This is a genomic window from Novosphingobium aquae, assembly GCF_037572715.1.
Taxonomy (GTDB): domain Bacteria; phylum Pseudomonadota; class Alphaproteobacteria; order Sphingomonadales; family Sphingomonadaceae; genus Novosphingobium; species Novosphingobium aquae.
In genome coordinates this window covers 57,672-115,342 of record NZ_JBBHJY010000005.1, presented here as the reverse complement: position 1 = coordinate 115,342, position 57,671 = coordinate 57,672, and the positions used below count along the sequence as shown (strand labels likewise).

General features: G+C 59.6%; 38 protein-coding genes and 3 pseudogenes (2 of these 41 cut by a window edge). 17 read left to right on the top strand and 24 right to left on the bottom strand.

The genetic code is table 11. The features are described from left to right. The 4 genes from WG900_RS11125 to WG900_RS11110 form a co-directional block, all read left to right on the top strand. On the top strand, positions 1-251 hold the end of the coding sequence (locus WG900_RS11125; protein WP_339967140.1) for a DNA cytosine methyltransferase. It extends 1,135 nt beyond the left edge of the window; the window shows 251 of its 1,386 coding nt (coding positions 1,136-1,386); its start codon lies off the left edge, out of view; it ends in the stop codon at positions 249-251. Further along, positions 248-2,206 carry a DUF262 domain-containing protein gene (locus WG900_RS11120; protein WP_339967139.1) on the top strand — a complete coding sequence of 653 codons (1,959 nt, stop codon included), beginning with the start codon at positions 248-250 and terminating at the stop codon, positions 2,204-2,206. The genes WG900_RS11125 and WG900_RS11120 overlap by 4 nt, the downstream gene beginning before the upstream one ends. 284 nt (positions 2,207-2,490) lie before the next feature. After that, positions 2,491-5,010 carry a Z1 domain-containing protein gene (locus tag WG900_RS11115; RefSeq protein ID WP_339967137.1) on the top strand — a complete coding sequence of 840 codons (2,520 nt, stop codon included), beginning with the start codon at positions 2,491-2,493 and terminating at the stop codon, positions 5,008-5,010. 10 nt (positions 5,011-5,020) lie between these two features. After that, positions 5,021-6,082 (top strand): PD-(D/E)XK motif protein, encoded by a 1,062-nt coding sequence (locus WG900_RS11110; RefSeq protein ID WP_339967135.1) that lies wholly within the window; start codon positions 5,021-5,023, stop codon positions 6,080-6,082. Between the two features lie 495 nt (positions 6,083-6,577). Here WG900_RS11110 and WG900_RS11105 read toward each other — a convergent pair whose 3' ends face one another. Beyond that, the gene (locus WG900_RS11105; RefSeq protein WP_339967134.1) at positions 6,578-12,454 is read right to left on the bottom strand and encodes a DEAD/DEAH box helicase; all 5,877 of its coding nucleotides are present in this window, start codon (positions 12,452-12,454) and stop codon (positions 6,578-6,580) included. Continuing rightward, on the bottom strand, positions 12,451-15,720 hold the full coding sequence (locus WG900_RS11100) for a hypothetical protein (RefSeq protein WP_339967133.1): 3,270 nt from the start codon (positions 15,718-15,720) through the stop codon (positions 12,451-12,453). The genes WG900_RS11105 and WG900_RS11100 overlap by 4 nt, the downstream gene beginning before the upstream one ends. 212 nt (positions 15,721-15,932) lie before the next feature. On the opposite strand from WG900_RS11100, the pseudogene WG900_RS20275 reads away from it, so the two are divergent. Beyond that, positions 15,933-16,046: pseudogene (locus WG900_RS20275) on the top strand (IS200/IS605 family transposase); the annotation flags it as partial. Here WG900_RS20275 and WG900_RS11090 read toward each other — a convergent pair. Beyond that, positions 16,023-16,121: pseudogene (locus WG900_RS11090) on the bottom strand (IS481 family transposase); the annotation flags it as partial. The pseudogenes WG900_RS20275 and WG900_RS11090 overlap by 24 nt on opposite strands. A gap of 196 nt (positions 16,122-16,317) precedes the next feature. Between WG900_RS11090 and WG900_RS11085 the strand changes: the two are divergent. Next, positions 16,318-17,424 (top strand): hypothetical protein, encoded by a 1,107-nt coding sequence (locus tag WG900_RS11085; RefSeq protein WP_339967130.1) that lies wholly within the window; start codon positions 16,318-16,320, stop codon positions 17,422-17,424. Between the two features lie 142 nt (positions 17,425-17,566). On the opposite strand, the gene WG900_RS11080 is transcribed toward WG900_RS11085, so the two are convergent. The 7 genes and pseudogenes from WG900_RS11080 to WG900_RS11050 form a co-directional block, all read right to left on the bottom strand. Continuing rightward, positions 17,567-17,737 carry a hypothetical protein gene (locus tag WG900_RS11080; RefSeq protein WP_339967129.1) on the bottom strand — a complete coding sequence of 57 codons (171 nt, stop codon included), beginning with the start codon at positions 17,735-17,737 and terminating at the stop codon, positions 17,567-17,569. Then, complete coding sequence (locus tag WG900_RS11075) at positions 17,734-18,153, bottom strand: metallophosphoesterase family protein (RefSeq protein WP_339967127.1); 420 nt, start codon at positions 18,151-18,153, stop codon at positions 17,734-17,736. Before WG900_RS11075 ends, WG900_RS11080 begins: the two co-directional genes overlap by 4 nt. A 544-nt stretch (positions 18,154-18,697) precedes the next feature. Beyond that, positions 18,698-19,099, bottom strand: a complete 402-nt coding sequence (locus WG900_RS11070; RefSeq protein ID WP_339967126.1) for a hypothetical protein — start codon at positions 19,097-19,099, stop codon at positions 18,698-18,700. Positions 19,100-19,233: 134 nt separating this feature from the next. Next, positions 19,234-19,797: pseudogene (locus tag WG900_RS20215) on the bottom strand (hypothetical protein); the annotation flags it as partial. Continuing rightward, positions 19,680-21,386 carry a recombinase family protein gene (locus WG900_RS11060; RefSeq protein ID WP_339967125.1) on the bottom strand — a complete coding sequence of 569 codons (1,707 nt, stop codon included), beginning with the start codon at positions 21,384-21,386 and terminating at the stop codon, positions 19,680-19,682. The gene WG900_RS11060 and the pseudogene WG900_RS20215, both read right to left, overlap by 118 nt. Continuing rightward, the gene (locus tag WG900_RS11055) at positions 21,383-21,793 is read right to left on the bottom strand and encodes a DUF2924 domain-containing protein (RefSeq protein WP_339967123.1); all 411 of its coding nucleotides are present in this window, start codon (positions 21,791-21,793) and stop codon (positions 21,383-21,385) included. Before WG900_RS11055 ends, WG900_RS11060 begins: the two co-directional genes overlap by 4 nt. After that, the gene (locus WG900_RS11050; RefSeq protein WP_339967122.1) at positions 21,793-22,137 is read right to left on the bottom strand and encodes a DUF3489 domain-containing protein; all 345 of its coding nucleotides are present in this window, start codon (positions 22,135-22,137) and stop codon (positions 21,793-21,795) included. The genes WG900_RS11055 and WG900_RS11050 overlap by 1 nt, the downstream gene beginning before the upstream one ends. A 763-nt stretch (positions 22,138-22,900) precedes the next feature. Between WG900_RS11050 and tnpA the strand changes: the two genes are divergently transcribed. Next, positions 22,901-23,320, top strand: a complete 420-nt coding sequence (gene tnpA / locus WG900_RS11045) for an IS200/IS605 family transposase (RefSeq protein WP_339967120.1) — start codon at positions 22,901-22,903, stop codon at positions 23,318-23,320. Positions 23,321-23,570: 250 nt separating this feature from the next. On the opposite strand, the gene WG900_RS11040 is transcribed toward tnpA, so the two are convergent. After that, positions 23,571-24,590 (bottom strand): IS110 family RNA-guided transposase, encoded by a 1,020-nt coding sequence (locus tag WG900_RS11040; protein ID WP_339967419.1) that lies wholly within the window; start codon positions 24,588-24,590, stop codon positions 23,571-23,573. 161 nt (positions 24,591-24,751) lie between these two features. Here WG900_RS11040 and WG900_RS11035 point away from each other — a divergent pair, with 161 nt between their 5' ends. Further along, positions 24,752-25,474, top strand: coding sequence for an IS6 family transposase (locus WG900_RS11035; RefSeq protein WP_339967118.1), 723 nt, complete (start codon positions 24,752-24,754; stop codon positions 25,472-25,474). A gap of 259 nt (positions 25,475-25,733) precedes the next feature. On the opposite strand, the gene cofC is transcribed toward WG900_RS11035, so the two are convergent. The 8 genes from cofC to WG900_RS10995 form a co-directional block, all read right to left on the bottom strand. Then, positions 25,734-26,363 carry a 2-phospho-L-lactate guanylyltransferase gene (gene cofC, locus WG900_RS11030; protein WP_339967115.1) on the bottom strand — a complete coding sequence of 210 codons (630 nt, stop codon included), beginning with the start codon at positions 26,361-26,363 and terminating at the stop codon, positions 25,734-25,736. A 59-nt stretch (positions 26,364-26,422) separates the two neighbouring features. Next, positions 26,423-27,094, bottom strand: coding sequence for an NADPH-dependent F420 reductase (gene npdG, locus WG900_RS11025; protein ID WP_339967113.1), 672 nt, complete (start codon positions 27,092-27,094; stop codon positions 26,423-26,425). Then, positions 27,087-29,396 carry a 5-amino-6-(D-ribitylamino)uracil--L-tyrosine 4-hydroxyphenyl transferase CofH gene (gene cofH, locus WG900_RS11020; protein WP_339967111.1) on the bottom strand — a complete coding sequence of 770 codons (2,310 nt, stop codon included), beginning with the start codon at positions 29,394-29,396 and terminating at the stop codon, positions 27,087-27,089. The genes npdG and cofH overlap by 8 nt, the downstream gene beginning before the upstream one ends. A gap of 34 nt (positions 29,397-29,430) precedes the next feature. After that, positions 29,431-31,461 (bottom strand): 3-hydroxyacyl-CoA dehydrogenase NAD-binding domain-containing protein, encoded by a 2,031-nt coding sequence (locus WG900_RS11015; protein WP_339967109.1) that lies wholly within the window; start codon positions 31,459-31,461, stop codon positions 29,431-29,433. A gap of 45 nt (positions 31,462-31,506) precedes the next feature. Continuing rightward, positions 31,507-32,598, bottom strand: coding sequence for an LLM class flavin-dependent oxidoreductase (locus tag WG900_RS11010; protein ID WP_339967107.1), 1,092 nt, complete (start codon positions 32,596-32,598; stop codon positions 31,507-31,509). Between the two features lie 64 nt (positions 32,599-32,662). Beyond that, the gene (locus WG900_RS11005; RefSeq protein ID WP_339967105.1) at positions 32,663-33,838 is read right to left on the bottom strand and encodes an acetyl-CoA C-acyltransferase; all 1,176 of its coding nucleotides are present in this window, start codon (positions 33,836-33,838) and stop codon (positions 32,663-32,665) included. Positions 33,839-33,879: 41 nt separating this feature from the next. After that, entirely contained in the window at positions 33,880-35,610 is a 1,731-nt protein-coding gene (locus WG900_RS11000; protein ID WP_339967103.1) for an acyl-CoA dehydrogenase, read from the bottom strand. 20 nt (positions 35,611-35,630) lie between these two features. Further along, the gene (locus WG900_RS10995) at positions 35,631-36,869 is read right to left on the bottom strand and encodes an acyl-CoA dehydrogenase family protein (protein ID WP_339967101.1); all 1,239 of its coding nucleotides are present in this window, start codon (positions 36,867-36,869) and stop codon (positions 35,631-35,633) included. 143 nt (positions 36,870-37,012) lie between these two features. Between WG900_RS10995 and WG900_RS10990 the strand changes: the two genes are divergently transcribed. After that, complete coding sequence (locus WG900_RS10990) at positions 37,013-38,254, top strand: acetyl-CoA C-acetyltransferase (protein ID WP_339967098.1); 1,242 nt, start codon at positions 37,013-37,015, stop codon at positions 38,252-38,254. 22 nt (positions 38,255-38,276) lie between these two features. Here WG900_RS10990 and WG900_RS10985 read toward each other — a convergent pair whose 3' ends face one another. From WG900_RS10985 to WG900_RS10975, 3 genes are all read right to left on the bottom strand, one after another. Beyond that, positions 38,277-39,440 carry an MFS transporter gene (locus WG900_RS10985; protein WP_339967096.1) on the bottom strand — a complete coding sequence of 388 codons (1,164 nt, stop codon included), beginning with the start codon at positions 39,438-39,440 and terminating at the stop codon, positions 38,277-38,279. 174 nt (positions 39,441-39,614) lie between these two features. Beyond that, positions 39,615-42,035: a CaiB/BaiF CoA transferase family protein gene (locus WG900_RS10980; protein ID WP_339967094.1), complete on the bottom strand. Its 2,421-nt coding sequence runs from the start codon at positions 42,033-42,035 to the stop codon at positions 39,615-39,617. Beyond that, positions 42,032-43,579 carry an acetyl-CoA acetyltransferase gene (locus tag WG900_RS10975; RefSeq protein ID WP_339967093.1) on the bottom strand — a complete coding sequence of 516 codons (1,548 nt, stop codon included), beginning with the start codon at positions 43,577-43,579 and terminating at the stop codon, positions 42,032-42,034. Before WG900_RS10975 ends, WG900_RS10980 begins: the two co-directional genes overlap by 4 nt. Before the next feature lie 273 nt (positions 43,580-43,852). Between WG900_RS10975 and WG900_RS10970 the strand changes: the two genes are divergently transcribed. The 5 genes from WG900_RS10970 (at position 43,853) to WG900_RS10950 (ending at position 51,317) form a co-directional block, all read left to right on the top strand. Further along, on the top strand, positions 43,853-45,958 hold the full coding sequence (locus WG900_RS10970; protein ID WP_339967092.1) for a hydantoinase B/oxoprolinase family protein: 2,106 nt from the start codon (positions 43,853-43,855) through the stop codon (positions 45,956-45,958). A gap of 329 nt (positions 45,959-46,287) precedes the next feature. Beyond that, a complete protein-coding gene (locus WG900_RS10965; RefSeq protein WP_339967091.1) occupies positions 46,288-48,390 on the top strand; it encodes a hydantoinase/oxoprolinase family protein in 2,103 nt (700 codons plus the stop codon). 37 nt (positions 48,391-48,427) lie between these two features. Next, complete coding sequence (locus WG900_RS10960; RefSeq protein WP_339967089.1) at positions 48,428-49,936, top strand: AMP-binding protein; 1,509 nt, start codon at positions 48,428-48,430, stop codon at positions 49,934-49,936. Next, positions 49,933-50,718, top strand: coding sequence for an SDR family NAD(P)-dependent oxidoreductase (locus WG900_RS10955; protein ID WP_339967087.1), 786 nt, complete (start codon positions 49,933-49,935; stop codon positions 50,716-50,718). Before WG900_RS10960 ends, WG900_RS10955 begins: the two co-directional genes overlap by 4 nt. A 38-nt stretch (positions 50,719-50,756) precedes the next feature. Next, positions 50,757-51,317 carry a nuclear transport factor 2 family protein gene (locus tag WG900_RS10950; RefSeq protein ID WP_339967086.1) on the top strand — a complete coding sequence of 187 codons (561 nt, stop codon included), beginning with the start codon at positions 50,757-50,759 and terminating at the stop codon, positions 51,315-51,317. A gap of 66 nt (positions 51,318-51,383) precedes the next feature. Here WG900_RS10950 and WG900_RS10945 read toward each other — a convergent pair whose 3' ends face one another. Continuing rightward, complete coding sequence (locus tag WG900_RS10945; RefSeq protein ID WP_465263029.1) at positions 51,384-51,800, bottom strand: GFA family protein; 417 nt, start codon at positions 51,798-51,800, stop codon at positions 51,384-51,386. Further along, positions 51,797-53,539 (bottom strand): N-acyl-D-amino-acid deacylase family protein, encoded by a 1,743-nt coding sequence (locus tag WG900_RS10940; protein ID WP_339967084.1) that lies wholly within the window; start codon positions 53,537-53,539, stop codon positions 51,797-51,799. Before WG900_RS10940 ends, WG900_RS10945 begins: the two co-directional genes overlap by 4 nt. A 193-nt stretch (positions 53,540-53,732) precedes the next feature. On the opposite strand from WG900_RS10940, the gene WG900_RS10935 reads away from it, so the two are divergent. The 3 genes from WG900_RS10935 to WG900_RS10925 all read left to right on the top strand — a co-directional run. After that, a complete protein-coding gene (locus WG900_RS10935; protein WP_339967082.1) occupies positions 53,733-55,973 on the top strand; it encodes a TonB-dependent receptor in 2,241 nt (746 codons plus the stop codon). 107 nt (positions 55,974-56,080) lie between these two features. Further along, entirely contained in the window at positions 56,081-57,496 is a 1,416-nt protein-coding gene (locus WG900_RS10930; protein WP_339967079.1) for an aldehyde dehydrogenase family protein, read from the top strand. A gap of 145 nt (positions 57,497-57,641) precedes the next feature. Beyond that, a protein-coding gene (locus WG900_RS10925; RefSeq protein WP_339967078.1) for an SDR family NAD(P)-dependent oxidoreductase crosses the window boundary here: on the top strand, positions 57,642-57,671 show its 5' portion. The gene runs 660 nt beyond the window's last position; only the first 30 of its 690 coding nucleotides appear in the window; it begins with the start codon at positions 57,642-57,644; its stop codon lies off the right edge, out of view.

Sequence of the window (57,671 nt, the reverse complement as noted above, 5' to 3'; positions counted from 1 at the left end):
AGACCCAAGTGCCCATTCTCGGTGCTAACCTCGCCGGCGAACGCCGTTACATGACACCAGCCGAATGCGCTGAGCTTCAGAGTCTCGGAGGTATCCAGCTGCCCGCGTCCGACATCGACGCGTACAAGGCCTTGGGGAATGCAGTGAACGCTCGCGTTGTCAAAGCAATAGCTGAACGGTTGTTGCAAGGGCTCATCCGGCCTCCCTCGAGCATCACCTCTGACCTCGAACCGTTAAGAGCTGCTGAATGACTGATCACATCGAACATGAAAACGACTGCGACGAGGAAGACCCGCGGGGCCTTTTCCTAGAAAGCATTGCCGAAGGGCTGGCAACTCTCTCCGAGGCTTCTGACACGCCGAACGGCGTTGATCCCGTTTCGTCAATTTTCAGCAGCGATGACGTCGACTTTACCTCGGACGCGTGGATGAACAAAATCGCTGAGGTTCAAGGCTGGCTGAGCCTAAGCGAGGACCTTCCAATAACAGGCGGCGAACGATTCCTTCAGGCACTAATCGATGAATTCGACCTAGAACCCAACGACCTCCTTGCTCCCGGAGGTGCCAACCCGCCGCTCAGTCTTTGCGCGCTCGAGCGCCTTAACGAGCGCGTGGATGCAGCCGTACGGCTTCAGAAGAATTATCTTGAAGAACTTGAGACCAAGGGCACTAACCGCGGAAGCGCTACCCAGTCGTGGGCGGACGCGTGGGCCGAGATCGACGCGGGCGACGAAGCGGTGACCCCGGAGCCGGTCACGGCAAAGGCGGCAGTATGGCCGATCTTCCAACTTACCAAGAAGCCCCCAAACCTGACGCCGTCGTACCAGCGTGGTGACGTATGGGCTAATGGCGACAGGCAGTCCCTGATGGAGTCCATCCTGCGTGGTGTTCCTTTGCCATCCGTCATTCTGCTGCGAACCGGACCATCTACGCCGCATGAGGTGGTCGACGGCAAGCAGAGGCTCACGGCCATCCTCCGGTTTGTGGGAAAGCACCCCGTCGCTAAGCAGAAGGTTGCAGAGGTCACCGCTCGGCACAAAGATAAAAAATTCAACGATGAAGGACGTCTTGATGACCAGGGCAAGAGGGATCTGACAGATCTATTCGATGACGATTACCCTGCGTTTCGCCGTGCTTGGAAAGCGCTAGAAGGTAGCCCACTCAAATCCACAGATGAGAACGAATATTACTTCCCATTCAAGCTGCGAACGACCGGAGACGGCGGGCTGGTTGGCCCCTACCTCGAACCTCTCCGGGGAAAGTACTACACGCAGATTAAGGGTCGGGAGATCAACGTCGCTAATCAGCAAATTGTCGTCGAAGCGTTATTCGAGGACCCGGTGGACTACACCGTTCCCGTCATTGAATATACTCAGGCCAGCCAAGCCCAAATCCATGAGGTCTTTCGCCTCTACAACAAGCAGGGCGTACACTTGAATGCTGAGGAGATCCGGAACGCCGTCTACCACGAGGTCGAACTTACTCGCGCGACCCTTGCCGCCGCCGGCGACGCCGACCCAAACACTGATGTCGCCAAAATTTCCAAATCGCTTGCCGGTATTGACAATCTTGGCCGCCTAGGTGCCGCGCTAACGGACTACGGTTTTGGGGGCACACGCTACAAACGCACTAAGGTTCTCGCTTGGGTCATCTCGGTCTTAGTGCACGACAGCAAGGAGGTCACCACAGAGGGCATCAAAGAGAAAGACTTGGCATCGACTAGCCGCAACATCGACGATTTGCTTAAGGCTATTCAGAAGAATGGTTCGCATCCCCTAACCCAATCATCGACGTTAACCAGGCTGTTCTCGCTGCTGCTAAAGGCTGTGGAACTCCACTCATCGCACGATGAGTTGTGGTCTGATCGCTTCAAGGATGGCGGCAAGGGAGCCAAGTGGCAGGAACTCCAACTCGTAGGTTCCCTCGTTGGCATTACCATGGCCTTGGCGGCCTCGCCAGACGACATCGAGGGCCGCATCGAGGCCAATGCAGATGCTATCCGAACGGCGAGCGAGGAATCCGCGGACTGGCAACGCCCCGAAAAGACGCAGACCAAAACCCAGTGGGACTACATCGCCAAAATCACCACAAGTCTCCTCGAAATACTGGGACTGGACCCTGATCAAGCAGCTGAGGCAATACGTCTGCAGTTCGGGACCTCCGGCTACGCATCGTTGCAGCGGATGCGCATCAAGCCGAAAAGTTGAAAGCGGTGCCAGGACATTCCCAACTCGTCGAGAACGTCTACTTCAATCCACCCTCTCCCCAAGAAGCGGACTCATGGTGGGAGAGGTACAAGGCTCAACTCGTCGGATTGACTGACACAGCGCGTGCTTCAGTTGAAGCGGACTCTCGCTACATTCTGAAGTACGGGATATTGGTAACCGACACCGCTAAGCCCGAAGAGTGGGCATTCCGCCGCTCGCGCACGGGACTTGTCATGGGTTCGGTCCAGTCTGGCAAAACTGCTTCTATGCTGGGTGTCTCAGCCTTGGCCATCGACAACGGCCTCGACATAATCGTCGTACTCGCCGGGACCCGCCTCTCCTTGTGGCGCCAGACCTATGAGAGGCTGGCGCAGCAATTGGACTCGGGCGTGGACAATGCACAGAAGATTAAGCGCCGCCTGCTATGCCCTAAGCGTGGCATTGCTCTGTCAGAACAGACCCACCCGCTGAGAACCACTTATCGTTTGCCGTCGGCAGAGGTTCGAACACGGCTGATTCAGGGCAGGCCTCTTATCATCGTGGCAATGAAGCAGACTGACCATTTGCATGCCTTGGGAGCAAGCCTCCGCGACAACGTTTTCAAAGAGATTAAGGAGCTTGGTCGCCCCGTCCACATGCTCGTACTTGACGACGAGGCCGACGATGGCTCGATTCTCGATGCCAACGTTGAGGCCTCGCAGGACCCCATTTACGGCAGTCTAAAGCAGATCCCACGTGCAATCGCCAACCTCTGGGATCCTCCTCAAGGGTCGCCTGAAAATCTGTTTTCGACCTACATCGCCTACACGGCGACTCCCCAAGCCAACCTTCTTCAGGAGGATCACAACCCCTTGGCGCCACGAGACTTCCTGATCTCTCTTCGCACGCCACTCGACGTCGGCCATCCAGTAGATACAGCCAACCCTGGCAGTCTCAATGCCCCTCGATCATCGACTTACCCCGAGGCCGCGGGGATCCGTTCTTGCTACACCGGCGGCGAGGTATTCTACCGCCGCGCAGAGGCGGCAAAACTGTGCGTGCCCACCACCAACTCCGTGCAGCAGGACCTCGCCGACGCCGTCCGAGCGTTCTTGGTGGCGGGCGCCATCCGCCTAAACCGTTCTGGCAGGCTCGGCCCAGCGTCCGCACTCGCAAAGCAGTTCGACACCAAGGAAGAAGCCCTCGCTAACGCGGCTTTGCCCCACTCGATGTTGTATCATCCTTCTGCGGCAATCCAGCATCACTTTCTGGGTGCTGAGGACCTCCTGCTCTGGGCGGGAATTCAGGATCGAGCGAAGGCTCGAAATATGCTCGAAGCGGGAGATGCCAGGCTTCCGCACACGTTGGTGGAACAACTACTGGCAGACCCCGACCCGTGGGCGCAATGGCTTGAAAAGTATCGCGCCTCCGCCAGAGTAATCGAGGAAGAGTTCGACGTCCTCCCACCGGCAAGTTTCCCGGACTGGCAGACGGTTGAAGACCTATTAGTCAGGGAGGTGATCCCCGGAACCAGGATCGCCGTAGTCAACAGCGACCCTAACGCTGACGATCGCCCCGTCTACACACCGATCCAGGATGCAGAGACCGGAAAATGGAGAGCAGCTCGCGACCTCTGCACGATCTTCGTCTCAGGGAATGTCATGGCCCGGGGACTGACACTGGAAGGGATGACTACGGCGTTGTTTCAGCGTTCATCGGCCAATCCGCTGGCAGACACCCAGATGCAGATGCAACGCTGGTTCGGCTACCGCGGGTCATATATCGAGCTGTGCCGTGTCTTCGCCTCCAGCGATCAGCTCTCCCTCTTCCGTGACTATCACGATGTCGATGAAGCGGTTCGAACGGCCATCACCGAGCGCATGATGACCGGCGCCCCTAAACCTACCGTCTTGCAGGGCCTCAATTTCGAAGCCACAGGCAAGATTGCAGGCGTGGGCAACCTTCCAATATCACCAGGCGCACGCCCCTTCATTACAGTCATCAATGATAGCGGACAGCAGGATCCTAATGTAAAAATCGTGGCTGAACTCTTCGCCCGGCCGTCCAGCGACCTCACTGTCGCTAAAGTGCTGCGGGGCCGGATCCTCGATGTTCCGCTCGAACTGACCGAGGCCGCCGACGTCTTGGATCGCCTCACTTTCGCGCATTATCGGCCCGGGAGCGAGGGGTTTCATGCAGACATCTGGAGTGGTATCGAAGCCCGCGCAAACGCCGTGGCCACACTGGCCGATGCACCTCTCTATCGCCCTCCAGTGAGGAATGGTAGGGGAGACCAGCCAAGGCGAACCTGTCCTTATGCCATCGCCGCCTACCTTAGACTTTGGTCGGTCAGCCTCACTCGGTCGATCACGGGCCTATTCGTCACCGGCCAGCCCGGCGATCGATGGTCCTATGCCGACCTTGCGCGCAAGAACGCTGAGCAGCCACGGTTTTGGGTCGGCATTCGTTACGGAGATGGCGCCAGCGTATCCAAAGGTCCGTTGGCACAGCTCCCATTTAACATACGCACCACTACAAAGAGGGTGGTCGGAGGCGAACTCAAGACCACTTGGGGTGCGAGTGACCCCAACGCCGGCCCGACCCAGTATCGCGGTGACGTCTACTTCGACTACTACCACCGTCACGCTGGCGTGCCGTCGAGCAACAACACTGGGTGGCGCCCCAGCGGCTCCGATGGTCAAATCCTCTTCTACGTCAATCAACATTCGAACGATGAACACCCCACGGTCGCAGTGGGTGTCTGTCTCCCTGCGGGAGGTCCAGAGCAGTTTTCAGCCACCCGTGCTGGGGCAACCAGCGTTTAGAAGGACCCCCATGACCAGCTACGAAGCAGTCTTAGACCAGATCAACGTCGTTCCAGCGGGCACATTCGGAGATGACCGAACCATAACTTGGTTGACTGATGCGAAGGTGGTCGGGATCGCTCGGAATAGTCGCGGTCACTTGGAACTGTTCCTTGCAGGCGACGAGTTAAGGCCCCGGACCGACATAGTGAAGACTGCGATGCACTACCACTCCTGGCACCGTGACAGCCAGCCTCCGCTGAACGCCAACCGCATTTGCTTACCCGCGCTGGGGCATTTCGACCCGGTCGGTGCGTTTATTGCCGCTGAACTGCTGCGCGAGAAGGCTGACGTTAATTTAGAGCGCGCCTTTGCCGTCACCGAGCCGCTGATCGAACTCGCCATTAATCGCATGGAGATCTCCGAGAACGCGATCCTCGGTCTCGTCGGGGAACTGCTTCTACTCGACGCTCTTTGCCGCCGCGCGGCCGATCCTCAGGTCGGACCAATCGTTCAGGCTTGGGATGGCTGGCGCCGCTCGGCAAGGGACTTCACATGGGAAGGCACGGGCGTAGAGATAAAAACCACTACTCGTGCCGCCTCAAGTCACGACATCCATGGCGTCCACCAAATTGAGCCTACCCCTGCCAGTGATGACGACTCCGGGGAAGCGCGCCTGCTCCTCGTCAGCATCGGTCTGTGCCAAGCAGATCTAAATGCGCCTGCTTTGTCGATCCCTTCCTTGGTGGAGAGCATACTTGAGCGTCTCAAAGCCGCCGGGGCGAGCGGCTTGGTCGACGAGTTTCTAACGCGCGTGTCTGTGTACGGCGCGGAGTCGGGCACTGGATACGAGCATGCCACGATGGTCAACGAGGCACCGTTCACGACTACATTTAGCGTGACCTTTGTTCGCGGGTACGACATGACAGACTCGGCCGTCCAGGTCCTGCGTCGCGATGACCTCATAATCTATCAACATGTGGATGCCCAGTCGGTCAACTTCCGCGTGGAACTTCCCGCGACGATCAGCTTGGACAACCCCATCGTAGGTGCCAGACGCGTAGTGGAGGCGATCCTGAGCCTGAACAATTAGGCGCAAGATACGTTGATTTGGTTGCGGCTTCCGAGGTTGCCTGATTCAAGCTCCCGAACTTCGGGCCTACGGCAAGAGCGACTGGGACTGTCAGAAGGGTGGTACCTCTGGCGAAATATGCGGTGCAGGGTAGGGGAAGCGGATGCTCCGAACCAAGAACCCTGTAAGCCCGTTTCGGTATTGACCCAAAAATTGAATGCTAGAGGCAACATAACGACCCGTTGTAGCACTGCCAGCCCTACGAAGACCTATCCTGCGGCGTGCATGTCTCGACCGCGTAAACGACCCTGTACCCGACAAACGGCATTGCCGACGTGACTAAAGCCGAAGGCGCAGACGACCTTGCTCACACCAACTGCGAGACCCAATCGCAGATCGCATAACGGCGTCTTTAATCCCCCTTGACCAAGCCACGATTAAACGACAGCACCCTTTTGAGCCGAGCTGGGCTGCCCCCACCCGTCGCGGAAGGTGAGCAGGCAGCCCAGACTAAGTTCACTCGGTCCGCAGATAGACCTTCGCCTCGCAGGAGGGATCCATGAGATTGCCCACACCTGATGACAAATCCCACTGGATCAAACGGCTTGAGGGGCCCGGCGGCCCAACGCGCGCGCGCATGATTCGATCGTGGAAGACCCGGCGCTCACGGTAGGACCTGCAGCGCATGTTAAATATACCTGGTTCGAACCCGGCAGCTAGCAGGAGGCGTTTCATTTCGTTCTGCTGGACCTCAGGCGCTTCGCCCAATTCATCAGGATATTTTTCGCGCCAGGTAAGGGCGACGTACTCGAAGGAAGCCCCCTCTTTTTGGAGCGTGGTGAGTAACGCGACGAGCGCGCGGCGGGCGCGGTCGTCCTTGAGCAAGAAGGGATCGTCGATCTCAAGTCGCACGGTGTTGTCTAGCGTGGCCGCGAAAGTTTCGGTCAGATTGCGGGGCGTTCCGGCTGGATAGTCCCACACGCGAACATTACCCAGAATGCTGGTCAAAGCGTTTTTGACTAGCTGCCCAGCCTTCAGCACATCAATGAGATGGGCGACGACTTCGTGCTCAAGATTGGCTGCGATATACGGTGTATTTCCGAGTAGACCCGCCAAAAGCGGCTGATCGCCTTCGTCGTTCCAAAGTGCCATCGCTCCATCGCTGCTCTGTGCGAAGAGCTTCGGAAGATCGGGCATGAAGCGGTCAGATGGCAGCCTGAATACTGTCAGCTGACCGGCCTTTTCGAGCTTGGCCAGAATTTCGACTGCCTCGAGATCTGCCGTGCCTAGTTCTGAAAGCGACAGGGGAAGTTTCCCGGCTGCGGCGATAAATATGCGGCGTGCAGGGTCTCGCTCGGCGAGGTCACGGATCAGACGTGCCGTGGCTCGAGCAGACTCGGCATCGTCAGTTCCGGCAATTCGCGTGGCAAAGAACACGATCTGCTGCGCGCCCGACAAGCGCGAGGCGAGTCCGGCCAGTGACGGGTCGGTCCATTCGACCGCGCCGGGCGGCAGGTCGTCGCGGCCTCCTGGCTCGGACAAAAGCGCGCGTAGCCATTCGAGCACGGGTACGCGGTCGAGGTGTTCCCAGAAGGTCTGGTTGCTGTAGTCACTTAGGCACTGGCGACAGGCACTCGCGCATTTCGCTGGGCAGTCGAGCAGCTTGATCGCGCTTTCGACCAGGTTCGCCATGGACAGGGCTCCGCCTTCGGCAAGCCGGCGAACGTAGCCCGCGCCGCCCGGTACGGTGTCATAAAGAACAGCAACCGGGCGGCCCGCATCGACCTGCATCGTTGCGGCAAGGTCACGTGCGTCGGCATCCAGTCTGCGGGCGGCCGCCATGCGGAGCGCTTCGCCAAGTGTCCGAGTGAACCGTTCCTGGTACGCGGCGGCTTCGTCAGCATCTTGTGGCGGTATTGGAACCGGTGCCGAGAAGCGGAAGGCGCGGACATCGGTTTCGAAGATATGGCCTAGGTTGATCGGACTCCGCAACTCGTCGGCAGAGCACCTGCTGCCATTGCGCGGGTCGTTGTGGACCGCCTTGACCTTTTTGAAGCGGTTGGCGGGCTCTGCCGCCTGGGCGTGTTCGCAGCGCGGACACCGATGATAGCCCGCGCCACGCGGTCCCTTGTTCAGAACGAACAACTGGCCGCGCGCAGTATTCTCGCCCTTCAAGGGGCGCGCTGGGGCAAAGAACGTCGTGACCTTGGTCGGCAGGTCTGTCGGCACGAACTGATTGGCAGGTGCCGTAGTCACCAACCGCGCTTCCTCCGCAGAACGTTGGCGCACCCGCGACGCGGCCGGATCGCGGCCGTGCTTGGCATCGATCGAGGTCAGGAATGCCTTTGGCTCGATGAAGGAGGTCGCCTTTGCGAGATTGCTGCTTCCGCATTGTTCGCAGGCTACCGGGAGATCGTCTTTGAAACGCCGGATGGCGACATGGCCGCAGTCGTCACAGACTTGCGCGAGCTGTTCGGGCATGAAGTCGTTAGGATAGCGCACGATCCCGGCGCTGACCCAGATGCGGCCCCCCGCCACGACTTCAGCACCAGGAGCGTATTCACTGATGCCAAGAACAGCAGGGCGATCGAGCTGAACTGCTTCGTCGCCTCCGCCGAAGGGCGTTGCTTGCTTGCCGCTTTGCTGAATGACTTCCAGCCGGACGCTGTGGACGGGGAAACTGTAGGTCGGGATGACGGCCGCGCGGGAGAGTGCGTTGATCAGGAACTGGTCGAGCAGGCGCTCCTGTTCCTTGCCGAGCTTGAAGGCGTAACCATCATTCTTCGCCTCGCGTGCATCTTCGAGGCGTTCGTCGAGCGTCTGCCAGCGACTGGCATAGTCGTCTGCAAAACTGTCGAGCTTTTCGCAGGTGTGTGCTGAGAGTTCGAGCCCAGAGAGGCCGATTGCGCGCTGGTTGAGAGGGAGATGTTCGCGCAGTCGTTCGGCCTCGGCGAGCGCCTCCCGACCGGATGGTGATTCCAGAAACGCAAGGAGACCCTCGCTGAAGGCGCGCCGTCCGGCGATATCGAGACGTTCGCCGAAAAGATCCTTGAGCCGGGGGGTGCCGCTGCCGCGGGAATCCTTGAGCGCATGACCCAGAAATGCGGCCAGAACGACAGACACCTGATGGCGGCGGAAGAAGTCAGGATTGTCGAGTGCAACGTAGGGTACGCCCGCGCTGCGGCTCAGGTAGTCGTCGAATTCACGGAACTGTTCCTGATCATAGTTCCCGTTGCGCGCTACGGTCAGTGCGACCGGTGCCGCCTGCGCGCGTCGTCCGGCGCGGCCGGCACGCTGCTGATAGTTGGAAATGGATGGCGGGACATTGGCGCAGACGATCGCCTCGAGATCGCCGAGGTCGACGCCCATTTCCATTGTGGTGGTGCAGCTCAGAAGATTGAGACGACCGTCACGGAAGCGATCTTCAATCTGCTCGCGCATCGCCGTTCCAATCATTGCGCTGTGTTCGCGAGCGATGGCTGCCTGCGACGGATGGTCGCGGTAGCGCCGAACGTAATGGTTTTGGGTTTCGAAGGTGCGGCGTTCGGGAGCCGAAAGATGCTTGAGCGAACCGCCGCACTGCCACGATGCGCATTTGTTCTCGACCGACCGGATCGAACGCCCGCCACACCGCGTGCAGCGATAGAGGGGGTGATCGGCGCCTGGGGTGAATGTGATCACACCAGGGTCAAGCGCCTGCCCGTCGCCAAAACTGCGAAGCAGGCGGGCCCTGGTGGCCCCGTTCCAGAAGGCCTCGAGTACGGCGAGCCCGTCGCCGCGGCTAAGACCTGTTCCGTTTTCGAGAAGCCACGAGAAGCGATTGGGGCGCTGGGTCTGGGGGATGAGACCAACCATTGCCAGAGTGGTTTTCGGCTTGATCTTTACCAGCACACGGTGCGCTTGATTGAGGCCGTCGCCCCACACCGAAGCGTCGGTAAGGTCAAGCTCTTCGCCGAGGTTGCTGATGAGCCGTTGCCGGCGAATGATGTCGAGGAACAGTGAAACGAGTTCCGAGGCATAGCCTGCAGTCGCGGGAACAGCGTGAACGATTTCTCGAGCAACAGTTTCGACGGCTTTGCGGTCGTATTCGACATGAACAAGGCCGAGCGTTTCGAGCGCGCTGCGCAGGCCACCGCTGCGACAGAATTCGGCGGCAACCCAGTTAAGGAGCTTAGCTTTGGCGCGCCGAGAAGAGAGCGGGTCAAGCGTGCCGGGCTCGATGACGTCGAATGCCCATTCACCGCGACCTTTGAGAATTTTGAACACCTCTGCGACGAGATCGTCGAGCGCCATCGGATCTTCATCAAGCGCGAGTGCACCAACAATGGCGGACCTGATGGCACCGTCGCGGCTGGTTCGTTCGAAGAACGGCGCAAAGAATGCCGCGTCCTGGCGGTTGTCTGAGAAGACAATGGTCCGCCGGCCTTCCATCGGTAGCGGCTCGCCGGGCTCTGCCTGTCGGGGCAGCGCTTCAATCAGCTGCTGGGCGGCAACAGCAACGAAGGCCTGGTCGCCGGGATGCAGACTAGTGATTGGTTCGCGAAAGCGACCGCCCCTTTCGCCGCAGGCAAGACATGATTTGAGCCGCGGCTGGCGGTCGTCGCTCATGTCCAGCTCGGTCTTGAACAGTGTGACCAGCCCATCGCCTGCGGTGCCCCGAAGCTGTCCGGTTGCGGGATCGACGTGAACCCATTCGCCGGCGGGCGCTTCATCCTCGTCGGCTTCGTCCTCGAGCGCGGCGACCTGCGAGAGCAGCCGGATTACGGCTCGCTTGGAGCCGGGCTTTGGCTTGGCATTGAGTGCGCGAGCAGTTTCCCAGGCTTCGAGGTAAGGCTCCCCGCAGTTTCGGCAAACCAGCAGCGAATAGTAGGGTCGACCTTCCGGGTCCTGATATGAGCGTTGCGCCCTGAAATCGGCCCACGGTTCAGTACCTTCGGCGAGCCGCACGACGCCGCCTTCGATGCCGTTGGCCGCGAGGTGAAAGCGTGCAGGCAGAAGCGGGAACTCGGCCGAACTGCGCCGCGCCATGACGCCCAGACCGACGACACCGCGCAATGCCGCCGATTCTAACGCGACATCGGCGTCAGGGAAAAGTTGGTGAGCGATGGTTTCAAAAGGCTGGAGGCGATCCTTCAGCTGCGCGGCGAGCCTGGCTATCTCCTCGTAGCCGATCGCTAGATTGAACAGTGCCTGCGCGAGCGGAATGGTATCGTCCGGCAGAGCGAACTCAGCTGCACCCGATCCAGCGCATGTGCTGTTCCAGTCAGCAACGGTGGCGCCGTGGGGTAGCTGGCTGATTGCCTCTGCCAGGCCGCGCCAGGCTTCGGCTGGCGCGCGCTTTTGGTCACGCGTCTCCGCCAACGCGGTGTGAAGGACGCGCTTTCCTGTGATTACCGCGTCATCGGGGGCTGGAAATGGCTCACCGAAGAGGTTCTGCGCAAAAGTGACCAGTTCGGGCCGGCGTGTTTGATCAAGGCTGGCACTGGTGCCGATGGCACGAACCTGACCTTCGCTGATGCCAAGCCGAGTCTTCAGCTTGCGCAGTAGGAAGGCGACCTCGATAGCCTGCGCACCAGCGTAACTGTGCACTTCGTCAAGGACAATGAAGCGGAGATCGGCATTGGCGAAGAGACCGGCGTTGCGCGGAAGCAGTAGCAGGTGCTCGAGCATCGCATAGTTGGTGACCAGAATCTGCGGCGGGGTTTCGAGCATCTCTGCGCGTGAGAGAAGCCAGCTACGCGAAATATGATCATTCAGGCCCAGCGCCTCGGTTAGCGTCGGGTTCTGGAGAAGCCTCTTTTCCTCCTCTTCGCGGGCTGTGCCCGAACGGATCTGCCCTGTGAAGCGTCCGAACGTGATGCCGGGATCACCGAGCTCGCGGAGTAGTAGCCGGGCAATACGATAGTAGAGCTGATCGTTGGCTAGTGCGTTGAGCGGGTAGACGAGGACTGCCTTGACCCCGGGCTGATGCCGGTCGGGCGAACGCAGCAGGGCATCGACGAGAGGGTAGAGAAACGCTTCGGTCTTGCCCGACCCCGTGCCTGTGGCGACGAGGTAGTTGTCCGACACAGCACGCAGGATTGCCCTCTCCTGATGCCGGTGCAGCCGGCGCTCATACAGGTGCTGATGACCGCTATCGATCATGCGGCTCCAGGCTGGATCGAGGGCGCCATCCTCAACCAGCTCACCGATCGAGCGCCCTTTCTCGAAGTCCGGCAGACTCTCGAGGTATGGGCCCTTGACCATCGTTCTGCCGGCCTGCTGGATCGCCTCGCGAACGCGCGCTGCTAGCCGCGGGGCACGTTCGTCGGAAATTGGCACCGCCGATGCCGTATACCGCCCAAGCGTTTCCCGAAGAGTATCGCGCAGCTTGAGTGGATCGAGATCGCTCATGTATCTTGTCTTTCTGTCATACGGACCAATTCCCAAAGGAGCAGGTAAAAGGCGGTCAGTTCGGGCGCGAGGCGGAGTAGAAGCCCGATGTCCTCGAGGAGCATTTCGCGCGCCGAGGAGGTCCGTTGGCTAAGGTCGCGCAGGAATGCGGCAAACGTGTTGAAACGCCACGCCTTCGCCGCCGCCGAGAGAAACGGTGCTACGCCGTGCACCAACTGACATCGGTCGCCAAGTAGTTCAGAGATCGGGACCGCTTCGTCCTTGTGATCGCGGGACATCGCTGTGACCATCCTGTTGAGGCGCAGCATGCGTTCGTGGTTCGAGGTGTCGTCGGGCACCGCGAGTTGAAAGCGATCGATAAAGCGATCGACGCACCACTCATGGTGCCAATCACTCAAGCGGCCCTCGGAAGGTCGCCAGAGTGATGGGCTAGCCTTCGGCTGCGCCATCAGCTTGCGTGTGCCGATCAGTCTGGAGAATGAGAAGTCTCGCAGACGCGCTGATTTTCGTTCGGCCTCCTGCCAGTTGGCAAAGCCAAGAAAGAACAGAGGATCGACGAGCAGAACCTCGCTGGCTTCGCGGACGCGCTCGATCGAGGCAAGGCGATGAAGCTGCTCCAATTCTTCGGTGCCGTCGCCCTCTACTCCGAAGGCGTGGAAGTGAACCGCGTCGAGCGACAGCAGTTCGGGAGCAATCTCGACCGGATGTCGAAGCGGAACCCACGTGGACGCTTGGCCAGCGGGTAGCGGCCGGCCCCATCCGCGCAGTAGTTCTTCGGTGCGTCCGCGCTCCACCAGCGCCATTCCGGCCTCGCGCCATGCGGGCACAATCGGTTTGACGAGATCCCAGGTCTCTGGTGCCACGCAGCGCGCAAGCAGGTCGTTGGCGGCAAGGTACGCGCTCGTCGAGGGAATCGACGGATGCCCATCGGTCAGGAAGAGAAACGCATCACCGCGCATATTGCGCAGTTCGCGGTAGCGTTCCTCGCCTTCAATGCGCACAGACAGTTCGCCGACACGGCAGCAGTCAGCCAATTGGTCATCGATCACCAGCGTCAGGTCGCTTCCGGTTGCACTGCGTCCGCCGTATTCTACGGAACCCCAGAATTTCGGGCTGTGATTGCCGTCGGCGGGCCGCCTGCCTAGCGGCGCAACCCATTGGCAAGTATCTTCGCCATCGAGACCTTCGAGAGTCAGGCGCACCGCGTCGATTGGCACATCGAACTGCGCGCGAATCCTGAGACACCTATCGCGTGCACTATGCTCGACCGTAAAGTTTTCTGGCTCAGTTGATAGACCGAGTTCGGCAAGTGTCTCTGCGCGGCGGGCATCCCCATTCGGTAAGTAGAGAATGCGGTTGTCCGAGCCCGAGTGCGCAAGAGCGGCCAGATCGAGACGGCGGACCCCACTTGAACCAAAGCTGGATTCCTCTGCGCGCCCGCGGATGATCAATTTGGCGGCTGGATCGTCGGTGCGGATGACTAGACGATCCGTCGATTTGCGGAGAACAGTGATCCGAGCGCCCATGGGATGTGGCCGCTCGCGTCCATATTCATCGACGATACTAACCGAGCGTCCTGGGCGCGACAGGGCAAAGACGATGATCCGGTTGCCTTCGGAAACCGCGATGCGCGCGTTGCGCCATGGCGTTGACGCATCGAGACCGACCCGCTGATCTCCGACGGCGATGTTTTCTGATTGGTCGGCAACGAGGTTAGGTGGAATTGGTCCATCAAATGCAAAGCCGTCAAGACCTGCTAGGCCGGGCCAGACCCATTGGCTTGAGCGAACCAATGCGCGGCCGCCCTGACCGAGCGTGATTGCCAACGATAACTGTCCGATGGGACCGCTGCGGGGCAGCAGCGCGCCCAGGTCAATCGGCGCGTTGTCTTCTTCGAGGTCCAGCGAGATCGGTTGGGCCAGTGCCGGATGGTCGATGCACAACGCAGCCTTCTCGGGCATTCCACCGGGGAACCGAATATGGACTAGCTTGGGATGGGTGAATAGGCCGCCACCTGGTCCGCTGGCGATACGGACCGCGTCGAACGCAAGATTGGGACGCGAGGGCGGGGTTAGATGATAGCTGTTGCCGCCTGCGGCTACGTTGAGCCGTTCGCCCAGTGATGCGAACAGAATATGCGCCTGATTGCTCACCTGGAGGCTGGTCTCGCCACCGGCAGAGATTTCGCTGCGGCTCGCCAAGGCAACTTCGCGTGCGTCAACCGAGAGACTGGCCCCATCTGAAGAAAGGCAGCCGAGGAGAACGCCGCTGTCGGCATCGAAAACGGCGATACTCTCGAGTGTCGGCAGGAATGTTAGGTCAGTCCCTGGCTCGTCGTCGCCGTTGGCGATCGAGGCGTAGACCCGCGCCGGCCACGGGGCGGGCAATTCCCATGAACGGCCAGCGGCGACCGACCGCGTTCGAGTGCCGACTTGGACGTTAATCGAGGCGCCATCCGGAGCCACAATGGCCGGAATGGAATCTACTAGCGCAATACGCGCCCTGACCTCGGTCGACCGACCGCCGATTCCCCCTTTTGCTTCGATATCGGCGATCGCTGTCGCCATGCCCTTCGCCAAAGGCCAAGTGACGTCACCACGCCGGGCGCGTGCGAAGCAGCCTGCATGAAACGCGCTCTCGTCCCAGACCATGATGTTCTGAAGTCGCGAGAGACCAAGAGCAAAAGCCTGGGTCGACCTGACTTCCCACATGTTGAGACGCTGGGTGTCTTCGTCTGGCGGTGATCCAAATGATGCTTCCGCCTTGAGAAACGCCCGCACCAGCGCAGGTAGCTGGGATCGCGCTGCCCCGGCCTGACAGACATAGGAGTCGGCGAGGAAATTGGTTTTTCGCGGAGGAAGTACCAAGCCGAAGCGCCTGGCGGCGCGGCGGAAAGCTATTACCAGCTCCTGCCGCTCTGCCTGGTCAATGGGACCGGTAGCAAAGGCGGCTGCGATGTGAGGGTATATCTGGCTGGTCACAATGCCATCGCCGCTGCCGCTTCGATACTGGCGTGCGAGGTCCGAGGCGAGAAGCCACGCGCCTGCGGCGGGGAACCTTGTCAGCGCCTGGGCGATGTTTGATGCTCTGCCTTTTGCAAATGCACGAAGGCCGTTCCGGACTTTGGCCTCGTCAGCTTCGGTCAGGCTGACATGAACAATAAAGGGTGAGGCATCGGCCGCAGTCAGTCGTCGTCGTATGTACAGTTCGACGCTGGTCAGGGGAATGTGCCAGTGCGGCAACGCCACTGGCGCAGAGTTGTCCATTTATTCCCCCGTTTGCGTTCGATGCTCTCATGGTAAACAATCACAAAAATCTAATTAAAGCCAAAATTTTAGAGTCCTCTATCTGGGAGGAACCCCTCCGACTTCAGTCGGATACTGGCTTCAGCCTACGAATCGCGTGGTAGCCTGTAACCTCGGGAAAAGCGGAAGCCGCCGAAGGCGTGAAGCTTCCGCTTTTCCCGAGGTTACAGGCTATGGCGTATCGGTCCGGTTGTCACACAACTTTCCATCATCGCTACCATCTCGTTTGGGCGCCGAAGTACCGGTACAAAGTGCTGATCGGTGAACCGCTTCGCGAGGCTCGCGACAGAAGCTTGCGATCGCTGTCGCTCGCCTCGAATGGCGTGCGTGGTCTTGGCGCTGCCATGTAGAACCTGTCCCATAAATCCCTCCGATGTGACGAAGATAAATCTACACCATCACATGCTGGGACCAAACACCTAGGCCGGCCGTCATATGGATCGGCTGCGCGCCAATGAACGCGCGTATTGAAACTGGGCGTGTCGGCAAGGAGGGCTGTCGACACGCCCAACGTGACATGCCAAGACGCATTCCAATAGCTAGAAGCTTTTATATATTATGCTTAATCAAAAGGCGCTTAAATCCTACCTTGCCTTAGCGAAGGCTAGGCGTGAAGCCGGAAGCCCAAGCGGCATCCCTGTGGAAGTGAGTGTCTCGCTCGCTGACGCATTGTCTTTTCTGGCCGTTCAGGATGACACTTACAAAGGCGCAGCAATTATTCGGGCCAAAGACCAGATTGCCGATCCCGCTCTGTCCGATATCGTTACACTCTGCGTACGGTTTGGTAGCCTTCTGGCTCCTGTTCGCAATTTGATGATGGCAACCTCCGGCTTCGCTCTCAATGAAATCAGGACGCCTATTCATGATGATGCCGAGGTCGACCGAAAGAGATCCATGGTTGGAACCTGTCTATGGGTTTGTGATAAATTTCACTGGCCGCTTTCAAAGACCGGTGCCCCGTTATCCCCGCTGATGCAGATCAACCTGCGAGAGTTACATTCCCCGCTCATGGCAGAGGCGGATTTTCCAGCCTTGCTTGTGCAAGTTTGGGGAGATCAAATTACCCCAGTGGTTCGCACTATCCCCCTATCGGAGATAGAAGGTTCGGCCTCTGATGGGTCAATCCCAGACTGGGAAAATGAGCACTTGTATTACGGCGTGACGGAAGAGGCGTCGGGATCGGCCAAGGATATCCAAGCAAGCTCAGGTCAAATCCTTTATGGCGAATATATCGGAATTGGGCCAGCCGACTCCTTTGCAGTAAGTCGTGACATTTTTTCTTTCGAAACGGTAAGATATGAAATTGAAATCCTTTCCGAGAATTCACAGTTTTCCGGACAGGATGCTCAAACCGATATCTCAGAATTGATAGATTATCTTAGTGATCGTTTCGAGGCGGCGATGGCTAAGTACGAACAATCGGATAGATCGGTCAGCGACAAAGATGGATACTTTTTTGGCGACACCAAACTGCGCCAATCCGATTATAGTAGTTGGTTTAACGATCACGGAGCTTGGCATGGCGGTGGCTGGAAGACGCTTTATCAGCCGTGCAACAAAGGAGATGCGCTTCCAGGCCTTTCTATCTTTTGGGATGGAGAGATGGCCCTATTCTGGCGGATCAAGGATGGAACGTTCGAGTTTTGCGCCGAAGCGGATCGCTGACCCCAGAAACGGCGATGATGGCATGGCGCCGTTTTAAATCTTGCACTCAACGCAGACCACCCAGTTTGGCGGGGGCCTTCAGCGGCGAACTGGGAATATATGGACGACACTGTGTCGGGGGCATTGCCGCACTGCAACCTGCCTAGCCGCATTTGCGAACCACCCAAATGCCCACGGTAACGACTAGGACAAAGAACAGCAAAATTGGGCTCTGCAGGATCTCCTCGAACATCAGCTTGAACGCATAAAGGATCAACGCGATCAAGAAACCGAGAAAGATGATGTGGATCGGCCAGAGATCCTTGTCGTTCATGAGACCACGACCTCGATGGAGTTGGTCCCCCGACCGGTAAGCGGCACCATAAATCTCCCGAAATCCGGCTCACCTCCTTCACGCGGTAATGCCCCAACAAATCGGATTTGACCGCTTCCGAGCAACGCAGCAGGAAGATCGATCCGGGCTGCACTGTCGTGGTTTCCGCCCAAGTTTACCACTTGCAGTGATGGTCGGCGCGCCGTTGCAGCCCGCAAGAAGCTGAACAGGCGCCGCATCGCGTTAATTGGCGGGTTCGCGACATCGTACACGTCCTCAGTGACCAGCAAGACATCGGCTGCATGCTCATCAATGCGATCCAGCAGCCAGGCCAAACAAGCGTCGTGCTTATACTCCCGCGGATGCCCGGCGAACTCGTGCCCGAAGTGCCAATCCGATGTTTGGATTACGGTCATGGGGGGCGGGGCCATCAAACTTGCTTTCGCGTAACATGCGTGAAGGGGCTGCTAGGGGTGCGCATCAGCCGCAGCTCCACTCAAAGGAAAAATCGAAGTTGCCGGATTTGTTAGGGGCATAGAAAATCTGGGCATTGCCGCAATCGCCCCACATGAACATGCCGCCGGATGTCCTTCACCACCCGCTCAGCAGGGGCCTTGGCGGGCGATTTTTTCAAGGAGTGTTGGGACTTCATCTTCGTTCCTTCGTCACTACGACGAAGCCTCAACACTCCTTAATTCACAACCTCAAATCTGTGCCATTGGTGCTGACGGGGAACAGTCGCCAATCGGTGCCCCGGCTCAATTTGCGTGTATGTGCTCTTGGCAGGATAACTCCAGTGCAAGTGGTCAGCAGCAGAACTAAAGACCTCGATCTCGCGGGCCTGCTCCATACTGAATGGGCAATTTTCGGCCGCAAAGGCTCTATCAATTGAGCGGCAAAATTGTTCTGCCCGCTTAACAAGTGCACGCTCTTTCGCTGACATCTTAGGGCAAACTTGGATCACTCGAAGGGTATTTCCTCTCCATTGTCGTCCTGAGTTGCCTCCACCTTCGATGAGTTAGCGACATGGCTGACTATCTTGCTGGGGATTGCAACTTGGATCAGCTGGACAAGATCCTCGAGCGTGCTGACGGTAAAGGGGATCCCGCTACGAAATTTCGTCTCGATAACGTCGAGTTCAGTTTGATCAATTTTTCCAACGATACGGCGGCTGATGTCCTGAAGCATTGCCAGGCTATCGAGATAGCCGTGCGGTGCATCTGGATCATCGTTTTGCCATGCCTCTTGCCAATTGGAGTGGTCAGAAAGTTCAGTCTCATCGAAATCACTAGCCGCGATGCTGACCTTGCCCTGGTCCGATGAAACCCAAACCCCTTGAAACTTCATTGCCGTCCCTTTCATTCATGCCGCCAGCGAGTCGATATCTGACCCTAGTTGGGGACAACAGAGCTTGTCTCGAATCATTTTCTGCGACCTCTTTTTGTTCCCTTACGTCAGCAAAACATTGGCGGCATGGCCCCAGTTTAAATCTTGCACTAACAACGTATGGCCCGCCCTGTTTGCAAGTAGGATTTTACGGTGTTCTGACAAGTCTGCGCCAACGTATACGGTCTCGTGAGTTTGCTCACGGCCAAGATGGAGATCCGCGCGTCAGGAGCCTCATAATCAACTTGGAATCGAAGTTCCATTGTTAGTGCCGGGCTTCCCAACGCCGTTCGACTGTCAGGCCATCTTTGCGATCCTTCCTGCAGCCGGTGCAGGATGTTGAGCACATGGGTCTTGGTGGGAACCCCTGCCTCCAGAGCCAGCTCAACCGCGCATAGAACAGCCTGTTCATCGTGCTGCAGCACCAGCGCCAGGATCTCGACCATCTCGCGATCCCCGCCGGAGTGCCTCAGCAGATGGCCCTGGAGCTGCCTGAACGCATCGGGCATCTCGGTGAACGGTGCTCCGTTACGCAGGGCGCCAGGCTTGCGCTGGATCACCGCCAGGTAATGCCGCCAGTCATAGACGATCCGCCCCGGCAGATGATGGGATCGTGCGATGATCCGGCCATGCGTTGCTGCTGCGCCCAGTCGGCCTCGCCGCAGACTGACAGGAGTTTCAGTGTGGTGAGGTCCGCTGGCTGCCGTCCCTCGACAATCGCCTCGACCAGCGCTGGTGCAAGGAATGCAACCCGGGTGACGCGGGTGGCGTACGACGGCGTCACTCCCTCCCGTTCCGCCAGCGCGCCGATGGTGATCCGCTCGCGGCGCAGGATGTCCCAGTAGCGCCGGGCCTGGACGATCAGGCGGACGAGCGATTCCGCCGGGGGCGAGGTGACCGCGGCTCCGCCATGGTCGACCAGCTTCAGCATCTGGCCCGAGCGGCGAATATGCACCGGGGCCTCGCTGGTCACTGTCACGGGATCGACGGGCGCGCGGGCGAGCCCGAGCGCCTGCGCCACGGCGGCCGCGTCGAGCGAGATGGATACGCTGTGGTCGGCCACAGTGACCTTTGCCAGGAGCGGCGCGATGGCATCGCGGGTTCCCCCACGGACTTTCACGGCGAGCTGATCGGCGCGTTCGTGGAGCATTCGCCAGTCCGCGAGAGGAGAGGAAGGGCAGATCCGCTCCGCCAGCGACAGCGGATCGGAGCACAACTCCGCAATGTGTCCGGTGACCAGCTGCTCGAGGGCCTGCGCGGGGATCCGCATGCCCGTGTCAGCATCACCGTGGTGATGCCGCTCGCTGACATAGTAGTGGTAGCGCCGGGTTCCTTTCGAGGTGTGCACCGCGATCAGCCGGTTCCCATCTGCATCGACCAGCTTGTCCGCCAGCAACGCCTTCCTTGCATTGCGGACCCGGTGCGTGCCCTGCACATGATCCGTCAGCTGCGCCTGCACCGCCTCCCACTCCTCGCGCCCCAGCAGGGCCGGATGCTGGCCGGGGAAGACCTTGCCGTGATGCACGATGTTGCCGGCGTAGACCGGGTTGCGCAGGATCGAATAGAGCTGTCCGCGCGAGAACGCGGCACCGCCGAAGCTCTTGCCTTTCTGGGAGGAGCGCAGAGGGGTCAGGATGCCCTCACCGATCAGCCAGTCCGACAGCGCCCGCACCGTGCCGAGCTCCCGGTAGCGGCGGTGGATCAGGCGCACGAGCGGGGCATGTTCCTCTTCAATCGCCAGCGTGCGGCCATCGGGCCGGTAGCCGAGCGGCGGGGTGCCGCCCATCCACATGCCGCGCGCCTTGGAGGCGGCGATCTTGTCGCGGATGCGCTCGGCCGTGACCTCGCGCTCGAACTGCGCGAAGCTGAGCAGCATGTTGAGCGTGAGCCGCCCCATGGAGGTGGTGGTGTTGAAGGACTGGGTCACCGAGACGAACGAGGTTCCGGCGGCATCGAACCGTTCGACCAGCTTCGAGAAGTCGAGCAGCGAGCGGGTCAGCCGGTCGACCTTGTAGACCACGACGATGTCGATCAGCCCTCGATCGATATCGGCGAGCAGTCGCTGCAGGCCGGGCCGATCGAGGGTGCCCCCCGAAATCCCGCCATCGTCGTAGCGTGCGGCAAGCTCGCTCCAGCCCTCGCTTGCCTGGCTCCTGATATAGGCGGCGCAGGCCTCGCGCTGGGCATCGAGGCTGTTGAAGTCCTGCTCGAGGCCCTCCTCGCTCGATTTGCGGGTGTAGATCGCGCAGCGCACCGCGTTCATGCCGCGAGCTTCTTCCTGAGCCCGAAGAACGCCGGGCCCGACCAGCGCGTTCCGGTGATCGCGCGCGCCACTTCGCTCAGCGAGCGGTACCCGGCACCGTTCCAGCGGACGACCTTGTCCTCGCCCACGGTGACGACATGCACCGTCCCCTGCCATTCGCGGACCAGCCGCGTCCCCGGGCCCGCGGCTGAGGTGCGGGTCTTGCGCGCACCCAGCTGCATGAGGCGCTGCTGAACACCGCGCTGCAGGCCGCCCTGCGACTTCGCCTGGTGCTCCCATGCGAGGGCATGGCGCAGGATGCTCGGCGAGACACGCGGGGGCGGCTCGCCAGTGACGCGCTGCCATGCCCGGCGCAGCTCCTCGGCGGACATGTCGTCGAGGCCTGCCAGCGGGTCGGGAAACGCCATCAGGCTGCGCCCGCGATGCGGTAGCAGGTGTCCTCGCCGCGCTTGCTGCGTTCGATCCCGTGGCCCTTCTTGCGCAGGCCGGTGAGCGCCGCGCGGGTGGAGTGCGCAAGCCAGCCGGTCGCGGCCATCAGCTCGGCGAGCGTGGCGCCATCCTCACGGCGCAGCAACGCGAGCACGGCGTCGGTCTTGCCGGGCTGTTTGATCTTCACTGCTGGCGGCGAGAGAGGTGGGCTGTCCGCGGTCGGCGGCGTGGCCAGGGTCTGTGCGGCGGGCTGCTGTGGTTCGGGCTCGCGGGCCATGCGGCGTGGGCGCTTCGATGCAGGCTGAGTCATGGTTTCGGTCATGGGTGGTTCCTCTGATGCGAAGCGGCACCGTGCCGCTCCCACCACCCACAGCCCTGCCGATCTGGATCGGTCAGGGCAGCGGCCCTCGCTCAGGGTCCGCGATTCATGAGCATGACCAATGCTCGGTTCGGGTGCGAAGTCGAATGGTTTGTGGCGGCACATTCAGACTAATTGCACACAATTTCGGCACCGGAGGTTAGCACGGCCCGCAACCTCTTATGTGGGAAAATATCAAGCTAGGCACATTGCACTCGCTAACGACGGGCAAGACTGCCCTTCAGATTAACTGGATGCGATAAAAGCATTAGTAGAACTTGCCTGCGGGCGGGCGGGATCGTTTGTATTGTCGTCACTCGAGTACCACTGCTCGAATTCGTAGGGCGAGGGGAGATGTGCCAAGATGGCTGTAGTCTTTATCAGCGGAGCGTCACGCGGGCTGGGAAATGCGCTGGCGGCAGAATATGCCGCGCGCGGCGACAAAGTATATTGCGGCGTGCGCTCGGCGCGCCGGTCGCGGGTATTCCTGTCGAACTTAACGTGACTGATAATGACAGCGTGGCACGAGCCGTCGCGGCGGCTCTGTCATGTCTGGACGGCGCCCTGCGATCAAGGGTGATATTTAGAGTCTCGCTTGGTGGAGCAACCCCTCCGACTTCCAGTCGGATACTGGCTTCAGCCATAGACTCGCGCGATAGCCTGTAACCTCGGGAAAAAGGGAACCGCCGAAGGCGATGAAGTTCCCTTTTTCCCGAGGTTACAGGCTATGGGCTACAAGAGCGGTTGTCACACGACATTTCATCATCGCTACCATCTCGTCTGGGCACCCAAGTACCGGTACAAGGTGCTCATCGGCGATGTGCGCCTCAGGGTGCGCGAGATCATCAAGCAGGTCTGCGATGAAATGGGCGTGACCATCGTCAACGGTGCCCTATCGCGGGATCACGTCCATATGTTCGTCGAAATCCCACCGCATGTCTCGGTCAGTGACTTCGTGCGCCGGGCCAAGGGGCGTTCGTCGCGCAAAATCCAGCAGGAATTCGAGCACATCCGTAAACGCTACTGGGGCCAACGCTTCTGGCAACGAGGCTACTTCTCGACGACATCCGGCAACATTACCGATGACATCATCATGCGTTACCTGGACCGACATACCCACAAGGACGGCTTCAGCCCCTCCGCCTGATCCTACCGGCGTCAGCCGGTCAGTGCTTCAGTTAGGCGACGGTCGCGGGTGCGGTCATGTCTCCGGCCTTTGCGCGTGGGATTGATCCACTGGCCCTGATGTTTGTCCGCTGATCTGCTGGCCTCATTCAGAGGGACGCGCTTCCCTGCGCAGACAGAGCCTCAGGCTTGGCAGATTATGTCCGGTTATGTCGCATCACCTCATGGTCACCCGAGATTATGGAGCGCTATACAAGGTGCGAAGTTTACCTTCAGGCCTTGGCAGCGCGATAGGATGTGCCGTTCGTCATGACCGCATAGGCGATGCGGGCAAGCTTGTTGGCGGTGGCAACCGCGACCAGCTTGAACGGCTTGGTTTCCATCAGCTTTTGCGCCCAGCAGCGGAGTGGATCGGTATGCCGCGCGCGATGGAAGAGTACCGCGTGTGCACCCACGACCAGTAGCTTTCTGAGATAGGCATTCCCCATCTTGGTGATCCGCCCGAGCCGGGGTTTCCCGCCCGACGAGTTCTGTCGTGGCACCAGGCCTAGGAACGCAGCAAACTGCCGTGGCCCCGAGAAGCTGGATGGATCACCCACGCTTGCGACCAGGGCCGAGGCGGTGACCGGACCGATGCCCGGAATCGACATCAGCGCATTCGCAACCGGATCGGCCTTCGCCAGCCTGGCGATGGCAGCATCGGACTCCTTAATCTCGGCATCGAGCTGTTCGAGCTGTGTGACCAGCGGCAACAGGGCAGTGACCACGGCTTGCGGGATGGATGCATCACCTTCGCGCAGGAGGCCGGCGAGCGCGCGCCCATGAACTGGTCCTTGTGCGGCAATGATCCCGATCTCGGCCAAATGCCCACGCAACCCGTTGAGGATCTGCGTCCGCTGCCGCACCAGCATCTCGCGGACCTTGTGATGCATCAGTACCGCTTGGTTATCGATGGACCGAACCTTGACGAAGCGCATCGTGGGCCGCGTCACCGCCTCGCAGATCGCCGCCGCATCTGCCGCATCGTTCTTTTGGCGTTTGACATAGGGCTTTACATAGGCCGGCGGCATCAGGCGGACATCGTGCCCCAGCGCCATAAGTTCGCGGCCCCAATGATGCGCTGAGCTGCAGGCTTCCACGCCAACCAGGCACGCTGGCAGCGACGCGAAAAACGATAGAAGATCGCGCCGCCGCACCTCCTGTGCGAGGACAAGCTGGCCCTGGCCATCAACGGCGTGGATGAAGAACACATGCTTGGCCAAGTCGAGGCCAACCGTGGTGACAGACGACAAGTCGATTGGTAATTTACCCATGGACGGTGCTCCTGTGCTGATCGCTTTGACAACGACCAGAGACTGGCAGCGGGTTCTCCCGAATCAACTGCCAAACAGAGCGCCGTCCACACCATCAGGGCAATGTGGCACGCGGTGCATTGCGCTGATATCCAGCGCGCATGAGCCGCAAATCCAGAGCCAAGCCGCCCAGTCCGTTCCGCTACTTCAACTCATCGCCCGAGGTGATCCGCCTCGTGGTGATGATGTATGTTCGCTTCCCGCTATCGCTGCGCAATGTCGAGGACTTGCTTTTCGAACGAGGCATCGACCTTTGCTATGAGACCGTGCGAATGTGGTGGAACCGGTTCGGCCCGTTGTTTGCCGCAGATATACGGCGCCAGCGGGTAAGCCGGATGAAGGGCTTCCGGCAGTGGCGCTGGCACCTTGACGAGGTCTACGTGAAGATCAACGGCGAGATGCATTACCTCTGGCGCGCGGTCGACCAGGAAGGCGAAATCCTCGAGAGTTTCGTGACCAAAAGGCGGGACAAGGAAGCGGCCCTGACGTTCATGAAGAAGGCATTGAAACGCCACGGATCGCCCGAGGCGATCACCACCGATGGGCTGGCTTCATACAAGGCTGCGATGAAGGTGCTGGGCAACACCGACAAGCAGGAGATTGGCCGTTGGGCCAACAACCGGGTCGAGAACAGTCACTTGCCGTTCCGACGACGGAAGCGGGCGATGCTCCGGTTTCGACAGATGAAGTCATTACAGAAGTCCGCCTCGGTTCACGCCGGTCTCCCCAACCACTTTAACCAGGAATGCCACCTCATCGATCGAAAAACCTACAAGGCTCGCCGCTCGGCCGCACTGGACGAGTGGCAGTCGCTCATGGGCTGAACACTTGCACACAAAGCCCAAGCCGTGCGAAATGGAGACGAGTTGCGATTAGACTGACAGTGCTGATTCGCACAATGCGGTAATCTGCCTCACTGATACAGAAGAAGCAGTATTGACGATCCAAACGGGATGCCTGTTACAGCTTTCCGAAGGGAGCTAGCTGCAATTCCCGACATCTATATGCTGATGCGATTGGGTCAATTGTGAGCTGCACACCAAACCTTGACCACCCGTCTGGGCTTGATCCAGCGTTCCGACGTCAGGGGTGATTGCTTACCATGACGTTTGTTTGACGGTATGACAAAGTGTCTGGGGCGTTGGTCAAGGCGAGATCGGCCGGCAGGTCGACATCGGAGGCGAGACCATGTGGGCGAATGGTGCTGAACCGCAAGGAAGCCGAATCGGTCGCAGCGTGGTGGCGGGTGAGGCTGTCCGGTCCGAACGCAAAGGCAATTAGACCAGGCCGCCTTAGCAGAAGGGCATTGGTTCCACTGCCGGCGATGTCCGTGGCGGCGACCACATCTGCCTGATCCAGCGCATCTAGCAGAGCAGCGATGTCGCTGGGCGTGAGCACCGGCAAGTCGGCGCTGAGTACCAGCAAAGGTAGTTCCGGATCACATAGCGCGGTGGCCTGTTCAAGAGCGGGGTTGAGCCCGCTGCTTTCCTCCCGAACCGGCCGTGCGCCGCGTTGCTCGGCAAGGTTGAGCAGAAATGGGCTGCGGCTTACCACGTAAACCTGAGCAGTCGGAACACTGGCGACCGCGATATCCAGCACATGCCTGAACATGCGCTCGACGAGCGCAGCGCGGGCGTGCGGACTGAGCACCGAGGCTAGCCGGCTTTTACCTTCCTCCGGCGGACGCACAGGGATGACGATGCTGCACGTCACCGTTAGGGATTCGCTGGCGAGCTGTCCCTGGCAGTCATGGATTGTGCTCGCGCTTGGTGTCACTGGCGCGGCAGCCCCGTGAGGCGGATGCCCGCGCCCGGCACCTTGTAGCGGCGGTTGAGCGCGATCAGCACGCTGGTCAAGCCTTCCGCGACGACCGAGTTGCATAAGGGGCCGGCGTTCCACGCGACTAGGCCGATCTCGTGAGCGAGCTCCACGACCTCTTCGGCCGCTGCCGGATCGTCGGCGCAGACCAGAACGTCGCATTCGACGTCCACGTCGAGCTTGGTCAGGTGGTGGGCGGAGATGTTCTGGAACGCCGAGACTACGCGCACGCCTGCGCCGAGCAGCTTCTGCACGGCTTCCACGGCGCTCCCGCCCTCGGGGAGCTGGACGCGGGATACCTTTGGCGGGACCAGCGGCACGGTGACGTCGATCAGGATCTTGCCAGCAAGTGCCGGGGCAACTTCCTGCACGGTCGCCTGCTGGCCCGAGAACGGGACCGAGAGCACGACGATATCCGCCGCGGCGGCGGCATCGAGGTTGGCAAGGCCGCGCACCTTGGCGGTATCGCCCAAAGTCGAGCGCATTTCGGCCGCGCCTTCCTCGGCGCGCTCGGCGGTGCGGCTGCCGATGATCACCATGTGACCGGCATGGGCCCAGCGCAGCGCCAGCCCGCCGCCTTCCTTGCCGGTGCCACCAAGCACGGCGATGGTCTTCTTGTCAGACATTCAACGGTTCCTTTTCGCTTCGCCGCCGGGGCGGGGTGAGGATCACGGGTGTGAGCGGTGCGGCTTGCCGCCCGCGCGCCAGGGTGAGGTCATCGACCGCGCCGTAAAGCGTGGTGCGCTGTTTCGGCGTGCGCCCCGCCGCACGGATCAGTTCTTCCATCTCGCTGGGCGGCAGTTCCTGCCCGTGAGCGGCGCCGGCCGCGCGGCTGATGCTTTCGTCCATCAGTGTGCCACCAAGGTCGTTCGCCCCTCCGGCCAGACAGGCCTTGACCCCCTCGGTCCCGAGCTTGACCCAGCTGACCTGGATCGAGGTGAGGTGCGGGTGCAGCGCCAGTCGGGCGACCGCATGCATCAATCGCACCTCGCGGAAGGTCGGGCCGCGGCGGCATTCGCCTTTCAGGCCCATCGGCGATTCCATCGGTACGAACGGCAGTGGCACGAATTCGGTGAACCCGCGGGTGCGCTGCTGCAACTCGCGGATCGCTATCAGGTGCCGCGCCCAGTGGCGCGGATTGTCGACATGGCCGAACATGATCGTCGCTGTTGTGCGCAGGCCGACGCGGTGCGCCGCCTTGATCGTATCGAGCCATTCGGCGGTGTTGAGCTTGTCGGGGCAGATCACGTCGCGCACTTCGTCGTCGAGAATCTCGGCAGCGGTGCCTGGGAGCGAACCGAGCCCGGCGTCCTTGAGCAGAGTGAGGTAGTCCTCGAGCCCGAGGCCGAGGGTCTGCGCGCCGTGGCGCACCTCGAGCGGCGAGAAGGCGTGGATGTGGATGCTCGGCTGTGCTGCCTTCACCGCGCGCAGCAGGCCCAAGTACGTCTCACCAGTGTAAGACGGATGGATGCCGCCCTGCATGCACACCTCGGTGCCGCCGCGCGCTACTGCTTCGGTCACCCGGCGGGCGACTTCACTCATGGCGAGGTCGTAGGGCGCGCCGCGCAAGCTTTCTGCGCCGCGCCCTTTGGAAAACGCGCAGAAGCTGCACTTGTAGGCGCAGATGTTGGTATAGTTGAGGTTGCGGTTGACGACGAAGGTGACCTCGTCGCCGTTGACCGCGCGGCGCAATGCGTTTGCCGATGCGCAGATATGTTCGACGTCCGCTCCGCGCGCGTGGAAAAGCGCTTCGATCTCGTCCTCGTCGATGCCCTGACCGGATACCGCCCTGGCGACGATCCGGTTAATGCGCGGGTTAACCTGGCCGGAAATCGGCTCGGGCTGAATGGGCAGGTGCTGGCCGGGGGACCATGTATCCTGCCGCGCATATCCGGCCGAGTCCGACTGCGCGAGCAAGGCTCGGCGCGGCGCAATGTCCTGCCATGGTGCTTTAAGAAATGCTGGATAGGCCGGCAACCGAGCCACCAGCCGCCGCCCGGCAGCTTCGGTCGCAGCGCGCAGCTTGTCGACGGCGGGCCACGGGCGTTCGGGGTTAACGTGATCCGGGGTCACCGGCGAGACACCTCCCCAGTCGTTGATCCCGGCTTCCAGCAAGCGCGGGAACGAGGCGTCGGACAGGTTCGGCGGTGCCTGCAGCGACACATCTGCCGGCAGGATCAGCCGCGCTGCCGCGATCGTCCACAGCAGTTCGTCGAGCGAAGGTTCTTGCGCGTCTGCCATCGGGGTGCGGGGCTTGGCGCGAAAGTTCTGGACGATCACTTCCTGGATATGACCGTACTCAAGATGCAACTCGCGGATTGCCAGCAGCGCCTTGATCCGTTCGGCGCGAGTCTCGCCGATGCCGATGAGCAGCCCGGTGGTGAATGGGACCTTGAGTTCGCCGGCTAATCGGATCGCCGCCAGCCTGACGGCCGGCACCTTGTCGGGCGAGCGATAGTGCGGGCCGCCCTTGTCGCCAAGCCGGTCGGCAACCGTCTCCAGCATTAGCCCCTGTGAACCCGAGACAGCCTTGAGCCGGGTCATCTCGTCGCGGGTCATGATCCCGGCGTTGACGTGCGGGATCAGCCCAGTGCCCTCCAGCACCAGCCGGCACATCGCTTCGAGATAGTCGATGGTCGTGGCGTATCCCAGCTCGGCCAGTTCGCGGCGGGCGCTGTCAAAGCGCAGTTCCGGCTTATCGCCCAGCGTGAACAGCGCCTCGGCGCAGCCGGCGGATGCACCCTCGCGGGCCACCGCCAATACTTCGGCGGGGGTCATGTAAGCGCGCTGGCCAGGGCGAGGGCGGGAGAACGTGCAGTAGTGGCACAAATCGCGGCATAGCTGGGTGAGCGGAATGAACACCTTGGGCGACCAGCTCTGGTGCTGACCGAATGCTTCGTCGCGAAGTGCGGAAGCTCGCGCCATCATGGTCGATAAGGGGGCGGAAGAACCGAGCAATATGTTAACCTCGTGAATAGAACGACTGGCTATCTGCTTCGAACTTCAGCAGCGAACTCGCGATGCGGAAGTCGGGGCCAAAGCTTGAGCGGTAACGTTCGAGCCCCGCAACGATTGACGAGACGCCCACTTCGCTAGCCCACCAGAGCGGTCCGCCTGTCCACCTGGGCCAGCCAAATCCGAGCATCCATACCACGTCGATGTCGGAGGGGCGTTGGGCAATGCCTTCTTCGAGGATCAGTGCAGCCTCGTTTATCATGACGTAGACTGTGCGGACGATGATCTCATCGTCGGAGATCGTGCGCCGCTCGATCGCCGCATCGTTTCGAAACTGTTCGACGATCGAGCCCACCTCGGTCGACGGTACTGGCTTTCTCCGATCATCGTAATCGTAGTACCCAGCACTGCTTTTCTGGCCAAGACGCCCACGTGCGCACAGCGCATCATTGAGATTCTCAATTCGGTTCACGTCGCGGTGCCATCCGATATCGACTCCAGCAAGATCGATCATCTGCAGAGGGCCCATAGGCAAGCCAAGGCGCGTGCTGACTTCATCAATCTGGGTGATGGCGGCGCCTTCAAGAAGTAGCTGCTTTGCTTGTTCCAATCTGGGAAGCAGCATGCGGTTGCCAATGAATCCGTGACACACCCCCGAAAGCACCGGGACTTTGCCAATGCGTTGTGTGATCTTCATGCATGTCGCCAGCACTTCATTGCTGGTCTGGTCGCCCCGGATCACCTCCACAAGCTTCATCACATTGGCGGGTGAGAAGAAGTGAAGCCCAACAACCGCCTCTGGGCGTGCCGTCGCCGAAGCCATTTCGTTGATGTCGAGGAATGAAGTGTTCGACGCCAGAATGGCATTCGGTTTTGCGAGCGCATCGAGCCTGCGGAAGATATCCAGCTTCACAGACATATCTTCGAATACGGCTTCAATGATGAGATCGCATTGCCCGAGATCATCGAATGCAAGGGAAGGGTTTAGCAGGTCTGTCGCCTTTGCCCGCTGATCCTCTGTAAGCCTGCCCTTGCTCACGCTTGTCGCAAGAATCCGGGCAATTCCATCTGCGCCGCGCTGCAAGGGTGCCGCGTTGGTTTCAACCAAAGTAACCGGGATGCCAGCAAGCAAAAAGTTGATCGCAATGCCTGAACCCATCGTGCCAGCGCCGATCACGCCGACGCGCTCGACCGAATGCCTTTCTATTTTAGCTGGAAGGCCTTCTATCTTGGCGGCCTTGCGCTCGGCAAAAAAGACGTGCTGCAATGCACGCGCCTGATCGCTTTGTAGGAGCTCTTCGAAAAGTGCCGCTTCCCGAGCCATGCCTTCCATAAAGGGCAGTTCCGCCGCAGCATGGATTGCAGCGGCACATGCCTGAACGCTGTCGAAGTGACTTTGCAGGTGCGGCGCTAAATGCGCGTCGAGATCGGAAGGTATCGCCGGCGGCGGAAGATCGCAGGTGCGCCGCACCCCTGTCAGTGATCCTGCAAATTCGAGCGCCTCGACGATGACTGCGTCATCGTCGGCGAGGCGGTCGACCAAGCCAAGCGAAAGGGCCTTCTCTGCTGAGACGCCGGTCCCCGTCGCTATCATGTTAATCGCTGCGTTCATGCCGATTAGCCGGGGAAGGCGCTGGGTTCCGCCAGCCCCTGGCAGCAGACCCAGTTGCACTTCAGGCAGCGCCAAATTGGCATTTCTTGCTGCAATCCGATAGTGACATCCCAAAGCCAGTTCGAGCCCGCCGCCAAGACACTGGCCGTGGATGACTGCGATCACCGGCTTGGAGCAACTTTCAATCCGGTCGATCAGTGTAGGGAGTCTGGGGGCATCTTCCGGCTTTTTGAATTCATTAATATCCGCGCCCGCGGAAAACAATCTTCCGGCGGCGCGGATCAAAATCGCACTTACCTTTCCGTCCTGTTCGGCACGGGCAATAGCATCGAGCAATTCTCCAACAAGCGAAACGCCTAGCGCGTTGACCGGAGGGTTATCGATTACGATCTGTGCGATGGCATCTGTCTGAGCATATGTGATCATGATGAAATCTGCATTCCGTTAGAGCGCGCGCATGATTCTGGATATTCAGACAGGCATTACCTTGCCGAGGACTTCCTCGACTGCGCACGAATAGCTTTCACCTGGGACACCTTCAGTATCTGCGGTCCACAGAATGAACCTGTCGATGCCCAGGTCACGAATGGCCAGAATGCGTTCGACGCATACTGCCGGATCTCCGATCAGGCCGAACTTATCGATGAATTCTGGGTCCAAGGACTCCGACTGCTTGCTGGCGTTCTGTCCGTGGTTCTTCATGTCGTAAGTCGATGCAACGCGCTCGAGGTTTGCGCGCTCCGCATCAGTCACGGGACCGACAACCTTCTTATTCATGACGGAAAATCGGCTCATTGAGGCGACCATGCCTTGCGACAGATTGCGCGCCAACTCGTGGTCGGGGTGCGGGTAGCAGGGGATGTAGGCACCGAATTTTAGTTCCGCCGGGTCACGACCAATCCGGTCGAGCTCTTCCCGGGCGGTAGCAATCGCCCACTTCAGTCGCTCCAAGTTTGCCCCGAGAGCAAACCCTATGCGGTCAGCATGACGAGCGGCAACGGCGATCACTTTGGGTCCGGTAGCGGCTACCTCTAGTTCGGGAGCGACGTAGTCATCCGGAAGCCATTTGAGCGGGCTGGCCTCCGGCGTTTCGCCGATAGCCAATTTGCTGAAATCCTTCTTCTCGGCGAGAAACGCTGCGCCATCTTCGGCTGAAACCGCTTTGCCGTGCAGGTAGGCCCGGATCGTGGCAAGTGCATTTTCAAAAATTCCGAGCGAGACGGGCGGCGCACCGATATACGCAAGCGATGAATCGCCGCGTCCAATACTAAGCGTCATTCGGCCGCCAGACACCGTCTGAACAGCCGCAGCCGCGCTGGCAACAACCGAAGGATGACGCGTCGCAGTATTGCTGGTCCCGGTCGCAAGTTTCAAATTGCTGGTGGACGCGGCACACCAGGCCAGCGTCGAAAAAGCCTCGCCCGCGAGAACCTGGGAGTCGGGGAAAGCTCCGCCGCTCCAACCATCCTTCTCCAGTCGCTGGGCGCGCTTCGCGACCATCCTTGGATCTTGACTGCTGCCTGGGGCGGTAAGAGTGGTCCACAGTTCAAAAGATTTGGTCATGGTACGGGCCTTCCTCAACAATTTGGATTAAGCGGTGACGAGACAGGGTATCGCGCGGGCAAAGTCACAGCACCTCGAACAATCCTGCGGCGCCCATGCCGCCGCCAATGCACATTGTGATGACGACATGGCGCGCTCCTCGCCGTTTGCCTTCGATCAGGGCGTGACCGGTCATCCGGGCACCACTCATCCCATAAGGGTGACCGATCGAAATCGCGCCGCCGTTGACGTTTAGTAGCTCGTCAGGAATGCCAAGAGTATCGCGGCAATGGAGCAGTTGCACGGCGAAGGCTTCATTGAGTTCCCAGAGGCCGATATCATCAATTTTGAGTCCGAAGCGTTCGAGCAGCTTGGGTATGGCGAAGACTGGCCCGATTCCCATTTCGTCAGGTCGTGTGCCGGCGACGGCCATGCCAACATAGCGCCCAAGTGGTGTCAGGCCGCGACGCTCAGCAATTTTTTCTTCCATCAGAACACATGCTGAGGAACCGTCGGAGAGCTGGCTCGCATTGCCCGCCGTGACGATTCCGCCAGGAAGCACCGACTTCAGCCCAGCGAGGCTTTCGAGCGAAGTTTCAGGACGACTCCCTTCGTCCTTGCTTAGCGAAACCTCGACTTCGGACACCTCCTTTGTCAGCTTGTCGGTCTGGTGCATGGTCGCAGTCACCGCAACGATTTCCTCATCGAACTTGCCGGCCGCCTGTGCGGCAGCGGTGCGATGCTGGGACTGAAGCGCGTATTCGTCGCAAGCTTCACGACTGATGCCATAGCGCGCGCCGACAACTTCGGCTGTCTGCAGCATCGGCATATAGATGTCAGGGTGATCACGCTGCAATTCGGGGTCTGTCGTTGCGCGCATCTCCGGGGTTTGAATGAGGCTGATCGATTCCAGGCCGCCGCCGATGGTGATGTCCATCTGGTCGCAAACAATCTGCTTGGCGGCTGTGGCGATGGCCATCAGCCCGGACGCGCATTGACGATCGAGCGACATGCCCGATACGACGTCCGGCAGGCCGGCGCGCAGCAGGGCCAGTCGGGCAACGTTGGTTGCCGCGTGGCCCTGCTGGAGTGCCGCACCAAATACGACATCATCGACGGCACCAGGTTCGATCCCAGCGCGCTCGACCGCAGCCCTGATCGAATGGGCACCGAGAGTTGGCGCGGGCAGTGCATTGAAGGCACCGCGGTACGCGCGGCCGATCGGGGTGCGGGCAGTTGAAACGATCACGGCGGAACGCATAAGTAAGCTCCATTCAGAAATTCGAGCGATGGCCGATCTGGTCAGGCCAGCAGTGCCTCGTCAGTTACACGGTAAAGCAGCGCCGCGCCCGATTGAGCGGCAGAACGTAGCCCGAGAGCCTCGGGGACGATGCAATCGAGATAGAAGCGTGCGGCGGCCAGTTTGCCGGCTATGAAGTCCGGAGAATCGCCAGTATTCTTCACCAACTGGGCCTGACGGGCCATCAGCCAGCCTGCGGTCAGTACCGAGACCATGCTCATGAACGGATAACTCCCGGCCAAGCGATCATTGACCGGCGCGTCGATCATCCAGCCCGCAACATCCTCTACCGCATCCGCCAGGGCGGACAGTGTAGAGGAGTTCAGGTTGTCAGACCTGATTTCCGCGACCAGGCTCGCCAGCCCTGCGCCGCCGTCAACGACAAGCTTCCTCCCAACCAGATCGGCAGCCTGAATGCCGTTCGTGCCTTCGTAAATCGGCATGATACAGGCGTCGCGGTAATGCTGGGCCGCGCCGGTCTCCTCAATGTAGCCCATTCCGCCATGGATCTGCACGCCCAGTGCCGAAACTTCGCAACCGACATCCGAGCCATAGGATTTGACGAGCGGGGTCAACAGGTCTGCTCGCGCCTGCGCTCGGGCGTCGCCAAGGACTGTACGGTCAATTTGTCCTGCTGCGTAATAGAGCAAGCCGCGAGCGGCCTGTGTCAGTGCATTCATTCGCAGCACCATGCGGCGGACGTCCGGGTGGCCAATGATTGCCACTGGTTCTGCACCAGAGCTGCGGTCGGCTCGCGGTGACTGCACTCGGTCCCGGGCATAGGCAAGCGCGCGCTGCCGTGCCCGTTCCGCCACTTGGACACCCTGATTTCCGACGTTGATCCGGGCATTGTTCATCATTGTGAACATTGCCCGGAGCCCGCCATTTTCCTCGCCTAGAAGTTCGCCCAGACAATCGTCGTTATCGCCGTAGGACATAACGCAGGTGGGTGATGCGTGGAGACCCAGTTTGTGCTCGATAGACACGCAGTGAACATCGTTAGTGCTGGCCGGATTCCCAGCGGTATCCATTCGCTGGCGCGGCACGATAAAAAGGGAAATTCCTTTTGACCCAGCCGGTGCCCCCGGAGTGCGGGCTAGTACCAGATGGATAATGTTTTCAGTGAGATCGTGCTCGCCGAACGAGATAAAGATCTTCTGGCCCTTGATGCGGTAGCGGCCATCGCCCGCAGGTGTTGCCAAGGTTCGCAATGCGCCGACATCCGATCCCGCCTGGGGTTCGGTGAGGTTCATCGTGCCCGACCATTCGCCACTGACCAGCTTTGGAAGCCAACGTGCCTTTTGTTCGAGGGAACCATGAGTTTCGATCGCTTCTACCGCGCCGGCCGTGAGCATCGGACCGGCTGCGAAGCCAAGATTGGCGGCACTCAGCGTTTCCAGCACCAGAGTGGCTAGGCTGAACGGCAGACCCAGTCCGCCGTATGCGGCCGGCGCGGCGATGGTCCCCCAACCACTCTCGATAAAGCCCGCATATGCTGCACGGAAGCCTCCGGGCATGATGACCTTACCATCTGACCACCGAGGGCCCGGATCATCCCCAATGCGGAGCAGGGGGGCGAATTCTCCTTCGGCAAAGGCCGCGCTGCCCTCGACGATTGCCTCAATCAGGTCGTCGGCAAGGCCGGGGAAGCGCTCATCGCCAATCAGATCGTGGACCTTGGCAATGTGTCGCAGAAGTAAGCGCTGCTCGGCAGTCGGAACGGAAAATGTCATGACAATGCCCTCCCGCCAGCCTACTTTCGTGTGCCGAGGAGATTACGCGCGATGACCCATTTGTGGATTTCGGTTGCGCCGTCGTAAACCCGCATTGTGCGCAGTTTCGCCTGCATCAGTTGGAGCGGCATTTCTTTCGTCATGCCCATGCCGCCAAAAGCCTGCATGGCCTGGTCGACAACGGTGTAGGCCATTTCGGTGGCATACCACTTGATCATGCTGATCTCGGAACGCACGTCTTGGCCGTTGTCGAGCTTCCACGCGCATTCGTAGGTCATCAGTCGTGCGGCATGGATTTTGGTGGCAGCCTCGGCTACCCAAAACTGTATCGCCTGGCGTTCTGATAACGGTGATCCGAAAGTCGTGCGTTGCGGTGCATACTCCACGAGCATATCCAGTGCGCGCTGCGCCATTCCGATTGACCACGCGGCCATCTGGATGCGCCGCGTGCCGAGGCGGGTCTGCATCGGCGCAAAGCCTTGGCCTTCGACCCCCAGGAGCTTCCAGCCTTCGACGCGGCAATCGTCCAGTGCGATTTCATAGGTCGACTGGCCGCCAAGCATGGGAATACGGCGCAACACGTTGAAGCCGGGTGTGTTCCGATCGACTAGGAACGCGCTCATGCCGCCGCGTGCGCCCTTTTCCGGGTCCGTCACTGCCATCACGATCGTGAAGTCTGCCTCGTCGGCGTAAGTGATCCAGATCTTACGGCCGTTGATGATCCAGTCGTCGCCATCGCGGACCGCGCGCGTTTTTAACATGGCAGGATCGGAACCAGCGCCGGGCTCCGAAATTCCGATGGCTGACTTTGTTTTTCCAGCTGCCAGAGGCACAAGATAAGCTTCGCGCTGACGATCGTCGACAGTGGCAATAAGCATGCGCAGGTTAGGGGAATCTGGCGGGAGCACGTAAGGAGTAACGGTGTATCCGATGGCTTCCTCGATACCGACCATTGCGACCATCGGCAGATCAGCGCCGCCCATGCTCTCCGGCGCATCAAGGCCGAAAAGGCCAAGTTCGAGCGCTTTGGTATCGAGCGCGGCCTGCTCTTCCTTGGTGACGTACATTTCCTTGCCGGACGCCTCGCGATCCATAACGGCCGTTTCAAGCGGCATCATGAAATCGCGGACGAACTTCGTCACGAGGTCCTTCACCATCTGGTGTTCCTCGCTTAGTTCGAAGTGCATGGCCGATCCTTTCCCATCGTTGGCATCCTCGCCGAATATCCGAACGTCTTGATTCGTCGGCTCGGGCGTCACCGCTCACAAAGCAATTTATTTGATGATCGTCAAGTTAGTGCTTGACAGATTTGGCGTGTGTCCGCCTAAAATGCATGGTGAAGGCCGCTGATTGCGCGACGTAGATCACGCGAAACGGCACTGTTGGCATAGGAGTTGGATAAATGCAGGAAGCGTGGATTATCGATGCTTGCCGCACACCTCGGGGTATCGGAAAGATCGGCAAGGGCGGACTTGCCGAAATCCACCCGCAGCAAGTTGGTGCAGCTGTTTTGCGGGCGCTGGCTGAGCGTACCGGCATTGACACTGCAGATGTGGACGACATCATCTGGGGCAACGGTCAGCAATCTGGCAAGCAAGGCAACGACCTCGGCAGGATGGCGGCGCTGGATGCAGGCTACGATCCTCGTGCCAGCGGGGTGACGATTCACCGATTCTGCGGATCGAGCCTGACCGCGGTCGGCCTTTGCGCCGCTAAGATCATGGCTGGAATGGAGGATCTCAATATTGCAGGTGGTACCGAGCTGATGTCCTATCGCAAGCTGGTCCCCCGCGACCCTGCTGTTCCGGCGTTGCCGGATGCCGGCAACACGCGTCTGCGGAGCCGGCACCCGCAGACGAACCAGGGGCTCTGCGCCGACGCGATTGCGACACTGGAAGGCATTGATCGCGAAACGCTCGACGAACTAGCGTATCAGAGCCAGCAGCGGACAGCGCGGGCAATTGCCGAGGGCCGATTCGATCGCTCACTGATTTCTGTCAATCATGAGAACGGTAGTCTGGCACTCGACCACGAGGAGTATCCCAGACCGCAAACCACGCGCGAAGGATTGGCAGGACTGACCCCGTCTTTTATCGATATGGCGAAAACGGCGTTTGACAGCAGTGGGATGACCTTCGAGGACCTCATTTTGCAAGTCTATCCGGACCTCAAGCTCAACCATGTTCACCACGCCGGCAATTCATCGGGCGTTGTGGACGGAGCAGGGGGATTGCTATTGGCGTCACCCGATTATGCTCGTGCCCACGGGCTTTTGCCACGCGCGCGTGTAGTAGCCATGGCAGAACTCGGCGACTGTCCCACGCTCATGCTCAATGCCCCGGTACCGGCAACGAGGAAAGTGCTCAAGAAAGCCGGGCTGACGCCTGCGGACATCGATCTGTGGGAGGTCAACGAAGCGTTCGCCGTGGTGCCAGAGAAGTTCATTCGTGATCTTTCGCTCGATCGCAATAAGGTAAACGTCAATGGCGGGGGCATCTCGCTCGGCCACCCAATCGGTGCGACGGGAGTTATGCTTGTCGGAACTTTGCTCGATGAACTTGAGCGACAGGACCTCAAGCGCGGCCTTGTGACGATGTGCGCTGCGGGCGGCATGGCCCCCGCGTTGATTATCGAGCGCGTCTGACTAACGACAGGGGACTAGTTGGTCACCTGGCCGAGTGCACTGCTTGCTTCTGTTCGGAATATTTGCCCAATAGCAGTAAACATGGCCCACCGATCAGGAACATCACCGCTGCCGCAGCAAAGCCGACACCATAGTCGCCAGTTTGATCGTAAACTGCGGAAAAGGCCATGGGCGCTGTGCCGCCGGCAAGAGCTACGGCCGCATAGAGATAGGAATAGGTGCGCGCGAACATGTGCGGCTTGAAATAGCGTGAAGTCAGAAAGGCCATCAAATCCAGTTCGGCCCCGGTCGCAGCACCAATCAGGATGGCTGCGAAAATCGCGACCGGGAATGTCGGCTCCATCATGAGGAGAAAGCAGCCAATGGCGGGAGGCGTCAGGAACAGCGCGCCAATCGCTGGTGCCCAAAAGCGGTCTGACAGATACCCGACGAGCAGCCGCCCGATGATCATCGATAACGCCAATATCCCTTGTGCGATCGCTGCCCGCTCGGCCGTGATACCGCCATCGGTCAGCGCCGGAATGAAGTTGGGGATTATGCCTACAACTGAAAAATAGACGCAGAACACTGATACCAGAATGACCCAGTAGCGATAATTGAGGAATATCTCGATGGCGCGAACAGGTGGGGGCAGATCCGCCGACGCAGCCGTCCCGCCTTTAGGCTTCGCCATGTTTTCATGTGGCCGGAACAGCAGGAAGATGATCGGCAATGCGATGAGAAGTGGAAAGGCCGCCAGAGTAATGTATCCGGTCCGCCAGCCATAGGTAGCGATGGTCCAGACAAGCAGTGGCGGCAGGATGATGCCCGAAGCGCCAGTACCGGAAAGGGCGATCGCCAGTGCCAGCCCGCGTCGCCTGTCAAAGCGGGCCGCGATAGCCCGCGACCAGACGATAAAGCCGCATCCTGAACCTACCAGCGCCGCGGTTGCATAGCCGACATAGAATAAAACAAGGCTGTTCGCCTGCGAGACGAGGACAAAGCCCACCCCAGTGCCTGCCATGCCGAGCAGTGCAAGCCAACGCATAGGCATGCGCTCGAGCAACACACCGGTCAGGACGACACCGATGGCACTCACGCCTTGCCCAAAGAACAGAGATGCCTGAATTGCGGTCCGGCTCCAACCCATCTCGGCTTCGATCGGCTTGATGAACGGACCGATTGAATGCGTTGCGATTGTCGCCATGCAAAAGGCGCAGCCGAATATCGATGAAATCAACAGACCCCAGTTCTGTCTAAACTCACCGGACCTCTCAGGTGTGGCTTCAAGCGGCGGGTGGGTCAAAAGTTCTCTCCAGATACCGTTTTATTGTGTTGAGAGGGCCGATTGTTACCGTCAGGCGCATTCATGCGCAGCCGCTTACGGGCTGGCATGTCCAACGTCTTCGCTGTACGCTTCGAGCACCCCGTCGGCGAGTAGCTTCTCGATCTTCGCGTTGTCGAAACCAAATAATTCTTGGGCTATAATAATGCTATGTTCGCCCTGCATTGGCGCAGGATTTTGGTGCGGCAACGAGAGTCTTTCTGCGTTAACGACGAGATTTTCGGCGTAGAAGAACTCATCGATTTTGGGATGCGAAACCTGTCGCAGAAATTCGCGTTCGCGGTAATAAGGGTGCTGCGGCAGGTCAGCCACCCGCAACATCGGCGCCGCGGGAACCCCCTCGGTCTGCAAAGCTAGCGCGGCGTCGTCCGCCGTCCGGTCGGCAAGCCATTCTTTTAGACCAGCATTGATGAAATCAATTTCGGCAAGCCGCCCGTGACGGCCGAACAGCGCCTGATTCTTGGCTAAATCGTTGCGGCCGATGACGCGGCAAAGCGCTTGCCAGTCCATATTGTCTCGAACGGTGATGACGCACCATTCGTCTTCTCCGGCGCAGGGAAATACCCCCCATGGGGCATCTGGCTGCGAAAATTTCTCCACCGTATGACCGCGCTCTCTTGCCGATATGCAGGCAATCTCTGTAGCCATGTGCCCAAGCATGACCTCAGCTTGGGCGATGCTTATCGTGCCGCCTCGGCCCGTTTCAAGGCGGCGTAGAAGAAGAGCGAGTACGCCGGCGGCGCCAATCCGGCCACAGACATGATCGGGGTAAACCGTCAGCGCATCGCTGAAGCTCGTCGGGTCGTCGGGGTAACGCCATTGCAGGCTTAATCCCGCTGCAGCCCGCACCAATGGCCCAAAGCCCATCCGTCGGCTTTCGGGTCCAGTCGGTCCGAACGCGGAACTGTCGACGATGATCAGCTTTGGATTGCGGGCGAGCAGGGCCTTGGGCGCCAGACCAAGCGATTCGAGCGTCCCCGGCTTGAAGTTGGACAGGATCACGTCGGCCTTCGCGGCGAGATCGTGAAATAGCGCCTTGCCCTCATCAGAGCGCAGATTGAGGCCCAGGCTGCGTTGGTTGCGGTGGCCGACAGCAAAACTTACGCTGATCGGCTCGCCGCGAGTCTGGCGGCTGCCGTCGGGAAAACTGGCGTTCTCAATCTTGATGACATCCGCGCCGAGGTCTGCGAGTAAGCGCCCTGTTTCGGCACCGACCACTATAACTCCAAGGTCAAGCACCCGTAGTCCTGCCAAGGGGAGCTTGCCAGCAAGGCCGGAGTCGCCGGCGGAATGTGTAGTTCGGGCCGGCCAGCCTCGAGCAATAATGTCCTGACCGCTTCCCGCAGTCGGCGGTGGGCCGGCAAGGCCTGCACGCTTCCCGTCGAACTCGATAATTCCGTTGGGAACTGTAACCGTCACACTGCTGACTAGTTCGACTTCCACCAAGGCGGCTCGACTTGTGAACTGGGAAGCGGACAGCGCCTGATCGAGCGAGAGGACAGGCGAGAGCGGCACTCCGCGCTTTTGCGCTTCAGCTTGCAGTTCTGCGCTGGACTTTCCAGCGAACAGCGCCGCTATGCGGGGGATCAGGGTTTTTGATTTGTAGCGTGCCCGCAGCGTGTTGAACGCCGGATCGGCGAATTCCTCGGGCCGGCCCAACCAATCGAACATCGCCCGCCACTGACGTGGAGCCAGCATGCATATGCGGACATAACCATCGGCACAGGCGATTATCGGGTACTGAAATCGCGCTTCCGGCCTGCCGCGTGGAAGCTTGCTTGCCGGTACGCCTTGCGCGGCGCTGCCCGAACTACCGTAGCCGGGGTCGAGCGCCGCTGCCGCGCCATCGAGAAGCGAGAGGTCAAGCCAGTCTCCTCTACCCTGCACTAGACTTGAATAGCGCGCGGCAAGGACCGCAAGTAGGCCTTGGCTAGCCGCGCATTGTAACCCTAGCTCTCCCGGGGGAAGCAAAGGCTCCCGCCCTGGCAAGCCAGAGCGCGAAAGTTCACCGCTCATCGCATGCAGAACCGGATCAGTCGCCTGCCACTCTGTGAAACTTGTTGTCGCTCCAAACCCGCTAAGGGACAGGACGACCAGCGCAGGATTGGTGCGGCGCATTGCTTCGATATCGAATGGCCTGAAGCGGTCGCGGCGCACTCCGAAGTCCTCAATCAGGATGTCGGCCGTGCTCGCTAATAGCTCGAACTCGGCCTTGTCGGCTGGTTGGTTGAGGTCCAGCGCGACCGAATCCTTGCCGAGATTGGCGACGGTGAAGGAGAGCGAAATGTCTGCGATGCGAGGCTCGGCAAGCCTGTCGGCGGCACCTGAACGCGGCTCGATGCGAACGACGGTGGCGCCCCATTCTGCCAACGTGCGCCCTATCGATCCTAGCGATCCCTCGACGAGGTCGAGTACGCGCAGTCCCTTTAAAGGAAGGCTGTTGACTGCGCTGTTCACGACGCGACCCCGCGCGGTGCAGCAGCTGCGCACATGAGCGGAGTCCAGTGAGCAAGCCCATCGGGCTGGAGAGTCACTGTCCCGGCCACCCCCACTGCGTTGCGATCAGATGACTGCAAAAGCGCCAAGGTGTCGCGATCTTCTGCTGGGACGCTGGCCATCGTCCTCTCTCCTGCGGGTGTGCGTAGGACGAGAGTTCCTTGCAGCGGCTCGCCGTCGCGTGCGTACTTGACCGTGAATGCCTCAATTGCGGCCGGCCCAGAATAGGCTTCGCGAACTGCGGGTGATGGACCGCGCAGCGCATCGGCTTGTGCCTGCACTGATGGATCGGACGACAAGACATGTTCCGGTGGTTGGGTTCCAAGCAGGACGGCGTGATGCTTGGTAACGTATCCTCCCTGACCGTAGAGCAGACCGATAGCCCCACGGTTAGTTCGCAATGCGCGGACCATCGCACAGATCGCATGGCTCATGTAGTTGTGGAGCGGTCCACCGAAAAAGGTCAGTCCCCCTGCCACGCTCGGCACGGCCTCTTCGGGATCGATGGCTAGAAACCGCAAGGCCATCTTGGGCACGACAGGGAAGCAACTGTAGAGTTCCATGTACGAGACCGCCGCAACACCGCCTGCCCGCTCGATCACGGTGCCGAGTACTGCCTCCTGAGCTGCGCTGCGGTCATAGCGGTCGCGGTGAAGGAAATCGTCCGGCTCGTTCGCTGCGGCTCCGCCTATAACGTAGACTAGCCGTTCCTCGGCGATACCTGCCGCGCGAGCCTCCGCGAGTGTGGTGACTATAAAGGCAGCCGCCTGGTTGACGGATGGGTTAGCAACCATCAACTTTGGATATGGCCAATTTATTAAACGGTTATCGGAGTCAATGGTGCTGATCTTTTCTGCGCTGGGTGCGTCGGAGATCCAGGCGAATGGGTTGACGCTCGCTACTTTTGCATAGCGTTCCCACAAACGCGCTGACTCAGTGTGAGCAGCAGCTGGAGTTTGGTTCCAAGCGGCTTGGCTCGCTGTCTCGTACAACGGATAGATACGTGAGGGTTCGAGCATGTCGTAACGCTCGGCAAGCGGGCTGCGAACGGTCGACAGACCAGGGAACTCGACTGAGTCGGCGGGCGCAGGCATTGGTGTCCATGGCAATTCAATGCGGGCCCTGCGCGCTCGCGTTCGCGCGTTTGTGGCTTCGCCGCCGATGATGGCGCAGGCCTTGTGCTCGCCGCTGATCACCCTCAGCGCGGCTTCGTGCAGCAGCCGGACTGGTGTCTCCCCGCCGCGCCGACTGTTCACGGCATGAGCCGGGGCGATACCGAGGCGCGCGCAGATGTCACGAACCGGATCGTGATATCGCCAACTGGTCAAGGCTACGAGGTTGATTGAATCGAGCCGCTTGAGCCAGCCATCGCCTGCATCTTCGCCAGCCTCGCGGAGCGCGCGCGCGATGAGCTCGGTCGGCTCAGGCACTTGCGCCGGGTCGCGATTGTGATCGGTCACCTCACCGATACCAACGATAACGGCAATTTGTTGCGGGGGCAGCATCTCCGTCGATTCTCCACTCTTAGGAGCCTGGGCTCAGTGCTGCCCTGCGCCTTTGCGCCAAGTCGGGCTGGCTCTCAGGTGAAAACTGATCGCAGCATATTTGAAGCTCGTCAAGTATATGCTTGACAGCCGGCGCCGCCTGCGATCAATTGGCAATGACAAAAGTGAAAGCAGTCTATGGATCGCTGGGAATTCGGCGGCTGCTGATAGGTGAATAGAAGTTTTCCGGGCCAGCCCACCCGGTTTCGGAAAAAACGCCGAGGAACCAGACGCATGATAGATCCGATCCTTCTCGAGGTGCTGCGCTGCAAATTCGAGGCTATCGCAGATGATGGCGCTCGTACGATCATCCGCAACGCGATCAGCCCGGTCGTTGCCGAATCGAAGGATTGCTCCTGCGCGATTTATAGCGCGGAAGGCGACCTGATCGTGGGCGGCGGGAAGGTGCAGATCGCATTTCACATTGGAGGCAAGGGCATCCGTGTGATCAAGGAGCGTCACGGCGACACGGTGGCGGAAGGCGACGTATTCCTGGTCAACGATCCTTATAACGGCGGCGGGCTCCATGCTCAGGATGTGATCGTCCACATCCCCGTCTTTCTAGATGGGCGTCTGGCGGCCTGGGTGGGCGCTTCCGCTCATATGATGGACATGGGCGGAATGGTTCCCGGCTCGTTCTCGACTTCGGCCACGGAAGTCTACCAGGAAGCGTTCCGCATGCCGCCGGTGCGGCTCTATCGCCGCGGCGAGGTGCAGGATGACATCTGGGCGATCCTGCGCAACAACGTCCGCCTTCCTGACGTGGTCGAGATGGACATGCGCTCGCTGATCGCCGGCGCCACGGTGGTTTGCAACCAGGTGCTGCGCGTTATCGAAGATTACAGCGAAGATGTCTTCCGGGAAGCTGTCAAAGCGTTGTCGGATCTCACCGAGGCTGAAGTGCGCCGCCGCGTGGCCGAGCTGGAACCCGGTGTCTACTCGACACGCAGTTGGACCGAATGGACCGACGAATTTTATCTCGTGCCTTGCGCCCTCAATGTTGAAAATGGGCGTTTGATTTTCGATTTTCGGGGCGCGTCGCCTCAAACAAAACACTACTTCAATTCCAAGCCGGACGTCATCAAAAGCATTCTTGGCGTCGGGCTTGCACCGTATCTCGCGCGAGGGCTCCCATTCAATGAGGGGCTGTTTCGCGCATTCGAAGTAATAACAGACCCGGGCTCCATTCTGGACGCTCAGCCCCCAGCACCGATTGGCGGGCCCCATCTTGAAGTTGGCCAGAACGCCATGGAAGTGGGCATCCGCGCGCTTAATTTAGCAATCGCTGCGTCCCCGGATGCGCGCGCGCACAGCCACTTGTCGGGCCCGCCCTCCAGCTCAGGCTCGGCGTTGCACACGCTTTCGGGCCTTGGTCTGAAGGGTGAGCCGCAGAGCTGGATCATGCTCGAGGGTGCACTGGGTGGAGCTTCTGCGGCGCATGATCGCGACGGCATCGAGTTTTCTCGAGAGCTTGTTGGCAACGGGCAGTTGATTGATTTGGTTGATGTCGAGGTTTTGGAGTCCTGGTATCCGATCAAGTTCGAAGGGCGGCAGCTGCGTTCTGGCACGGGCGGGGCTGGCGAGTTTTGTTCCGGACGCCCCACGTCCTTCGCGTTTACGGTGGATGGGACAAACGAACTGAGCCTGACGATCATGGGCAATCGCGAGCGTTTGCCGATCGCCGGATCAGCCGGTGGATTGCCGGGCAACATAACCAGATTTACTGTTCGCCGTTCAGCGGATGGGAGCGTCGAGCCACTGGCCTGCCACCAGGATGGTATCCATCTCGCGCAAGGCGATACGCTGATGTTAAGCGTAAGCAACGGCGGGGGATGGGGCGATCCGCTCCTGCGCGATCCCGCGCTGGTGGCGCGCGATGTTGCACGCGGGCTATTTTCGGCAGAGGAAGCGGTGCGGGTCTATGGCGTCGTCGTGGCCGATGAGTTGGCGACTGAGGCCAAGCGCGAAGAAATACTGGCGGAGCGACTCGGCGCAGCGGAATCGGCGCCACGGCCGCTGTCTTGGACGCCAGACTTGCTTGCAGCAGCGGAAGGTTTCAATGGGCCGATTGCGGCAGGCGTTGAACAGCGTGGATCAGTCGCGGTCAGCAGCCGTTCGGGTTCGCCCTTGGCACTAAGTCCGGACAATTGGATGGATGGCTGCCCGAGAATTCACAACTTCACCACGACGCATCCTGATGTCGATATTGTCGCTTACCTTGATCCAGCAACCGGCCATTTGCTCTTGGTAGATGTGGTGCCGGTGGGGACGGGTTATAGTTCGTCCTCGGTGCCAAATCGGTGGGTGGAACCGGCCTTAACGTTGGAGGCGACCGAGTAAGGGTCCGCCCATAATCGCCGAGTTGGGTGGCTGTCGCGGCTTATGTCGGACAGTTTTCCGGCTGACGGGTGAGTTTCTGCCGAGATAATACTTGCAGTGTGTCAAGTTTGTGTTGACCAGCGACGATTTCTGATTATTCAATTCGCTTAGACTAAAACGGAAGGGGTGCCTGGGTCGACGAGCCTCCAATGCCTTGGGGATGGACGTATCGTCGGGGCTGGCGGCTGCTGTCGCTGCATCTTTCTTCCGCGGAGTTGTGATTTGTTCGGCGACTCGCAGCACATTTGTTGTGTCGAAGGGGGCTGGCTATCCGGACCGGGAGTAATGTTTTGCGTAAAGCTGCTAGCCCTGACGCATACCGCGACAGTTCCATCACCACCTCAGGTTTCGTGATCGGCATCGACGTAGGTGGCACATTTACCGACGCAGTGTGCAGCGACGGTGAAACCACCTGGCGCGCCAAGTCTCCGACCAATCCGGCACGCTTCAGTGACGGCGTGATGGGTGCTTGCGCTATGCTAGCGCAACAGGCTGGCCTGACGCTGGGCGATTTAATGTCGCGCGTTGTCCGCTTTGGCCTTGGCACCACCGCGGTTACCAACGTGCTTGCGACCAAGCGGGGGCGTACGGTGGGTCTGTTGACAACGAAAGGGTTTGAATTTCACCTCCACGCCATGCGCAACCACCGCGATGTCCAAGGCGGGTGGATCGAACGCTTTTGGATGCCGATGGAGCCGGAGGCAGTGCGAGGCATTGACGAACGGGTCGATCGCTACGGGCAAGTTTTGAAACCGCTTATCGCGGACGAAGTCATTGCGGCAGCAGCCGACCTTATCAAGCGCAATGACGTGAATGCCTTCGCCGTCTCCTATCTTTGGTCGTTTCGTAATCCTGCCCACGAAGAACAGACAGTTGCCCTGCTAAGGGCGAAGTATCCGTCGATGCCGGTCTACAGCGGTGCAGAGCTGCGTCCCATCATGCGCGAGTATGAGCGGACAACTTTGGCTGTTCTGAACGCTTTTGCCGCAGACGCTCTAGATGGCATCGAGGAACTGGAGGAGCAACTGAAGGACCTTGGGCTTACCTGTCCGATGCTTTTGCTGCATTCGGGCGGCGGTGCGATCAGCGCCGAAGAAGCCCGGCACACCCCACTCGCACTGGCTTCTTCAGGGCCCGCCGCCGGTTCAGTTGCTGCTGGTGAGATCGCGGTTGTGGCCGGCCTGCCTGATGCGATCTGCTGCGACATGGGCGGGACGAGCATCGACGTGGCTGTGGTGACGAACGGCATTCCGGAGCGCCGCCATACTGCCGATATCGGTGGCATCGTTACGGGGCAGTCGGCGATCGACGTGGAGTCGGTGGGCGCTGGCGGCGGTTCGATCGCGTGGATCGATGATCGTGGCCTCCTTCGGGTGGGGCCTCAGTCCGCCCGAGCAACGCCAGGTCCAGTCTGCTATGGCCGTGGTGGCACCGAAGCGACGGTTACCGATGCAATGGTTTTGCTTGGCTACATCGATCCGGCCTCGTTTAACCGCGGCGGCATGACATTGGATGTCGAAGGTGCCAGGGCAGCCTGCGCGCGCCTGGGTGAGCGGCTCGGAATGGATGCGATGGGTATCGCCCATGGCATACGTGAAATCGCGCTCGCTGAAATGAGCAAAGCGATGCGAGCTCGAATCTCCTCTGGCGGGCTGGATGCCCGCCGCTATGGGGTCATCGCTTTTGGCGGCTCCGGCTCGTTGTTTGCTACAGCCATGGCCAAGGAGCTCGAATTGCCTTGGGTGCTTACGCCAGCCTTGGCTTCGGTGCTTTCAGCCTATGGCGCGGCCACTGCTGATATTCGGCGTGAGCGTGCGCGGGCGGTCGACGAACTGCTGCCGCTTGAGTCGGACCACGCCACCACGGTGTTGAAGGACCTGATGGAGCGCGCCGAGGAAGATCTCGTCGCCCAGAACGTTACTCCGGCAAACCGATCTTTGTTGTGCGAGGCTGAAGTCCGATTTCATCGTCAGAACGCATCGCTGACGTTAACGATCGAGGGAGACATCGATTCCGACGATTTGGCGACCCGATTCCGAACCAGCTACGCGAAAAATTTTGGTGTCAGCAGCCTTACGGCGAACACACCTATCGAGCTCTCCACTTTACGGGTGACGGGCGTCGGCAAGACTATTCGCGCGGTGCTCCCGCAATCGCCGCATGTCGAAGCGGGAGGCGGGTTGAATGCGATCGGCAGTCGAGACATTTATCTCGATCCCGACCATCCGACGGCCGTTCCAGTTTATGCGGCGGTCGATTTCCGCACAGGGCACCGCTTGGAAGGTCCGGCACTGGTCGATGTTGGTGATACGACGTTGTGGGCGCCAGCGGGAACGAGCGTTGAGCTGATCGCGGGCGGAACGCTCAAGACGACGATCGCCTCACGAGGTTGAGGAGGGTTAAAAAGGTGAGCCAAATGGTGGGGCTGACATGCTGAGCATCCCGCTCGGGAATATTCCCGGCTATCATGCAGGTCGGCTGGGCCATGCTGCCGTTGCTGTCCGGATTGGCGAGGCCACAATAAGCTGGGGCGAACTCGACGCCCGTTCCACGCGACGGGCACACTCCTTGTTGGCCCGTGGTGTGTCGCAAGGCGACATGGTGACCTTGGCGCTCGATAACAGCGTGGCATTTTTCGAGTGGACATTCGCTGTATGGAAACTTGGCGCGGTTCCGCATATGGTGTCCTGGCGAATCCCGGATGGCGAGTTGGGTGCCATGCTGGAGCTGGCGCGGCCGGTGGCGGTCATCGCAACCGACTACGAACGGCTAGCGCATCTTGGCGCGCTCCCGCCTCAATGGGGACTGACCGAAGGAAGCGACGACCCTTTACCCGAGGCGGTTTCGCCTTACTGGAAGGCGATGTCATCGGGAGGATCGACCGGTCGGCCGAAGATCATAGTCGATCATAGGCCTGGAGTTCATGTCATCGGTTCGACGTACCTCCAGGTCTCCGAAGGCGAAGTCGTGTTGAACCCGGGGCCCCTTTATCATAACGCGCCGTTCTCGATGGCGCACAATGCCCTGTTCAAGGGGAACCCCCTCATCACCATGGCCCGCTTCGATGCCGAGGAGACGCTGCGGCTGATCGACCGCTGGGGAGTTGCGAGCGTCAATTTCGTGCCGACGATGATGCTGCGTATCTGGCGGCTGAACGACGAGGTGAAGGCGCGGTACGACGTATCGTCGCTGCGCAATGTCTGGCACATGGCGGCACCCATGCCCGCGTGGCTGAAGAAGTCCTGGATCGGGTGGCTTGGGGCCGAAAAGATCAACGAGGCCTATGCCGGGACGGAGGCGGTTGGAGCGACGACCATCAACGGCGTCGAATGGCTTGCCCACGAAGGTTCAGTCGGCCGCCCGCGCAATTGCGAGTTACGTGTCCGCGACGAAGCCGGGGCTGACGTTCCGGTCGGTACGGTAGGTGAGATATGGCTTAAGCCCACTGTCGTGAACAAGGGATATCACTATCTCGGGGCCACCCAACCCACCGGGCAAAGAGGTTTCGAGTCTCTCGGCGATTACGGCTGGTTGGACGCCGACGGTTACCTCTACTTGGCTGACAGGCGCACCGACCTGATCATTTCAGGTGGGTCGAACATATTCCCCGCAGAAGTGGAAAGCGCGATCATGGAACACCCGGCGGTCGACGTCGCCGTGGTGATCGGGCTTCCCAACGACGATCTTGGAGCTTCGGTTCACGCGATCGTCCGACTGCGCAGCAATTGCAAAACGACGCTTAACAGCGCGGATTTGCTCGAATTTCTGCGTGGCCGGCTGGTGACCTACAAACTACCGCGCAGCATTGAATTTACCGATGACCCCATGCGTGACGACGCCGGAAAGGTCCGCAGATCGCAGTTGCGAGAACAGCGGATCGACAGCTCGAACGAGGAACGCAATGCCGCCGCCAGGTCGGCTGCCAAGGAGAAATCATGAAACTCGGTTCGGATATTACGGCGGTCATCACGGGCGGTGCCAGTGGCCTCGGCGAGGCGACTGCACGCCGACTTGCCAGCCGTGGGGTCAAGGTTGCACTGTTCGATCTCAACACTGAGCGCGGCGAGGCTCTGGCAAAGGAACTGGGCGGTGTCTTCTGCTCGGTTGATGTCTCCTCGTCGCCATCGGTGGACGCGGGTTTCGCCAAAGCGCGCGCGGCGATTGGACAGGAGCGCATTCTGGTCAATTGTGCTGGCGTGGGTAGCGGCAAGTCCAAAACGGCTTCGCGCGACCGTGAGACTGGCGAGATCCGTGAGTATCCTCTCGATAATTTCGAACAGATTGTGCAGATCAATCTGATCGGTACCTTCCGCTGTATCACCAAGAGCGCCGCGGGCATGCTTACGCTCGATCCGCTCGAGGACGGGGATCGAGGAGTCATCGTGAACACCGCTTCCGTCGCTGCGGAGGATGGCCAGATCGGTCAGGTCGGCTACTCGGCCTCCAAGGCCGGCGTTGTCGGCATGACCCTGAACATAGCCCGCGACCTGTCGCGCGACGGGATCAGGGTCAATACTATCTTGCCTGGCCTTTTTGAAACACCGCTGTTTGCGCGCGCTAGCCAAGAGGCGGTCGCCAAGCTTTCTGCCTCCGTGCCTTTCCCCAGCCGACTTGGTTACCCGGACGAATTTGCACAACTGGCAGAAACCATGATCACGTGTGGTTATTTCAACGGCGAGGACGTTCGGCTTGACGGGGCCATCCGCATGGCACCGCGCTGATAACCGAACCAGATAGGTTGCAGAAGGCGGTGGCGGATATGGATAAGCGCATCGAAGAACTGTTGGATAAGCAGGCGCTCCATGAGAACCTGATGACCTATTGTCGTGGCATCGACCGAATGGATTTGGAGTTGATGAAATCAACTTACTGGCCCGACGGAACCGACGATCACGGTCGCTTCGTGGGGAACGCACATGAATGGTGCCATGTAGGTCTCAAGTCGCGGGAAGTGCTGGTGAGCTGCAACCATCACGTGAGCAACGTGCTGATTGAACTCGCTGGCGACCGGGCAAAGCGCGAGAGTATGTTCATCGTCGTTACGACATATAAGGATGACTCAAATCACCAGTTTCTAGGTGGCCGATATCGCGACCTTTGCGAGAAGCGGGGCGGTGAGTGGCGGGTGCTTAATCGCACCTGCATCTGGGACTGGAATCGAAAGATCGTGGCCGAACCTGGTTGGGATATCATGCAAGCCCCGGAAATGTCCAACTGGGGACAGTTTCACCCGAGCGATCCGATCTATGCCGCTGATTGGAGCGCGATCGAACCAACCTCGGCGGCAGCTTCGGGCCGTCCGGAGGTCGACCGCGGATAGATAGCCAACCGGATTGTATCGGTAACTTGTGGAGTTGGACGGTCGGTCGTCGTCGGAGCCGATTGGTCAGACGCCCTTGGATGGTCCCCAAAGGAAGACTGTTGCATCGTCCGGAATGACGGTGGAGTGCCAGGCACTGGCGCACCACACGTGAAGTTTGGGCGCCATGAAGCTCGGATCGTCGAGGGTGCCAGCCTTGATGAAACGAACGTCGGGGCGAGATGGAAGAGCGGTGAACAGCGAGGAGCCGCAGTGGTTGCAGAAATGGCGTGCAACCTCGGCCCCGCTGTCGCCACGATCTTGATAGACGGTGGTCTGACCTTGCACCAGCAGAGCCACGGTCGGAACGACGAGTAGTACCGAAAAGGCCGTGCCGGACTGCCGCTGACAGTTACGACAGTGGCACACGGCTTGGCTCATCGGGACATCCGCTAAGCCGTAGCGAACGTCCCCGCAAAGGCAGCCTCCGGTTAGGAGGCTCACTCCGCTGCTTCGGACATGAGCGACTTGGTGTAGGTGTCCTGACCCGAACGAAACACCCGTCCCGGGGTCATGCCGGTATAGGAGCCGCCCGTGGTGATCGGCCTGCCGTTGACGATAACGTAGTCGAAGCCATGAGCCGGAGTGTAGAGTCGGCGACCGCCGGCGGGCAGATCCTTGCGCAATTCCGTTTTTCCCACACCAACGGTGTCGAGATCAAACACGACGATGTCTGCCCACGCGCCTATCGTAAGCACACCGCGATCACGCAGTCCCATAAATTCGGCCGGACGCTGTGTGAAGGCGTTGATTGCCTCTTCCAAGCTGATGAAGCCGTATTTGCGAACTGCATTTTCGAGGAATCGGGTCCCATGTGAATAAGAATCGATCATGTCGACGTGGGCTCCGCCATCGTCGCCGCCCCAGATGCCGCGATCGTCGCGGACATATTCGACGAGCTCCTGCCAGGCTTCCCTGCTCTCGTCGATCAGGGCCATCGGCATCAGTAGTGTTGCCAACTGATCCTCGACGACGATGTCCATCAGTGCGTCAAAATCGCTCTTGCCCTGTTCGCGGGCGATTTCGCTCGTCATGCGGCCGACAAAAACGGCATTGGCCGGCGAATCGACGTTCGCGATCTTCAAGTTGCCCCACACCAGCCGCGAACGGAAATATTCAGCCGCGCCGAGCGCATCGAGCTCCATTGTCCGGCGTATTTCTCGATCTTTGAACCGCTCGAGGCGTTCAGCGGGCGAGCACGCGAAGAGCGAAGGCCAAATGCCTGGCAACTGATCCAACGTGTGGCCGGTGAGAAAATTCATGTGCAGAGAGGTCGGCATCGACATCACCTGCAGCCGGACATCGGCGCCCATTTTTCGGGCCACATCCACGCTGGCTAGTTTTTCCATCTGCCTTTCGCGCGATTGCGAATTGGGGAAGATTGCCGGCCAGCTAAAAGGACGCTTTGCCGCCAGCGAAACTTCGGCAAGGCGCCGCGCGTCCTCCAAAGAGGGGTTGCCGGACACGCCGCCGACATATCCGGCGAAGGTGCCTTCAAATTCGGACACGACCGACATGAGCTCGAGCAGTTCTTCGTGCGAGGCATAAAAGGACGGCACGTGATCGGCGTGATGGTCTGTATGGGTTTCTGCATGGCTCGACGAGAAGCCGAGCGACCCTTCTTTGAGTGCGTGACGGAGCAACACCTTCATCTGCTCCATCTCGTCCGTCGATGGGGTTCCACCGACGGCCCTCTCACCCATTACATAAGCGCGGAGCGTGGAATGTCCGGTCATGAAGCCGACATTGACACCGACCTTGCCATCGAAATGAGCCAGCATCTCAGCCGTCGTGGACCAGTTGGCGTTCAACGCTTCGTCGAGGCTTTCGAGCGGCACGCCTTCAACCTTGCCGAACATCGGCACCAGATAGTCCTTAGATGCCGGGCTAAGCGGGGCGAGGGTGAAGCCGCAGTTTCCGCAAATGACGGTCGTCACTCCGTGCAAGGAGTGCGGGGCCGCATAGGGATCCCAAGTGAGTTGCGCGTCATAATGGGTGTGGGTGTCGATGAAGCCCGGCGTCACGAATCGGCCGGTGGCGTCGATCACCTCGCGGGAACGCGGTTGGCTTGAGCCTATGTAAGCTATCTTCCCGTCGCGCACACCAATGTTTCCATTGAAAGCAGGGGCGCCAGTTCCATCGACGATCGAGCCTCCTCGGATCAAGAGATCTAATTCAGCCATCTTGTCTCCTGGGTTGTGAGGTCAGCCGCCCATGCGGCAGGGTCCCCAGCATCGCAACATACTTGCTAGCGGTCAAGGAATAGCTTGACGTTTTGCAAGCCGAATGGCAGTGGGTTCGCCGAGCAAAATTTCGGAGAAGCGATCGGGAGCGTTCTGACCGGTTGCAGCCGATAGGGAGAGGGAGGATTTTTACATGAAGAAGCTGACTATGGCGCGCCTGTTTGCGGCTGCCAGCATGGTTTCGCTGGCTATTTCGGGCAACAGCGCCAGCGCCCAGACGGCCGCTCCAGAAGGTGAGGAGGCCAATGGCATTGCGGACATCGTGGTGACCGCGCAAAAGCGCTCCGAAAGCAGCCAGACTGTCCCTGCCTCGATCACTGCGCTCGACGACAAAGCCTTGGACCTGCGGCAAATAAGCAGCGTTTCCGACTTGCAAGGCCAGGTTCCATCCCTCGTGGTCGGCGAACTGTTCGGCACCAATCTTATCACTCTTCGTGGGATCAGCACCGGCCAAACCAGCGGGTCAGAGGACCCTTCGGTCGCGACCCACATCAACGGCGCGTATCAACCGCGTTCGCGCAGCATCGATGTCGCAATGGTCGACCTGCAGCGGGTCGAAGTTCTTTCAGGTCCGCAGGGCACCCTTTATGGACGCAACGCCACCGGCGGCGCGGTCAATTACGTTCTGCGCGGTCCAAGTGATACGTTTGAAGGCGAACTCACCGGCCGCGCTGCCAACTATGAGCGATTTGGTATCTCGGGCAGTGTCTCGGGCCCGATCGGTGACAGCGTAGGAATCAGAGTTACTGGCCTCTACGACAATCAGGCGGAAGGTTTCTCACGGGTTCTCAATGCCAACGCGCCGAAGGATCGACTGGAAGAAAACCGTGTTTACGGCGGGCGGGTTGTCGTTGAAGCCAAGCCAAGCGATCGCGTGACGATCACGGTGGAGGGTATTGGCCTAAATACCAAATCATCGACCGCATTCTTCCCATTCGGGCAGTCGATCGCGCCTGCAATCAATGCTGCGGTTCAGCCACAAACCTATCTGGCTCATGAGATTTATACAGATGAGAATGCTCAGCTAAACAGCCAGTACTACCAAGGCATTGCGACTATCAACGCGGAGCTTTCAGACAACGTTTCGATCAAGTCGATCAGTGCCTATCAAGATTACCATCAATTGATGGTTATCGACTCTGATGGCAGTGCCACTTCGCCAAAACTGCGAACAGCAACGAATCAAGTCACCGACTCGCAAACGTTCACGCAGGAGTTTAATGTAAATACTAAGTTGATTGATGGGCGTCTGAATTCAATATTTGGCTTTTTCTATTTTCATGACGACATCGATCTTCAGACAGACCTGACAACGTTCCGATCATTCAGCGCGGCTACTGGCAGTCTTAATCCGTTTACCAGCGTACTCAGCTTCCATACTTTTCAGAAGGCACGATCGTACGCGTTTTTCACCGATCATACTTTCTCGGTGACCGATAGCATCCGTTTGATCGCGGGTCTTCGTTACAATCATGACGAAAAGACTGCACAACAGTCGTTTTTCTTCAATGGTAACCCTGTGCTTGCCCCCACGACAATAAACAAGATTGTGTTCGAATCCTGGACTCCCCGTTTTGGCTTCCAAGTAGATGTCGCTCCACGTGTAATGCTTTATGGAACGTATTCTAAGGGATTTAAGTCCGGAGGATTTGCGTCCAACGTCAATGCCGTAAATCCCTTTAATCCAGAGAAAATCAGCGGCGGCGAAATCGGGGTCAAGAGCGAACTTGCTGATCGGCGGATCAGACTGAACCTTTCCGGTTACTACTACGATTACAGCGATCTTCAGGTGCAGAATGCGGTGCTCGTAAACGGCATCCCGAGCTTTAGGGTTCGGAACGCCGCGAAATCGCGGATATATGGTGTTGAAGCTCAGCTTCAGGCCATGCTCTCCGATAACTTCAAGCTCGATATCGCCGGAATGGTCCAGAGCGCCAAGTATACTGACTTCTCCACCTGCAACAATACGCTGGTGGTGGGGACGTGCACCGCAGCTGCTAACACTACCTTGATCAATCTCAAGGGTAACTGGCTGAACCGGGCGCCAAACTACACTGTGAATGTCGGCCTGGAATATAAAACCGAAGTGGGGTCAGCTGGCGAGCTCACCCTGCGCGGTGAGTCCCTGTTCAGCGGCACCGTGCATTTCGATGAGTTTGCCTCTGCCCTAGTGACGCAAAAGGCATATAGCCTGCAGAACTTCTATGTGTCGTTCACTCCGACGAGCGACCGGTTCACGCTCCGTGCCTATGTGAAGAACATTGGTGATACCGATTACAAGACGTCCGGCTTTTTCCAGACGGCCACGCTGCAGCAGGCCGGAAACTGGGGGGCACCGCGGACGTTTGGAGCCGAAGCAACGATTCGTTTCTAATTTGCGGCTCGGCATGAGTTTCGCACTCGGCTCATAGCCATGGGGTGCCTGGTCGATCGGCTAGGCACCCCTTAGGCTTGGCGAGGCGTTTGAAGACGGAGCCGACAATGACATTTGATGATGATTTCACCCTTACTATCGGTGGTAAGTCTGTCTCCACGCGGGCCTACGTTCCGGTCCTCAATCCCGCTACAGAAGAGGCTTTTGCGAAGGCTCCGGCGGCAGATGCAGGGACACTTGATGCGGCAGTCACAGCTGCTCGTGCAGCTTTTCCGGGCTGGCGCGACACAGCGCTCAAAGAACGTCGGCGCCTGCTGCTGGCATTGGCCGATGCAATTGAGCAGAACAGCGACGATTTTGGCCGGCTGTTCACACGCGAGCAGGGGCGCCCGATAAAACTGGCGGTGCGAGAAATTGTTACTGGCGCGAATTGGCTACGCTCGGTTGCATCGCAAGATTTGCCAATTGACCTCGTCGAAGACAGCGAAGCCAGGCGTGTCGAAGTGCACCACGTGCCGCTCGGTGTTGTCGCGGCTATCGTTCCATGGAATTTCCCATTTTTGCTGGCAATCTGGAAAATTGCGCCAGCGTTGCTGACGGGAAATACGGTGGTCCTGAAGCCGTCGCCGTACACCCCGCTATGTGCGCTCAAGCTTGGCGAACTTTCGAGACAGATACTCCCGCCCGGTGTGTTCAACGTGCTGTCCGGTGACGATGCATTGGGGCCGTTGATGTCCTCGCATAAGGGGTTTGCAAAAATCTCATTCACCGGATCGACTGCCACCGGTAAGCGGGTGATGGCCGCCGCCGCCAACGATCTTAAGCGCATTACCCTTGAGCTGGGCGGCAACGATGCCGCAATCGTCTTGGCTGACGCCGATCCCGAGGTCGTTGCTGACGCTATGTTTGCGGGCGCCTTTTTTAACACTGCACAAGTTTGTATCGCGACCAAGCGGCTTTATATTCACAATGACATATATGATGCGGTGCGCGACCGGTTGCACGCACTTGCTGAGCAGGCGATAGTCGGCGATGGCAGCAGGGATGACGTCACCCATGGCCCGGTGCAGAACCTCGCGCAGTTCCGTCGCGTGCAGAGCTTGATCGCAGACGCTGAATCCACCGGCCTTACACTACTACGGGGGAGCAGAGTGCCCGAAGGGGCGGGCTATTTCCTTCCGCTCACGATCGTTGACAACCCGCCCGAAGATTCCGCTGTGGTTCAGGAAGAGGCTTTCGGTCCGATCCTGCCCTTGATGCGGTTCACTGACGTGGACGAAGTCATCGCCCGCGCCAACGATTGCGATTATGGATTGGCTGGCTCGGTCTGGTCGCGCGATATCGCTCGCGCACTCGATGTAGCAAAGCGCATGGATACAGGATCTATTTGGATTAACCAGAACCGCCAAGTCGCTGCACATGTTCCGTTCTCTGGCTTCAAGCAATCTGGTTTTGGCGTCGAGAACGGGCGTCAAGGACTTCTGGAGTTCACCCAGACAAAGGCGATCTACATACCGAAATGATGGCAATTCTACTTGGATGAGATCAATTGAAATAGGCCGGTTGGTAACCTTGGAGCGCTCCCTCGAGGCCTTGGGTAGATCAGGCTACGTAGCACCACCCCAGCCACTAGGATTCTGGCCTTTGGCGAGCAAAAGGTAGGAACTAATGAACGTGCGCAGTATCGTCGTGACCGGA

Excerpts from the sequence above, each read along its gene's own strand:
- WG900_RS11055 (WP_339967123.1), bottom strand. The coding sequence starts at position 21,793 with ATGGCGTTTCCCGACCCGCTGGCAGGCCTCGACGACATGTCCGCCGAG.
- WG900_RS11075 (WP_339967127.1), bottom strand. The coding sequence starts at position 18,153 with ATGACCGTAATCCAAACATCGGATTGGCACTTCGGGCACGAGTTCGCC.
- WG900_RS11000 (WP_339967103.1), bottom strand. The coding sequence starts at position 35,610 with ATGACATTTTCCGTTCCGACTGCCGAGCAGCGCTTACTTCTGCGACAC.
- npdG (WP_339967113.1), bottom strand. The coding sequence starts at position 27,094 with ATGTCTGACAAGAAGACCATCGCCGTGCTTGGTGGCACCGGCAAGGAA.
- WG900_RS11015 (WP_339967109.1), bottom strand. The coding sequence starts at position 31,461 with ATGATCACATATGCTCAGACAGATGCCATCGCACAGATCGTAATCGAT.
- WG900_RS10990 (WP_339967098.1), top strand. The coding sequence starts at position 37,013 with ATGCAGGAAGCGTGGATTATCGATGCTTGCCGCACACCTCGGGGTATC.
- WG900_RS11080 (WP_339967129.1), bottom strand. The coding sequence starts at position 17,737 with ATGAACGACAAGGATCTCTGGCCGATCCACATCATCTTTCTCGGTTTC.
- WG900_RS11110 (WP_339967135.1), top strand. The coding sequence starts at position 5,021 with ATGACCAGCTACGAAGCAGTCTTAGACCAGATCAACGTCGTTCCAGCG.
- WG900_RS10955 (WP_339967087.1), top strand. The coding sequence starts at position 49,933 with ATGAAACTCGGTTCGGATATTACGGCGGTCATCACGGGCGGTGCCAGT.
- WG900_RS10940 (WP_339967084.1), bottom strand. The coding sequence starts at position 53,539 with ATGGCTGAATTAGATCTCTTGATCCGAGGAGGCTCGATCGTCGATGGA.
- WG900_RS11105 (WP_339967134.1), bottom strand. The coding sequence starts at position 12,454 with ATGAGCGATCTCGATCCACTCAAGCTGCGCGATACTCTTCGGGAAACG.
- WG900_RS10930 (WP_339967079.1), top strand. The coding sequence starts at position 56,081 with ATGACATTTGATGATGATTTCACCCTTACTATCGGTGGTAAGTCTGTC.
- WG900_RS11060 (WP_339967125.1), bottom strand. The coding sequence starts at position 21,386 with ATGAACGCGGTGCGCTGCGCGATCTACACCCGCAAATCGAGCGAGGAG.
- WG900_RS11070 (WP_339967126.1), bottom strand. The coding sequence starts at position 19,099 with ATGAAAGGGACGGCAATGAAGTTTCAAGGGGTTTGGGTTTCATCGGAC.
- WG900_RS11120 (WP_339967139.1), top strand. The coding sequence starts at position 248 with ATGACTGATCACATCGAACATGAAAACGACTGCGACGAGGAAGACCCG.
- WG900_RS11050 (WP_339967122.1), bottom strand. The coding sequence starts at position 22,137 with ATGACCGAAACCATGACTCAGCCTGCATCGAAGCGCCCACGCCGCATG.
- tnpA (WP_339967120.1), top strand. The coding sequence starts at position 22,901 with ATGGGCTACAAGAGCGGTTGTCACACGACATTTCATCATCGCTACCAT.
- WG900_RS11085 (WP_339967130.1), top strand. The coding sequence starts at position 16,318 with ATGCTTAATCAAAAGGCGCTTAAATCCTACCTTGCCTTAGCGAAGGCT.
- WG900_RS10970 (WP_339967092.1), top strand. The coding sequence starts at position 43,853 with ATGATAGATCCGATCCTTCTCGAGGTGCTGCGCTGCAAATTCGAGGCT.
- WG900_RS10960 (WP_339967089.1), top strand. The coding sequence starts at position 48,428 with ATGCTGAGCATCCCGCTCGGGAATATTCCCGGCTATCATGCAGGTCGG.
- cofH (WP_339967111.1), bottom strand. The coding sequence starts at position 29,396 with ATGATGGCGCGAGCTTCCGCACTTCGCGACGAAGCATTCGGTCAGCAC.
- WG900_RS11100 (WP_339967133.1), bottom strand. The coding sequence starts at position 15,720 with ATGGACAACTCTGCGCCAGTGGCGTTGCCGCACTGGCACATTCCCCTG.
- WG900_RS11010 (WP_339967107.1), bottom strand. The coding sequence starts at position 32,598 with ATGACCAAATCTTTTGAACTGTGGACCACTCTTACCGCCCCAGGCAGC.
- WG900_RS11035 (WP_339967118.1), top strand. The coding sequence starts at position 24,752 with ATGAGCCGCAAATCCAGAGCCAAGCCGCCCAGTCCGTTCCGCTACTTC.
- WG900_RS10975 (WP_339967093.1), bottom strand. The coding sequence starts at position 43,579 with ATGCTGCCCCCGCAACAAATTGCCGTTATCGTTGGTATCGGTGAGGTG.
- WG900_RS10985 (WP_339967096.1), bottom strand. The coding sequence starts at position 39,440 with ATGGCGACAATCGCAACGCATTCAATCGGTCCGTTCATCAAGCCGATC.
- WG900_RS11005 (WP_339967105.1), bottom strand. The coding sequence starts at position 33,838 with ATGCGTTCCGCCGTGATCGTTTCAACTGCCCGCACCCCGATCGGCCGC.
- WG900_RS10950 (WP_339967086.1), top strand. The coding sequence starts at position 50,757 with ATGGATAAGCGCATCGAAGAACTGTTGGATAAGCAGGCGCTCCATGAG.
- WG900_RS10935 (WP_339967082.1), top strand. The coding sequence starts at position 53,733 with ATGAAGAAGCTGACTATGGCGCGCCTGTTTGCGGCTGCCAGCATGGTT.